This window comes from Catenulispora sp. MAP12-49 (assembly GCF_041262705.1).
Classification (GTDB): domain Bacteria; phylum Actinomycetota; class Actinomycetes; order Streptomycetales; family Catenulisporaceae; genus Catenulispora.
The window spans coordinates 1-57,671 of the sequence record NZ_JBGCCP010000036.1 but is presented as its reverse complement, the minus strand read 5'-3'; the positions used below and the strand labels follow the sequence as shown (position 1 = coordinate 57,671).

Annotated in this window: 34 protein-coding genes and 3 pseudogenes (1 of these 37 running past the window's edge); 14 read left to right on the top strand and 23 right to left on the bottom strand. The window is 64.8% G+C overall.

The window, feature by feature from the left end; all coding sequences use genetic code 11:
- Positions 1-6,621: the 3' portion of a bifunctional DNA primase/polymerase gene (locus ABIA35_RS40210; protein ID WP_370361422.1), read on the top strand. The gene continues 822 nt to the left of window position 1, outside the view; only the last 6,621 of its 7,443 coding nucleotides appear in the window; the start codon falls outside the window, past its left edge; it ends in the stop codon at positions 6,619-6,621.
- 256 nt (positions 6,622-6,877) lie between these two features.
- On the opposite strand, the gene ABIA35_RS40205 is transcribed toward ABIA35_RS40210, so the two are convergent.
- Positions 6,878-12,856 (bottom strand): ricin-type beta-trefoil lectin domain protein, encoded by a 5,979-nt coding sequence (locus ABIA35_RS40205; protein WP_370361421.1) that lies wholly within the window; start codon positions 12,854-12,856, stop codon positions 6,878-6,880.
- 1,171 nt (positions 12,857-14,027) lie between these two features.
- On the opposite strand from ABIA35_RS40205, the gene ABIA35_RS40200 reads away from it, so the two are divergent.
- Together ABIA35_RS40200 and ABIA35_RS40195 are read left to right on the top strand one after the other, a co-directional pair.
- Positions 14,028-21,086 (top strand): RHS repeat-associated core domain-containing protein, encoded by a 7,059-nt coding sequence (locus ABIA35_RS40200; protein WP_370361420.1) that lies wholly within the window; start codon positions 14,028-14,030, stop codon positions 21,084-21,086.
- A 25-nt stretch (positions 21,087-21,111) separates the two neighbouring features.
- Complete coding sequence (locus ABIA35_RS40195) at positions 21,112-21,606, top strand: hypothetical protein (protein ID WP_370346045.1); 495 nt, start codon at positions 21,112-21,114, stop codon at positions 21,604-21,606.
- A 1,195-nt stretch (positions 21,607-22,801) separates the two neighbouring features.
- Here ABIA35_RS40195 and ABIA35_RS40190 read toward each other — a convergent pair.
- From ABIA35_RS40190 to ABIA35_RS40175, 4 genes are all read right to left on the bottom strand, one after another.
- Positions 22,802-23,266: a helix-turn-helix transcriptional regulator gene (locus tag ABIA35_RS40190; RefSeq protein ID WP_370347867.1), complete on the bottom strand. Its 465-nt coding sequence runs from the start codon at positions 23,264-23,266 to the stop codon at positions 22,802-22,804.
- Between the two features lie 77 nt (positions 23,267-23,343).
- Positions 23,344-23,775: an ATP-binding protein gene (locus ABIA35_RS40185; RefSeq protein WP_370347865.1), complete on the bottom strand. Its 432-nt coding sequence runs from the start codon at positions 23,773-23,775 to the stop codon at positions 23,344-23,346.
- 3 nt (positions 23,776-23,778) lie between these two features.
- Positions 23,779-24,084 carry a hypothetical protein gene (locus tag ABIA35_RS40180; RefSeq protein ID WP_370347863.1) on the bottom strand — a complete coding sequence of 102 codons (306 nt, stop codon included), beginning with the start codon at positions 24,082-24,084 and terminating at the stop codon, positions 23,779-23,781.
- Between the two features lie 430 nt (positions 24,085-24,514).
- On the bottom strand, positions 24,515-25,660 hold the full coding sequence (locus ABIA35_RS40175) for a hypothetical protein (RefSeq protein ID WP_370347861.1): 1,146 nt from the start codon (positions 25,658-25,660) through the stop codon (positions 24,515-24,517).
- Between the two features lie 196 nt (positions 25,661-25,856).
- Here ABIA35_RS40175 and ABIA35_RS40170 point away from each other — a divergent pair, with 196 nt between their 5' ends.
- Entirely contained in the window at positions 25,857-26,411 is a 555-nt protein-coding gene (locus ABIA35_RS40170; RefSeq protein WP_370347859.1) for a flavoprotein, read from the top strand.
- A 229-nt stretch (positions 26,412-26,640) separates the two neighbouring features.
- On the top strand, positions 26,641-27,531 hold the full coding sequence (locus ABIA35_RS40165; protein WP_370361419.1) for a helix-turn-helix domain-containing protein: 891 nt from the start codon (positions 26,641-26,643) through the stop codon (positions 27,529-27,531).
- 130 nt (positions 27,532-27,661) lie between these two features.
- Here the strand turns inward: ABIA35_RS40165 and ABIA35_RS40160 are convergent, their stop codons facing one another.
- From ABIA35_RS40160 to ABIA35_RS40145, 4 genes are all read right to left on the bottom strand, one after another.
- Positions 27,662-28,177, bottom strand: coding sequence for a helix-turn-helix domain-containing protein (locus tag ABIA35_RS40160; protein WP_370347855.1), 516 nt, complete (start codon positions 28,175-28,177; stop codon positions 27,662-27,664).
- A gap of 145 nt (positions 28,178-28,322) precedes the next feature.
- A complete protein-coding gene (locus ABIA35_RS40155) occupies positions 28,323-28,889 on the bottom strand; it encodes a helix-turn-helix domain-containing protein (protein WP_370347853.1) in 567 nt (188 codons plus the stop codon).
- Positions 28,889-29,371 carry an ATP-binding protein gene (locus ABIA35_RS40150; RefSeq protein WP_370361418.1) on the bottom strand — a complete coding sequence of 161 codons (483 nt, stop codon included), beginning with the start codon at positions 29,369-29,371 and terminating at the stop codon, positions 28,889-28,891. Before ABIA35_RS40150 ends, ABIA35_RS40155 begins: the two co-directional genes overlap by 1 nt.
- 2 nt (positions 29,372-29,373) lie before the next feature.
- Positions 29,374-29,643, bottom strand: a complete 270-nt coding sequence (locus tag ABIA35_RS40145; protein ID WP_370347848.1) for a hypothetical protein — start codon at positions 29,641-29,643, stop codon at positions 29,374-29,376.
- A 242-nt stretch (positions 29,644-29,885) separates the two neighbouring features.
- Here ABIA35_RS40145 and ABIA35_RS40140 point away from each other — a divergent pair, with 242 nt between their 5' ends.
- Both ABIA35_RS40140 and ABIA35_RS40135 read left to right on the top strand, forming a co-directional pair.
- On the top strand, positions 29,886-31,094 hold the full coding sequence (locus ABIA35_RS40140) for a helix-turn-helix domain-containing protein (RefSeq protein ID WP_370361417.1): 1,209 nt from the start codon (positions 29,886-29,888) through the stop codon (positions 31,092-31,094).
- A complete protein-coding gene (locus tag ABIA35_RS40135; protein WP_370361416.1) occupies positions 31,091-31,627 on the top strand; it encodes a flavoprotein in 537 nt (178 codons plus the stop codon). Before ABIA35_RS40140 ends, ABIA35_RS40135 begins: the two co-directional genes overlap by 4 nt.
- A gap of 311 nt (positions 31,628-31,938) precedes the next feature.
- Here ABIA35_RS40135 and mobF read toward each other — a convergent pair whose 3' ends face one another.
- Positions 31,939-36,516: a MobF family relaxase gene (mobF, locus tag ABIA35_RS40130; protein ID WP_370361415.1), complete on the bottom strand. Its 4,578-nt coding sequence runs from the start codon at positions 36,514-36,516 to the stop codon at positions 31,939-31,941.
- A gap of 173 nt (positions 36,517-36,689) precedes the next feature.
- On the bottom strand, positions 36,690-37,403 hold the full coding sequence (locus ABIA35_RS40125) for an ArsR/SmtB family transcription factor (RefSeq protein ID WP_370361414.1): 714 nt from the start codon (positions 37,401-37,403) through the stop codon (positions 36,690-36,692).
- A gap of 111 nt (positions 37,404-37,514) precedes the next feature.
- Here ABIA35_RS40125 and ABIA35_RS40120 point away from each other — a divergent pair, with 111 nt between their 5' ends.
- Entirely contained in the window at positions 37,515-37,937 is a 423-nt protein-coding gene (locus tag ABIA35_RS40120; RefSeq protein WP_370361413.1) for a GNAT family N-acetyltransferase, read from the top strand.
- A gap of 385 nt (positions 37,938-38,322) precedes the next feature.
- Here ABIA35_RS40120 and ABIA35_RS40115 read toward each other — a convergent pair whose 3' ends face one another.
- The 3 genes from ABIA35_RS40115 to ABIA35_RS40105 all read right to left on the bottom strand — a co-directional run bounded on the left by ABIA35_RS40115 (position 38,323) and on the right by ABIA35_RS40105 (position 41,252).
- A complete protein-coding gene (locus tag ABIA35_RS40115; protein ID WP_370361458.1) occupies positions 38,323-38,682 on the bottom strand; it encodes an ASCH domain-containing protein in 360 nt (119 codons plus the stop codon).
- A gap of 1,095 nt (positions 38,683-39,777) precedes the next feature.
- Positions 39,778-40,350 carry an AAA family ATPase gene (locus tag ABIA35_RS40110; protein WP_370361412.1) on the bottom strand — a complete coding sequence of 191 codons (573 nt, stop codon included), beginning with the start codon at positions 40,348-40,350 and terminating at the stop codon, positions 39,778-39,780.
- Complete coding sequence (locus ABIA35_RS40105; RefSeq protein ID WP_370361411.1) at positions 40,350-41,252, bottom strand: hypothetical protein; 903 nt, start codon at positions 41,250-41,252, stop codon at positions 40,350-40,352. Before ABIA35_RS40105 ends, ABIA35_RS40110 begins: the two co-directional genes overlap by 1 nt.
- 396 nt (positions 41,253-41,648) lie before the next feature.
- On the opposite strand from ABIA35_RS40105, the gene ABIA35_RS40100 reads away from it, so the two are divergent.
- Positions 41,649-42,128: a calmodulin-binding protein gene (locus tag ABIA35_RS40100; protein WP_370361410.1), complete on the top strand. Its 480-nt coding sequence runs from the start codon at positions 41,649-41,651 to the stop codon at positions 42,126-42,128.
- A 179-nt stretch (positions 42,129-42,307) separates the two neighbouring features.
- On the opposite strand, the gene ABIA35_RS40095 is transcribed toward ABIA35_RS40100, so the two are convergent.
- A complete protein-coding gene (locus ABIA35_RS40095) occupies positions 42,308-42,922 on the bottom strand; it encodes a hypothetical protein (protein WP_370347829.1) in 615 nt (204 codons plus the stop codon).
- 526 nt (positions 42,923-43,448) lie between these two features.
- Between ABIA35_RS40095 and ABIA35_RS40090 the strand changes: the two genes are divergently transcribed.
- Positions 43,449-44,618 (top strand): transposase, encoded by a 1,170-nt coding sequence (locus ABIA35_RS40090; RefSeq protein WP_370347827.1) that lies wholly within the window; start codon positions 43,449-43,451, stop codon positions 44,616-44,618.
- A gap of 100 nt (positions 44,619-44,718) precedes the next feature.
- On the opposite strand, the pseudogene ABIA35_RS40085 reads toward ABIA35_RS40090, so the two are convergent.
- From ABIA35_RS40085 to ABIA35_RS40075, 3 genes and pseudogenes are all read right to left on the bottom strand, one after another.
- Positions 44,719-45,486, bottom strand: a pseudogene (locus tag ABIA35_RS40085) (IS5 family transposase); the annotation flags it as partial.
- A 122-nt stretch (positions 45,487-45,608) separates the two neighbouring features.
- Entirely contained in the window at positions 45,609-45,800 is a 192-nt protein-coding gene (locus ABIA35_RS40080) for a hypothetical protein (protein WP_370361409.1), read from the bottom strand.
- A 40-nt stretch (positions 45,801-45,840) separates the two neighbouring features.
- Positions 45,841-46,972 (bottom strand): annotated as a pseudogene (locus ABIA35_RS40075) (IS630 family transposase).
- Between the two features lie 389 nt (positions 46,973-47,361).
- Here ABIA35_RS40075 and ABIA35_RS40070 point away from each other — a divergent pair.
- Positions 47,362-47,472, top strand: a pseudogene (locus ABIA35_RS40070) (acyl-CoA dehydrogenase family protein); the annotation flags it as partial.
- On the opposite strand, the gene ABIA35_RS40065 reads toward ABIA35_RS40070, so the two are convergent.
- The 3 genes from ABIA35_RS40065 to ABIA35_RS40055 all read right to left on the bottom strand — a co-directional run bounded on the left by ABIA35_RS40065 (position 47,452) and on the right by ABIA35_RS40055 (position 51,514).
- Positions 47,452-50,265 carry a hypothetical protein gene (locus tag ABIA35_RS40065; RefSeq protein WP_370361408.1) on the bottom strand — a complete coding sequence of 938 codons (2,814 nt, stop codon included), beginning with the start codon at positions 50,263-50,265 and terminating at the stop codon, positions 47,452-47,454. The pseudogene ABIA35_RS40070 and the gene ABIA35_RS40065 sit on opposite strands and share 21 nt — an antisense overlap.
- 209 nt (positions 50,266-50,474) lie before the next feature.
- Positions 50,475-50,693, bottom strand: a complete 219-nt coding sequence (locus ABIA35_RS40060) for a hypothetical protein (protein ID WP_370342773.1) — start codon at positions 50,691-50,693, stop codon at positions 50,475-50,477.
- Positions 50,690-51,514, bottom strand: a complete 825-nt coding sequence (locus ABIA35_RS40055) for a transposase (RefSeq protein WP_370343029.1) — start codon at positions 51,512-51,514, stop codon at positions 50,690-50,692. Before ABIA35_RS40055 ends, ABIA35_RS40060 begins: the two co-directional genes overlap by 4 nt.
- A 295-nt stretch (positions 51,515-51,809) precedes the next feature.
- Between ABIA35_RS40055 and ABIA35_RS40050 the strand changes: the two genes are divergently transcribed.
- Both ABIA35_RS40050 and ABIA35_RS40045 read left to right on the top strand, forming a co-directional pair.
- The gene (locus ABIA35_RS40050; RefSeq protein WP_370342774.1) at positions 51,810-52,325 is read left to right on the top strand and encodes an SMI1/KNR4 family protein; all 516 of its coding nucleotides are present in this window, start codon (positions 51,810-51,812) and stop codon (positions 52,323-52,325) included.
- Between the two features lie 101 nt (positions 52,326-52,426).
- Positions 52,427-52,972, top strand: a complete 546-nt coding sequence (locus tag ABIA35_RS40045) for an AAA family ATPase (RefSeq protein ID WP_370342775.1) — start codon at positions 52,427-52,429, stop codon at positions 52,970-52,972.
- An 85-nt stretch (positions 52,973-53,057) separates the two neighbouring features.
- Here the strand turns inward: ABIA35_RS40045 and ABIA35_RS40040 are convergent, their stop codons facing one another.
- Positions 53,058-53,549 (bottom strand): hypothetical protein, encoded by a 492-nt coding sequence (locus ABIA35_RS40040; protein ID WP_370342776.1) that lies wholly within the window; start codon positions 53,547-53,549, stop codon positions 53,058-53,060.
- Between the two features lie 282 nt (positions 53,550-53,831).
- Between ABIA35_RS40040 and ABIA35_RS40035 the strand changes: the two genes are divergently transcribed.
- Positions 53,832-54,155: a hypothetical protein gene (locus ABIA35_RS40035; protein ID WP_370342777.1), complete on the top strand. Its 324-nt coding sequence runs from the start codon at positions 53,832-53,834 to the stop codon at positions 54,153-54,155.
- Positions 54,156-54,505: 350 nt separating this feature from the next.
- Here the strand turns inward: ABIA35_RS40035 and ABIA35_RS40030 are convergent, their stop codons facing one another.
- A complete protein-coding gene (locus ABIA35_RS40030; protein WP_370361407.1) occupies positions 54,506-57,304 on the bottom strand; it encodes a tetratricopeptide repeat protein in 2,799 nt (932 codons plus the stop codon).
- Positions 57,305-57,671: the final 367 nt, after the last annotated feature.

The following is a 57,671-nucleotide window of genomic DNA, read 5'->3' as shown; positions in this document are numbered from 1 at the left end:
GTCCTGGTGCTTCGCCGCCGTCGTACCGGTGAGAGGTCACTTCCCAACTCGGACCAATGGATCAAGACCAGCGCGTCGGTCGGTGGTCAGCAGGTCAACGATTACTTTTTGGCGAACCCGAGCATGGTTCTCGGCGAACTGACCGAGGACCACGCGCCGCGCTGGGGCCGAACCCTGCGCGTCGATGCGCGGCCAAACGACCCTCCGATCGAGCTGGCTATCGCGGCAGCCGGCAGTGAGATCGTGCGCCGAGCCGCGGAGGCAGACAGGCGATGGAATGTGGACGCCGGCGCGTCGCCGATCACGGTCGAGACCGCGCCTTTCGAGTTGCGTGCCGACGGAAGGAAGGAGGGATCCTTCCACTTGGTTGACGGCGTTGTGCATGAAGTCGTCGACGGTGCGCTCGCCGTGGTTGGGCGGCCGGGCAAGGAACTGCCGAAGTTGGTGGCCCTCCGCGACGCGGCACTTGCCTTGCTGGACGCCGAGACCGACCACAGCCGGCCCGACGAAGACCTTGCTCCGCTTCGAGCTGAAGCCGCGCGTCGCTATGACGCCTACGTCGCAGCACACGGATACCTCAACCGGTACACGGTCGTGGAAGGCAAGCCCGACGAGGACGGTTCGGTGACCACCTCGCGGCGCCGGCCGCCGATGGGCGGGTTCCGCCGCGACCCGGACTTCGTCACAGTCCTCGCCCTGGAGGACTTCGACGACGACACCCGTAATGCTACCAAAGCCGCCTTGCTCACTCGTCGTGTCAACCGGCCGCGTTCACGCGCTACGCATGCTGAAAGTCCGGCCGAGGCCATCGCACTGTGCCGGGACGAGCTCGGTCGCTTCGACTTCGAACGTGTGGTCGAACTGCTGGGAGTGGACGAGGAGGAGGCCGCGCGGCAACTTGCGGACGTGGCGTTCATCGACCCCGCCACGAACGCCTGGACGCCGGCCGATGAGTACTTGAGCGGAAACGTGCGGACCAAGTTGGTGCGAGCACGAGGGGCCGCCGCTGCCGACGGCGACCGCTTCGGACGCAACGTCCCGGCCCTTGAAGCTGCCATCCCTACGGACCTCGAACCGGAGCAGATCGAGGCCAACCTCGGTGCACCGTGGATACCAGCCACTGACGTACGTGAATTCGCTCGAGAACTACTTGGGTTCCCAGTCGTCATTTGGCATGAGCCACGCACCAACACCTGGAGCGTGACCGCGAGTCGACGTGCGGAGGAATCCGCGGCAGCCACTGCCGATTGGGGCACTCTGGAACTCAACGCGTACCAGCTGCTCGAACACGGCCTCAACGGCAAGGCGCCGGTCGTCTACAAGGCCGTCGACGACAAGCGGGTCCGCGACCAAGACGGGACGATCGCCGCGAACGATCGCCTCGACGCTATCGCCGGGCGCTTCGCGAACTGGTGGAGAGAAGACCCCGACCGCGCTGATCGCCTCACACACGCCTACAACCAGACCTTCAACGCGGTCGTGCCCAGAAAGTACGACGGCGGTCAACTGACCTTCCCAGGCCTGGATGCAGAGTTCGAGCCGTACTCTCATCAGCGCGACATGGTCGCCCGCATGATCTCGGGGGACGACGCTCTGTGCCCGTACCCGGTCGGCACCGGCAAGACGGCGACCATGTTCATGGCCGCCATCAAGCTCAAGGCCCTGGGGCTGGCGTCGAAACCGCTGATGATCGTGGTGCCTTCGACGCTTGAGCAGATCGCCCGCGACGGCAAACGTCTGTTTCCCAACGCTCGGATTCTCATGGCGGGCAAGGAGGACCTCGCGACTGCTCGTGGTCGCAAGCTGGTCGTGTCGCGCTGCGCGATGGAGGACTGGGACGCAGTGGTCATGTCCCACCCCTCCTTCACCTCGCTGCCTGTCCACCCGACAGTGAAGGCGGAGTACCTGGCGACGCTGGCCGCCGAATACAGAACCGCGCTCATCGAGGCCAAGACGGAGCGTGCCGAGCCGCGCAAGATCAAGCAGATCGCCAAGATGGTCGACAACCTCGACGCACAAGCCAAGGCGCTCCTGAACCACCCCACCGACGACGGGGTCTTCTTCGAACACCTGGGCACCGACTATCTGCTCGTCGATGAAATGCACTACTTCAAGAACCTGGGCGTGCCGGTGCACACCGACGGCTTCGCGATCAACGGTTCCAAGCGTGCCCAGGACCTGGACATGAAGCTGAGCTGGCAGCGTGGTCGGCATCCGGGCCAGGCCGTGGTCACCGGGTTCACCGGCACCCCGGTCTCCAACACTCTGCTGGAAATGTTCATCCTCCAGCACTACCTCCAGCCGCAACGCCTGGAGGAACTCGGCCTGACTTCGGCGGATGCCTGGGCAGCGCTGTTCGTGCGCTTCGGCACGGGAGTCGAGATCACTCCGGACGGCGGGTTCCGGCTCAACCGCCGGCCGGTGGAGATCATCAACATCCCCGAGCTGATGCACACCGTCGCCGAGTTCGCCGAGTTGCGGGCGCCCGAGGCATTCCCTGTGGTGCGACCCGAGGCGCAGCGGCACATCGTGGTGGTCGACGGGTCCGACGCCGTACGCGACTACGTGCGCGAGCTGGGGGAACGGGCAGACTACATCCGGGGCGGGGGAGTGTCGCCCAAGTTCGACAACATGCTCAAAATCTGCTCGGACGGCCGCAAGGTGGCGCTTCACGAGTCGCTCGTCGGCCTCGAATCCGAGGGCCCCGGCAAGGTCGGCGCCGTCGTGGCGAACGTCGCTCGCATCTACCACGAGACCAAGGACCTCGAACTCGCCGGTGACAGCGCCGGCATCCCGGGCCGACTTCAGTTGGTGTTCTGCGACCTTGGCACGCCGAACAAAGACAAGGGGAACCAGGTCTACGGCATCATTCGCCAGCAGCTGATCGCCGCGGGCGTCCCGCTGAGGGGTATCCGCTTCATCCATGAGGCTGCCACTGACGCCCAGCGTCTGGTGCTGTTCGACCAGTGCAACAAGGGTGAAGTCAACGTTCTGCTCGGGTCCACCGACAAGCTCGGAGTCGGCGTCAACGTCCAGCGCCGTGCGATCGCGCTGCACCACATCGACGCGCCCTGGCGGCCTGATCAGGTTGAGCAGCGTGAGGGCCGGGTGTGGCGGCCGAAGAACCTGAACCCGAACGTGGACATCTATCGCTACGTGACCAAGGACTCCTTCGACGCCTTCATGTGGCAGACCCTGGAGCGCAAGGAGAAGGCCATGCGCCCAATCCTGTCCGGCCAGATCACGGCGCGCAGCATCGAGGACATCGGCGATGTGGCCCTGGACTACGGCCAGATCAAGGCGGTCGCCACGGGAAATCCGATGCTCGCCGAACTGAACGAACTGAACGTCAAAGTCAAGAGCCTCGCGAGCCTGGCGGCGAGCCACCAGCGCAACCAGCGCCGCCTACGCGCCGACATCCAGACCTTCACCATGCAGGCTGCCGCCGCGGCGACCACCTGTCAGGCGTTGGACAGCGTTGCCCAGCTTGCCGTTGCCCACAGCGGCGACTCGCCATGGCAAGACCCCAACGGAAACGCCGTCCCTGCGGAAGACGTGCCCACACTCCTCGGGGCTCTGGCCGAGTCCACCATCGCCAACGGCTACTGCAACCGCGAAGTGGTCTGGCGCGGCATGACCATCGACTTCACATGCACCAGGAGGTGGCCGGAGGAACTGCTCTCTGCGCGCATTATCACCGGCGACAACCGGCATCGGGTCGATGTCCCGCTGAATACGGCCTGGACGGCGAAGGGACAACACTGGCGTATCCGGGACGCGATCGCAGCCGCGGTCGACGGCGCGCACGAAGTGGCGGCTGAGACGCGGGCGAACATCGAGGTGCTTCAGCAGCGGATCGCTGAGAACGAAGCCGCCCTGGGTCAGCCGTTCGCTGACCAAGCCGCCTTGGACGAGGTCCGCGAACGGCGCGCCGCAGTCGACGCCGCGATCCGAGAGCAGGCAGCCAAGGATGAGGAAGCACGTCGCAACCGGACCGCGCGCCCGGAGGAGGAGGCCGCGGGTGCTGGCGAGGACGTTGAGCGGGCTACGCTGCTTGCCCGCATGCTCACAGCGATATCCACCGTCGCCTCGCGCACGGAGGCTGAACGTGAGCCGGCGGCGCCCAATGTCGCCGAAGTTGCCCGCGGGCTAGTCCCGGCTGGCGACGTCGATGTGCCGGCACACGTCGACAGCGGTGAGCCGGTTGTGCACGAAGCTGCGCTGGTTGAAACGCGGCGTGCAGCAGAGGGGCCGTCGCCAGTTCAACAAGAGCAGAGCGTCGCCTCGACACCGATGGAGACCGAGCCTGAGCCCCAGCCGGCGCTCGAGCCGCGCGCGGCTCCGGCGGCTCCGGATCCGCAGCCCTCGCCCCCGACAGCGCACCCGACCGTTCAGGAGCCCAAAGCACAGGAGCCACCGCAGATGTTCGAGCGAGCAATTGCCCTGGCCAATCAGGGATTCCACGTCTTCCCGCTCAAGCCAGGCACCAAGAGGCCGATGTTCAAGGCGTGGGAGAGCCTGGCGACCACCGACCCCGAGCAGATCGCCCGCTGGTGGAAGGCCACACCGAACGCGAACATCGCCATCGCTTGCGGGCCGTCGAACCTGTTCGTCATCGATCTGGACAAGGCCAAGAAGCCCGGTGGACCGCGGCACGGCCAGCAAACGCTCATCCAGTTGGCGGCCGGACGCGAGCTGCCCAGCACCCTCACCGTCGCCAGCGCCCGTGGTGGCCGGCACCTCTACTTCCGCCAGCCCGAAGGCGCCACCCTACGAAACACTGTCGGCAGCGACACCGCCGGCCTCGGACCACTGATCGACACCCGCGGCCACGGCGGCTCCATCGTCGCACCGGGCTCGGTCTTTGAAGGCGGAAGCTACCGCATCGAGCACGAAGCCCCCGTCGCGTCGCTGCCCAGCTGGATCGTCGACGAGCTCGCGAGGCGGAAGACCGCCCCGGAGCTGACTCCCGCGCCGACACGTCTGCGCACGCCCACCACCGACCGCCGACGCAGCGCCTACGCCGACACGGCTCTCAACCGATCGGCCGAAGCCGTTGCCACAGCGCCTGAGGGGACCCGCAACGACACCCTCAACCGGGAGGCGTTCCGCATGGGCCGCCTCGTCGGTGGTGGTGTCCTGGAGCAGAACGATGTCGAGAGCGAGCTGGGTCGTGCAGCGCGCCAAGCCGGCCTTCCGCCTGGTGAGACGGCGACCACCATTGCATCCGGCCTGTCCGCCGGGACAGGCCACCCACGCTCCATCCCCGACCGGGATTCCCCTCCTCGTACCCGCCAACAGCCCAAGGATGACGACATGACCACCACGACCAAGAGTGAGCCGGGCCCAACAGCACAGACCGTCGCGTCTGTGACCGAGCCGGATGCCGCACGACCTCAGGCGCCGGAGCAGCGATCAGGGGGCCCTGAGGTCGCTGCGGCCGGTGCGGGCAAGGTTGAGAGCCTCCCAGGGGTGTTCAGCGAACCAGAACCCGCCACAGAGCTCGACGAAGATGCGCAAGGCATCTGGAACGATCTTCGTGCCAGCTTCGACGGTGCCCAGCAGGCTCTGCTCGCCTGGACCGATCACGAGGCGATCGACGATCTCCAACCGGCGCTGGATCAAGCGTCCAGGCGCATAGCTCAAACCGTCGCCAAGCGCGGGCTGGGCGAAACCCCGATCACCACTACCGTCTCGAACGACTCCGCGACCGTCGACGAGGCTGTGCACGAGGAAGCGATGAATCCTCTGGAGCCGGTGGAGGCCTCGTACACCAATGCCCAGCTGGCGGGCGTCTCCGCTGACAGCCCGGAGTGGACGGGTATCAATGCCATTCGCAGCGCCGTTCGCCACCTGTGGGACACCGTCAGAGCTGTGGCTGGCGGATATCTGGCTGAGCTGTCGGCCGATATCCACGTATCGGGGCCCCTGAATGCGCTCGCCACCCGGGCTGCTCGCGCAATCGCCAGCCTTGCCGGCCGCGCGGCCATCCATCTGGAGCAGCGTGGCCCACAACAGCAGCCTAATGTCGATACGTTGGCAAGCTTGCGCAGGGCCTTCATCGACGCGCGCAGCCATGTGCGTGCTCACGCAGCGACCCCTGAGTGGCAGCGCATCTCGGCTCTGTGGGGCACGGTCAACACACTGGCCCACCAGACGAACGACCCAGGAATCCGTGCGGTGGTCGCCCGCAGCGCCGATGCCATTTCCGACCATGCAGGAGCGCTCGGTCGACGCGTCGCTCACGATGTTCAAGTCGCGGCCGGCAATGCGTTCGCCGCCCTTGCCGGAGCTGCCGAGAGGCACGCCAGCGTCCTTCGTGCAGCCACTATCGATCAGGTTCCCGATATCGAACCTGCCACTGCGTTGGCTTCGTCAGCTTCTGCCGACGCGATTACGGCTGCTCGTTCAGCGAAACTGGGCGTGGAGGCACAAGTGCTTCAAACAAGGTCGCATGAGGTCGCTCGACTCGCTCAAGCCAGGCTCGACCGACTGTCCAAGACGCATGCTGTGCCGCGAACTCTCCACGATGCCAACGGGCAACGCAGTAAGCAAGGCGACTCGATGCGTTGGCGGCCGACAACGTCTCCGCAGGAATGGGTAAGAGGGCTGCGTTGGTGAACGTGCTGGTGTGGCCGTCGCGTCACCAGGGTTGTTGCGGCACTCTCGTACTCATTGGTTAGCCTCGACCACCAGTTCTATTTCGGGTAATTTGCTGTGCACATCGCTAGGTGCCGTTCGCCGACTTTGACGCGTGTGGGTAGCCATCCGTTATCAGTGGGGTGGCAACCCACACGCGTCTCTCTCTGAAAACGATCTGCTCAGCGCATGTCGTATCGAATCGTGAACTCGCCGAAAGCCTGTGCCGCCTATCCGTTTATCCGGCTGTAGGCATCAAGCTTAAGGTGTCGACGCCCGCGTTATAGCGGTTCCCAGTCGTTGCGCTGTTAGTGCCTGTGACGGTGAAGACGAATGAGTGCATTCCGACCGTGAGATTTGCTTTGCCGAAGGTGAAAGGCTGAGTCGTTACGCCGTTGTTGTAGCCGTCGAACGTGTTCGGCTGTGCGATGCCGTCGACGCTGACGGTTACCGTGCCGTAGTCGGCGGCTTTGGTCATTATTGGTGCGATGGCGTAAAGGCCCGGGTTGGCTACATAGTAGTTCAGGGTCATTGTGGAACCGGCTGCGGTATTGGAGAGCATCAGCTGGGCGCCGTTGGACCAGGAGCCGCCGCAGCAGTTGGTCTGTACCGCCATGGAGCCGCCGTTGTTGCTGCCCCACGGGCTGGCGAGGTCTTCTGCCTCCATCGACTGTACCTGACCGATTCCAGTCGGTGGTGTGAAGTGCTGGTTGGTGTTATCAAGACATGCGTACAGCTGGAACGGATTGGAGTTGCTGGTGCTGCCGCCACTGTTATCCAGACACAAGCCGGACACCGGATTCTCCAGCGAGATTTGGCCGGGGGTCGTGCTGGAGGCGTTGATCTGCCAAACTTGGTTGCTATTACCGGCTTGGCAGTCGTACAGGGTGACTTTCGAGCCTTGAGTGTTGACGCCGCCTGTGTCTAGGCACTTGTTGGGCGGTGAGGACGGGTTGGAACCCAGCAGGCGAATAGTGCCGTCGGTGCCGAACTGCCACTGTTGAGGCCAGGTGCCGTTGCAGTCGTAGACGTCGATTATTGTGGTGGAGTTGGCCAGACTGCCGTTCAGGTCGTCAACACAGACCTGCCGACTGGGGTTTCCGGATGTGGTGTTGGCGGAGATCAGTCTTCCGGCTATCCCTGGGGTCGTCGGCTGGGTGAAGCCGCTGTTCTTGTAGAGCCACTGTGCCAGGTTGGCCGAGAACGGCTGCTGATAGATGCCTACGTCCGCGAGGCTGCCGCTGAAGAAATTGTTAGCGGCTCCGTTGTAGAAGCCTTGTCCCATTACTACTGGCCCGGTCGAGGCGAACGGGGTGTGGTCGATCGTGGTCCCGACGAGTTGGCCGTTGACGTAGAACGCCATCGTGTTCGTGGTCGAGTCGTATGTGCCTATCAAGTGAGTCCATGTACCCACAGCCGCGGGGCTACTGGAGGTGACATGGGCGGTGGAGGCGTTGGTGGAGTCGGACAGAGCGCGGGCGAACTGCCAGCTGGAGCCGTTGTATTCCATGTAGAAGCCTGAGGCGGTACCTGCCTTCTGAGCGAGTAGCGTCTGGATTCCCCCCGATCCGGCCGAGGCCAGGTTGGCCCACGCCGAGACCGTAAAGCTCTTTGTCGTGTCGATGGCGGGTGCGCTGGTGGTGATGGCGCCGCCAGCACCGGCGAAGGTTGCGTATCCGGATTGGTTCAAGGTGACGCCTGGGGTGCTCAATGCGCCAGGCAAGGCGCTGAGCGTGCCGCTGTCGGCGGCAGTGACCCCACTCGCATCGGCGAGCTTCCACCAATGGTCGGGTGTGCCGCTGCCGACAGTCATGATTGCGGTGGTGGTGGCACTCGCGCTGCTGTCATCCGTCACGGTTGCCTTCACCACGTAGGTACCAGCCGTTGTGTACGTGTGTTGGGCTGTTGGCCCCGGCTGAGGACCGGTGGCTGTGCCGTCACCGAAGTCGAAGGTGTAGGACGCGATCGCCGCGGTGCCGGGGAACGATCCGGAGGCGTCTGCAGTGACTGGGATATTGACCATGGCGGAGTCGTCCATAGCCAGTCCTGGCGTGGGGCCGGTGGTGTTGGTGGGGGTTAGTGCCAGGTAGTCGACGCCGATGTTGTAGCGGTTGCCGGTGCTGGCAGCGTTGGTGCCGTCGGTTGTGAATGTGAATGTGTGCATGCCGGCGTTGAGGGCGGCAGCGCCGAAGTGGAACGAGGCGACTGACACTCCTGCTGATTGGTAGGCGTCCAGCGTGTTTGGCAGGATTTTGCTGTCGACAGACAAGGACACCTTGCCATAGTCGGTGGCATGAGTCATGCCTGGGCTGATGGTGTAGGTGCCGGACCGCGGCAAGAAGTAGTTGAAAGTCATGGTGCCGCCGGACGCGGTGCTGGTGAGCATTTGCTGGGCGCCGTTGGACCAGATGACGCCGCAGCAGTTGGTTTGGCTGGCGACCGTGCCGCCGCTAGAACTGCCCCACAGTGATTCGGCTTCGGCGTACTGGATTTGGCCCGGGCCGGGCGGCAGGGTGAAGCGCTGGTTGGCGTTGTCGAGGCATTGGTAGATCTGGAAGCGGTTCGTGTTGTTGGTGCTTCCGTTGGTGTCGTCCAAGCACATTCCGGAGGCGGGGTTGTAGATCCAGTCGGTGCCAGGTGTCGAGGGCGAGGGGATGATGTGCCAGGTCTGTGAGCCAGGCAGTTGCGGGGTACCGCAGGGTTGCAATGTGGCCAGGGTGCCGGTGACTTGGCCTGATGTGTCCAGGCACGCGCCCGGTGGCGTGGTTGGGTCGGTGCCGGTGATGCTGATGGTCCCGTCGGGGTTGAAAGACCAACCTTGAGGGACAGTGCCGTTGCAGGCGTAGATGTCGACGGCGGTGCCGGCAGTGGAGGCGCCGTTGAGGTCATCCAAGCAGAGTTGTCCCGACGGCCCGCCGACTACGGCGCTGACCACCTGGCCGACCAGACTGGTAGCGATGGGCTGGCTCTGAAGGTTGTTGATGGACGCGGTATTGGCCCAACCGATGCCGGTTGCGGCGTTCTGGCTTAGGTTGGCGACGTTGACCGTATCGCTGGAGCTGCTGCCGCCGGCGGGGTTGAACAAGACAGTTATTTGGTTGTCCGGGCCCATCACCCACAGGTCTGGTTTCCCGTCGCCCTGCAAGTCCCCGATCGTGCTGATCCAGGGGTCCTGGGCGAACTCGCCTGCGGTGCCGATTCGGGTTCTGGCAGTGATGTTGCCGATTCCCGCACCGGGGATACCGGTAACTGCGGACTGGTTGGTGAACTGCCACAACGTCTTGGACGAGTCTTCTGCCCACAAGTCGGGCATGCCACCTGCGCCGCCGGGGTGGCTGGAGGCGTTGCCGGGGGCCATGATTTTGACAGTCGACCAGTCCCAAACGCCGGGCTGGGAGACCGACAGCAGGACTGGGTTCTTCAGCTGTCCAATGCCTGCGGGGCTGAACATCCACAGTTCGGCTGGGCCGCCGTTATAGGACTCGACGGTCAGCAGGTTTGTCTTGCAGGCTACGGTCGGGGCGGTGATGGTGCAGCCGCCGTTGACTGGTCCGATGGCGAGGATCTGCTGGACGCTGTTCCAGGTTGTGTCGTATCCGGCGCATTCGCCGTTGAATACCGAGGGCGTACAGGTTGGCCGGATGACCGTGGCTTGTTGAGTCTGGGTGAAGGCGTTCAGTGGGGCTGGGGTGGGCGGGGTGTAGCCGAGCTGGTTGGAGGCCGAGGCTTGTTGGGAGTTGTAGTAGTAGAAGAGATGGTTGTTGCCATCGACTTCCTTGCCCAAGGCGAACAGGTCGTCGGTGGGTTGTACTCGTTCCGCGCCTCGGTGGGTGTAGATAGCGTGCGCCCAGGAGATGCCATCAGGTGCGGCGGAGGCTGCTGCAACCTGCACGGCATTGACCGAACCAGTCGGGTCCAAGTTGTCTGGGTAAACGATCAGGTTGCCGTTGTTGTCGACGCCCAGAAGGTTCGGCGTGCCATCGCCAGTGATGTTCCCAAAGGAGACTGGGAGGAAAGACTGTGACAGAAAGTAGTCGTAGCGGGCGAACTGGGAGATGTTCCCGGCGGCGTCGACAGCCGAGACGAAGATGTAGTTGTCGCCCCAGTGCTCACCGTTGCCAACTCCTGGGGTAATGACGAGTGGACCGCTGGCTGAAGTGGTCGCGAAACCTGTGGACCCTGGGGTAGAACCGTTGATTGAGCCACACACTGCGCCAGCTATAGCAGTGCACTTGCCAACACCTTCGCTGGTGGAAGGGCCGTTAAGGATCCAGTCGAATCGGACTATCGGGGTGGTTGGTGCGGTGTCACGTACCGTGATTTTGCCACCCGTCCCGGCCGGATTGTAGGAGGGCAGGTGTTGGTTGATGGCCTGGAAAGTTGGGGAACTGAACTGCGGCTGGCCAGGGGGCGTGGATGCGACGGTGATCCAGCAGGGTGGAGGAGTAGTGGCTAGCGTCGCAAATGGCCCGTCCACGGTCTCGTCCCATACGTCAGGGGCGAAGCTGTACGTGTGCCCGTCGGTCACTCCGGGAGGAAGCGGAACTTGTACCGTCGCGTTTCCGCTGCTGTTGACGGTGAAGGGTTGTGGTGAGCCGTACCAGGCATAGGGGTTTGTGTCGCCAGCAGCAGCATATTCCCCCTGAACTCCTAGCGTGTGGTTGGTGACGCCAGCGAAATTGTCGTTAACGTTGACAGTGATCTGTGGCGGGGTGCTGGTCATCGGAAGGTAAGCGGGAGACGACTCTGTTCCGCACACACCTTCCTGCGCACCTTGGTTGCCGATCGGCGCCTGTCCGACGGTTGAGCTAGTGACCGTCGGGTTAACGTAAAACTTGACATTCAGCTGCGCATTCTGGCTGCCGGAGTTGATGGCATAGAAGGCCATGTAGTTCGTAGTCGAGGACTGAGTGGCCTCGTTGTGTGCCTTCAGTGCGACAGTGATGTTTGTCCATCCGTTTGTCATGGCGTTGGTCAGTTGTGCGAGGTTGTTGATGGACCACGACTGGCCGGCGCTATTGCTGTTGCAGGAGGTTGTTGAAAGCAGTGATGATCCTGACCAGATGGCTTGTCCGGAGTCGTTCTGGTCTGCCCATGTGGTGTACGCGTTGAACGGTCCGACGCGCCATACTTCTACCGGCGTGCACTGATACTGGCTGGTGAGGTTGATGTTTGACGAGCTGATTTGAATGGCGCCGTTGCCGTCGGGGCTGTTACCGCTGGTGTCGAGCCCGCTGGTGTCGAACTGGAACAGGGTTCGGATGACACCGCCGCAGGTGTGCCAGCCGACACGGTTGACGTTGAGGTTGCTGGCGCCTTCATTCTGGCCGTTGAAGAAGGAGGTATTGGCCTCGGCGGAGCACTGCCACAGCTCGGTGCGGTTCAGCGGTTGAGCGTCGGCGATCGCCGGGTCTAGATAGACCGGCCACACCGTCGAGGGTGCAGTTAGGAGTGCTTGTGAGGGTGTCATGGTGGCGATATCGGAGCTGACTGTGGCCGGCATCGGTGCAGTATGCGCGGAATCTGATGGGCCGGAGTCGGCTGGACCGAGAGTGTCCTCGGTTTTCGGCGCGGAGCCGGTCACGCCTTTCTCAATTGAAGGCGTCGTGGTTGCGCCAGCCGAGTCCCACATCATCGGGGTGGGTCCGGTGAAGTCGACGTTTCCAGCGGCGTCGGTGGCCTGGATGCCGCCGGCATCGGTCGCTGACACGGTCAGGCCGGTGCCCGCCACGCCGAGCTTCAACGTGGCCAGAGCTGGGTTGGCCGCAGCTGTGGCGTCATGCACGACCAGCACATCGTCCACACCTGTGGCGGAGGCGGTGAGTTGGAGGTCTACGCCGGGCAGGACTCCAGGGTAGGTAGCGGTCGATCCGGATATGGTCGGTGTGGGTAGGGCGCCCAATGGCCAGGTCGTTGTGATGACGTGTCCGGCACCGTCGTCCTCGGTGGTCAGAGGTACGGTGCCCCCGCCGGAGATCGTGATGGCGGCCACCGTTGCGTTGGTGTGCCAGGTGCCAGCGGTGTCTCCAGTGCCGGCGATCAGCGTGGGATCTATCGGCACCCATGCGTTGTTTTGCTGTACCCGTTGCGGCTCGAGGCTTTCATTCCACGTGAAGGAGCCGTCTGGGTTGGCCACAGTGGTGGTGTAGATGGTGGTCGCGGCGTCGACAATGACAGCTGTGCCGGTTGTCTTCGCCTTGGCCGATGCTGTGGTCATCGCTGAGCGCGCTTGCGCGGGAGTGTATGGGCTTTTCGGCGCCGGAGTTGGCGACGGAGCGTTGGGTGGTTTGGGGGTTGCGGCCGTGGCAGGTGTCGGCGTCGTGGCCGGGCTGGCAATCGGTGCGGTCGTAGAGGCCGCATGCTTAGAGCCTGAATTGGCTGTGGGCGTCGCGGTGGAAATCTTGGGAGCTGCGGTGGCAACGGAAATGGGCGCGCCAATGGGGTTGTCGGCAGACGCGCTGGTGTCCGCGGTGGCGCACATCAACGCCGTGCAAGCCGTTGTCGCTAGGAGGGGGATCGCCAGGCGAGGTATCCGCCTGCGCCCCCATGCAGTGAGGTTCACCTGGACTCGCTTCCCTGATGAGGTGTGAGGATCGCGCCCCGACGGCCGCGGCCGCACGATACGCGAAGATCGTCACTGCCGACAATATAAGGGCTTTGATAACTTACACTGAAGCTCGTTGCGCGCCGAGCGGTTCGTATTCCTGCTGCTCAGGGCTGTGTCGAGTCATCCTGATGGCGGCTGATTGAGCGTCCACTGCGATGCCACCGGGCCTGTCCAGGTCCTTTTAGATCATGGTCGGTGTATCAAGGTCCAAGCATAGACAGGCATTCAAAACCTGGATATGTTCCCGGCGATCATCGAGTACTGATCCATGTCGGTCTTGGCCTGATTTGATGCCTTGGGGGTTTCCGTGAGGGCTTGGCGGTCGTCTGCCACACAGGACAAGGTCCGTCGTGCGCACCGTGCGTGGGCTGCCGTCGCTTGGGTGGCCGTGGGCGCGATGACCCTCGGAGCTCTAACTGGTCCCGCCGAGCAGAACGCCGACGCTGCACCTCGGGCGCACAAAGGAAAGACTTGGCAGCCACGACCGGTGGTGACGCAACCAGCGGTCACTCCGCAGCCTGGCAAGGTCCGGAAGCTGGCCGTTCCCCAGAAGATGCCGGGCTTCGTTCCGGGAGCTACGACCTGGCCGTCGGCTACCACCGTGGATACGGTGTTAGGGACCTCGAATAGCGCCGGAAATCTGGTCGAGACTGATCGTGCGGCAACTGATGGCTTGACCGCCCTCGCCGGTACGCCGGTCAGTATCGGTCCCGCGACCGCTGGCATGGCAAGAGCCGGCTCTACCTCGAGTACTGCAACCACTCCGACTGCGCCTGCAAAGGTGGCGGTGACGGTTGCTTCTCACGCCGCGTCCCAGGCGGCCGGAGCCTCAGCGATGGTGTTGTCGGTAGCTCGGGCCGACGGTGGCGCCGCCTCCACCAAGGCCACGGTCGCGGTGGACTACTCAAGCTTCATGGATGCGTTTGGCGGGAACTTCGCCGACCGAATGACCTTGATAGCGCTGCCACCGTGTTCGCTGACGACCCCGACGGTGCCCTCTTGCCGCAAGCAGAGCCCGGTGGCATTCACCAACGACCGCGTTGGCCACAAACTTACTGCGACGATCACGGTCCCAGGCGTCCCAGCCGCACCGGCCGGCAATACCGCATTGAATGCGGCGCCGACGATGGTTCTGGCGGCTACCTCCAGCACCACCGGGATGAACGGCAGCTACTCGGCGACGCCGCTAAAGCCCTCAGACACGTGGACTGAGGGCGGAAACTCCGGGTCGTTCACCTACACCTATCCGATCACGGTGCCGCCGGCCCTGGGAGGTTCGGCTCCCAGCGTGGGTCTGTCCTACGACTCCGGAGACGTCGACGGGCGCACGTCGGTGTCCAACGCCCAAGGTTCATGGGTGGGGGACGGCTGGGACTACAACCCGGGCTCGATCACCCGCACGTTCCAGCCTTGCACCCAAACCGGGTACACCGGCGACGAGTGCTGGGGAACCCCCGGAATCACTTTGCAGATGCCTGGCCTGTCCGGGGCGCTGGTGAAGGACGACGCCTCGGGCACATGGCGAGTGCAGGGCGACTCCGGGGCGCGTGTGCAGTTGCTGACCGGAGCAGCGAATGGCGACTCTGGTGATCAGGACCAATATTGGCTGATTACCACCACGGACGGGACACAGTACTACTTCGGGGCGGTGCAGCTGCCCGGTGGTACGGGCAAAGACACGCCAACGTATTCGGCATGGGGAGTTCCGGTCTTCGGTACCGGCAGCCCGAACAGTGCCTGCACGGACCCGTCTACTGCGATGGCCTCCAACTGCCGAGCCGCGTGGCAGTGGAATCTGGACTTCGTCGTCGACCCAAACCAAAACCTGACCCGCTATACATACGCGCGGGAGGAGAACTACTACCTGCGCGGACCGAATAGCGCTCCAACGGAGTACCAGCGCGGCGGATTCTTGTCGGAAATCGACTACGGCTGGCAAGTTTCTGACGCTGCTGGAGGCGCAGTCCACCCTGCGACGACGGTGGTGTTCACCCCCGCTGACCGATGCATTTCTGACCGTGGACAGGCCGGTTACGCGTCGACCTGCCCGACGGGCCCAGTGACCATATCCAGTGGCAGAGCCTCGACCGGTCTGAACGCGGCCGACCACTCAGCATACGTGGACACCCCGTTCGATCAGGCATGTACCTCAGCGGGCACCACTACCGGAAACGTTGGCGACGCGGCGTGCACGGACTATACGCCGTCGTTCTTCATTTCCGAACGGCTGTCGCAGATCACCACCAACGTGTGGACCGGCACTGCTTACCGGACAGTGGACCAGTACTCGTTGCCGCAGCAGTTCAACACTGTCCCGGATCCTTCCACCGCAGGTAACGCTCCGACGCTTTGGCTGGCCGGCATCCAACACACCGGCTACTTGGTGAACGCTGACGGCTCTACCACCGCTACTCCTGAACCTGAGGTCTATACGCATGGCGGCTACCTGCCAAACCGCGCCAACACGGTAACCGCGGCGGGCACGTACGCGGTGTCGGCGTACAACCGGCTGCGCCTGGACGCAATCACCACCATTACAGGCGCGGAGATCGATGTCTCCTATGCCCTAGGCAACGGCAACAGTCTTGCGTGCTCTACGACCGCAGCGCCAACGATCACGGCAAACGACACGCTGTGCTATCCGGAATACTGGACGGTTCCTGGTTCGGGAAACACGCCGACGCTGGATTGGTTCAACAAGTACGTCGTCACCACGGTTTCGGTGAACGACGACACGCAACTGGCCCCTGGGCGTAGCACCAACTACACCTACGTCGGCACCCCGGCCTGGCACACCAACGACTCTGAACAGGCTCCTGCGGCCTACCGTACTTTTGACCAATACCGCGGCTTTAAACAGATCCAGACGATCGTCGGGGGTGCACCGGGTACCGACGGGAAGACCCTCACCACCTACTTCCAGGGTATGGACCAGGACGGGGCCGCGACCTATCCGGACCAGGACTCCCACAAAGACGTATGGGTCAACGACAACCACGGTGACGTATTCAATGCAGGCGATCCCGGCTTGCGTGACGACAACGCCCTGGCCGGCCAAGCCGTGGACGTTCAGACCTTCGCCTCGGACTCCTCCAATACCGTCGTAGCCGATGTGGTGTCTGTGCCCGTGGACCCGAACTCAATCGTCACCGCTGCCCATGCGCGTGCTCCTGGGTTGCCAGTGCAGCGTGCCCACCTTTCTGAGATCGCCAGAAAGGTTACCTACCAGCAGGTAAGCACGGGTTCGACGCCGCGGCGCTCGGAGATCGACTACACCTATGACAGCACTCTGCCTACCTTTTCCGGCGACGGCGGTATCGGCGGAAACGGACGTCTGATCCTCACCGACGATAAGGGCGACGGTACGGTCCAGGAACTGTGCACATCCACCAGCTACGCGGGCAATACCGCCGCTGGCGTGGCCGGGCTGGAGTGGACGGCTTATCCCGACCAGGTGATTACCTCATCTGTGCCATCTGGTTCGACGTGTACCCCTACGACCCCGACGCTATCGACCCCCACCCTGGTGTCAGCCAGCACCACCCTGTACGACAATCTGCCGTATCCCAGTGTCAGTGCAGGCAATCCAACTACGGTGCAAAAGACACCTACGTTCGGCGCCGCTCCAATCACCGCGGCCTCGACCGGCTACGACCAGTATGGCCGCATCCGTTCGGCGACAGACGCCAACGGCAACACCACCAACACGACCTACAACCCGCCGAACGGGTACCTGCCGACTTCGATCGTCACAAAGAACCCGAAACTCTGGACCAGTACCGCCACGGTGGACCAGGCCCGCGGCGTGCCGGAAACCTCCACTGATGTCAACGGTCGCGTCACCACGCAATGGTACGACGGGCTCGGGCGGCTGACGCAGGTTTGGGAGCCAACGCGCCCCCGAGCGTCGAACCTGTCCTCCCCGAACATCACTTACGCCTACACAGTTCCGGGACCCGGCCCTCACCCGGGCGCTACCGGTACGCCTCCGGTGACCGGCGGCACCGGCACTCCAGCACCCAACGCCTTCGTGCAGACCTCCACTCTGCGTGAGACCGGCTCATACGGCGTGTCCTTCGCCGTGCTGGACGGGTTCGGCGAGACTGTTCAGACCCAGTCCACTCCACCGAACGATGCGACAGGCGCCGAGGTCTCCGGCAGCGTGTATGACAGCCTCGGCCGGGCCATCCAGACCTACACCTCCGTACACGTGACCACTGCTCCCGGCGGCGCCCCACAATCTTTGCTGGACTCGCAACTGGCCTCGAGCACCGTCACCAGCTACGACGGCATGTCCAGACCCCTAACAGCAACCGTCTACAACGGTGCCACCGCGGTAGCCGGAGACGTCACCACTACCGCCTACCCAGGGTTGGACCGCACCGATGTCACGGCCCCGGCCGGAAACGGTGTCGCATCCGCCGGTGCCACCTCAACGTTCACTGATGTGCGAGGGCGCACGACGGCACTGTGGACTTACCACAACAACCCGCCGTCCCCTGACGGAAACGCGCGTGACGCGGATGTGACGAGCTACGGCTTCTCCTACGTAACAAACGGTACGCAGTCCACTGTCACCGACGCCACCGGAAGAAACACCTGGACCACCACCACGAATGACCTACTGGGCCATTCGACTACTGCCGTCGATCCGAATGCCGGCACGAGCAGCACACAAGACGACAACAACGGAAACCTGATCCAAAGCACCAACGCTGACGGTCAGACCCTGTCCTTCTACTACGACACGCTGAACCGCAAGTACGCCGAGTACAACGCGGCTTATGTTGCGGGTGGTACGCCAGCTAGCGCTGCCCTGATGGCCCAGTGGACATTCGACAGCGCCAGCAGCTCGGATGGCCACACGAACCTGGGCATGCCAGTGGACTCCACCCGCTACACCGACAGCGGCACCACCCCCTACAAGCAAGCCGTTACTGGCTATAACACGGCCGGGGAACCTCTCGGCGCGATCATGACCATCCCAAACGCCGATAACAACGGGGCTCTAGCCGGGACCTACCAAACCAACGACTACTACACCCCGATCACCGGACAGCTCTACCACACTGAACTGCCCGCCGTGGGTGGCTTGCCATCAGACGACGTCTACAACTCTTACAACGCCAACGGCCTGCTGCTGTCCACCGCTGGCAACTATGACTACATCTGGAACACCGTCTATGACACCAACGGCAACCTGCTAACACGCACCCTGGGCGACTACCCCTACCAGATCGTCCAGCAAAACCTGTACGACCCAGCCACCAACCGCATCACAAACAGCTTTACTGACGCCAGCGCTGGCCAGAACGCTGCCAACCCGACGACAGTGAACGCCTACAGCGTCGATGACGTCTCCTACACCTACGACGCCGCGGGCCAGATCACCTCGGTGGCCGATCTGCAGAACCAGTCATCCTCTGGTTACGACCCAGGCCCTGCAGCCCGGGACATTCAGTGCTACACCTACGACTACGCCGGACGCCTCACCAACGCATGGGCCGACTCCGGCGACCAGACTCCTGCGGCCACCACCAACCTGAACAGCCCAAGCGCTGTCAATGGAGGCCTCGGATCCTGCGCAGACTCCACCAGCAACAACCCGCCAGCCACCGGCACCACCAGCGCACTCGGTGGCCCGGCCCCGTACTGGCAAACCTATGGATTCGACAACACCGGCGCCGCGGGTCTGGGCAACGGATCCCAAACCGGCAACCGCTCCACCCTGATAGACCACGCCACCACTGCCGGCGGCACAGACACCACCAGCACTAGCAGCTACCCGACCGCCGGGACCAGTAACACCACCTCGACCCCAGGCACCGGGCCTCACCTGCTGTCCCAGGTCACCCAGTCCGGCGGTGCCACCGGCACCAGCCAGTACAAGTACGACAACGCCGGCAACACGATCAGCCGCAACCCTGTCAACGCGGGCGCCGAGACCCTGCAATGGGACGCCGAAGGCCGCCTGCAAACAGACGCTGCCGCGGCCAACCCGGCGACGAACACCCCACAGACGACTACGAACTATCTCTACGACGCCTCAGGCGACGAACTCATCCGCCGCGACTCGGGCGGAGCCAACGCCGGCACCACCCTCTATCTCGGGGCCACCGAACTACACCTCAACGCCGCCGGCAACACCGTCACCGCGAACCGCTACTACAGCTACCCCGGCGCGCCGGAAATCATCGCCAGCTCCAGCGGTGCACTTACCTACGAGATAGGCAACAGCCAGGGTACCGGCGGCACCACGCTTGATGCCACCACCAACCACATCACCGCCCGCCGCTACACAACCCCCTACGGCACACCACGCGGTCAAGCTGCTGCCACAACCTTCGGCATCTTCCCCGACGACCACACCTTCCTCGGAAAAACGAGCGATACGTCTACCGGCCTTGTGGATGTCGGGGCGCGGAAATACGACCCAACTAGCGGGAGGTTCATCTCCGCAGATCCGGTCTTTCAGCCAGCTAACCCGCAGGCAATAGGCGGATACGCATACTCTTCCGACGATCCAGTCAACGGCAGCGACCCCAGCGGCCTTAAAGCGCTCGACGATGATGGCAACGCAGCCCCTCCGCCACCGAGAAGCACCCCTTGGCCGTCGTCGACCCCTCCTCCGCCTGCGGCCGTTTCTACTTGCGATCAGAAATGTCTAGCTGGCATCGCCGCGCGAGCACAGTACACCGGTCAAGCTGGTAATTACTGGAATCAAGTTTGGAATAGTTCCGATCCGACGAGCATTCCACCGCCTCCCGGTGTCGTCATGCCCAAGCTTGACAAGGGCACGGACTGGTCCATTGTCGCGGCAACGGCAATCGTGGGGGTGATCGTTGCCGCAAGCATTGCGGCAATGGTAAGCGAATGCGAAGGTTTCTCACTTGGTGCCGCCACAACGGCATGTACCGGGGCGGCAATAGGCGCAGCGGATGCGGTGGGGTGCGCGTTCTCTATATGCCCACGGCCAGGTAATGAAGGGCAGGGAACTGACCCTTCCGGCGGCTTCGACAGTGCACCCTCACGACTTGGTACTCTCTGTGGCCACAGCCACTCGTTCGCCGGCGATACCCGTGTCAAGATGGCCGACGGCACCACCGAGCTGATCAGCGAGGTGAAGGTCGGCGATGAGATAGAGAATGCACAGCCGGGCGGCGGAACCGAAGACCACCGGGTGAGTGAGATCCATAAAACGCTCACTGACAGGAACTTCACGGATCTAACGGTCAGCACGCCCACCGGTCTGAAGGTGATCACGGGAACTCAGAACCACCCGTACTACGACCTCACCACCGGCAGGTTCACCGATGCGTCCCAGCTGAAGCCGGGTGACCGCCTCCAGTCCGACGGCTCGGCGGTGGTGATCGTTTCGTCCGTACGCAACTACACGTCATCGATGGTTACGTACGACCTGACGATCAAGGACCTCCACACGTATTATGTGGTCGCGGGTGACGCTGCAATACTCGTACATAACGACGCATGCGAGATCTTGCCATCGAAGGTCGTCGCGAAGTATGCAGTGCTTGGTGCGCAAGATGACACGGAGATAGCAAAGGATTGGGCTGATCATGAAGTCTTGGCGCTCCCAGCTGGGTGGGACATCGAGGCAAATAAAGAATGGATTGCAGGTGTAATTACAAAGAAACAGATTGTGTTTTATGCGTCAAACCTGACAAATGAGAACCTCTGGAACGCGCAAGATTTAAGGGTTACCGTCACGGCCCTGGAAGTCGGCCAGCTAATGGATGCGGGGTATACGTTCGTCGGGACGAGCGTTAATCCATATCAGTATATGGTGCCACCGGGATGGTCTGCTTCTGGAGCGCCGTAGATCAATCAAGTAAGGATGATGGGTCATGAGTGAAGAGCTATTGAATTCTCTCGCTGAATCCGGCTACTCTTCTTGGTCTATTCCGGGGCCGCGCGACGGAGAGATTGCGTCAATCGTCGAGCAAATCTCAACTGCCGAAGATTTTCAAAGGGTTAATTCGGGCCTGAACCGGACCTCTGCTCGAGTCCTTTCCGCTTTTGCGGCGCGCACTGCATCCCTTAGCGTGCGAAACGCAAGCGTCGGACAGCTAAGGCAGGGGATCATCGCTATACTGGTTGCAGCAGGTGTTGAAGACGATCGCGAACTCCTTATTCCGCTCAGCTTGTTGTTCAGAGCTGCTGAGTTGATAGGAGTAGACGCGCTTGAAGTCGTAGGGGATTTATTGGACTCAGTGTCATCGCGGGGTCTCGCGCTTATTCGTGAGTTTGCAAGTCGGAATCCATCCGATAGGGCAATTTCACTCATGGGATACCGGGAGGGGGAGGATCGTACCGGATTCCGCTTCATAAGCGAATGGTGACTAAGGCCGACCTGGTGGACGATGGCAGTCCTAGCGTCAGTGGTCGGATCGTTGGACCTTGGTCGCTGCGGGCAATGAGGGCGATCGGCGGCATACTGATTTGCCGTCATGACGCGACGCAAGGCGTCGAGGGCAGTGGGTCCGTGCTTGATCGCGGTGACGAGGTAAGGGCGGACGGTCAGCCAGTACCTGTCTGCCGACAACGGGGATGTCGACGGTAAGAGCGTCCTATCTGGGCTGATCCAACAATGTGTTGGTCGTTCTGCTCGCCTGGGCGGTCTCGAGCATTTTAGCGAGCTGGGTCAGTTGTGTTTTTTGGTCGGGGCTGCACGCGCTGACCAGAGCCAGAACGAGGCCCGCCCGTCTGGACTGTAGATGATGGTCTTTGAGGAATCGGCGACGGAAGCGGGCAACGCCGGAGGCACCTGTGCGACGTTGCAGGTCTGTTGGTGGCCGCGTGTGGGTTCGATGAAGTGCTAGGCGTGGCGGTTCGCTGACGGCTTCTCGCTGGGGTCGAGGCGGGCGGCTCTGTTCGTGGCTACGTTTGCGTGACCTGTCTCAGCGTCCATAGCTACACCGTAGGCCGCGGTGTTCGCGCTGCTGAATTTGCGTATTCGGGTGTTGGTAGCGGTGGCGCAACTGCTGCGCGATCCCGGCGGCATCGTCCCAGTGCTTCCATGCTGTCGAGGCTGTCCATTATGCGCGAGCGAGTCGTTCCGAATTTTCCTTATGTCTGATCAGCTTTCATTGACACTGGGGTCAATGGGGAGGTCGATTTTTGCGAGCGGCGGCGGTTTCGAATGAATTATCCTATTTTCGTGAATGATTCGCTGGTTGCAGGCGTGGCGCCACACGGTTCTCATGTCATGCCATTTGACGTCATGTCATGGAGATATTACGTTGCAGGTGGCCGCCGCAGATTCAACCATGGTGGCGTACCTGGGCCACGTTAAAGGGGTTGGCTGGATTGGATGGCTTGAATTAGGCCCGTCTGAATCCCTCGGGTCTGTTAGTCGTCTTCGGACAGTCGAAGTGTGATGGTTGGTTGGCGTATTCCCCGTTCGGCCTCGGTGGTATTTCCGCCGGTCCCATGGCCCGGTATCCGGTAGCGGCAAGCAGATTTAAGCCGGGAAGGCACGGCGTTTTGTGCTTGACCGTGGGCGCCCATGGCGGGTCTCGGCTGGCTTCCGGGGCCTTAGGCCAATCGCAGAGCGACGGAGCACCCCAGCTTCTGCGCCCAAACGATCACCGCAATCGGCCGTGGACGCACGCGAGCGAGCTCCCAACGCCCGATGGAGTCCCGGCTCACGCCGACATGCCAGCCGAGCCCGTCTTGTGTCAGCCCGAGGGCCAAGCGGCGGTTCTTCAACGGAACGGCCAGCCGCCGTAGCTCGAAGTCCTCCCACGGCTCGCCGCGCCAGGGGCGGGCCGGTCCCGTCCGTACGTCGCCGTCAGGGCCGACGATCACTAGGCGGCGGCCGAGGCTGCGGGACCACTGGAACATATGCTCCAAGGTGGGTTCCATAGCCCCGGTCTCCCACTCCGAGATCGCTCTACCGCGGAACGGCAGTCCGACCGCGACCTCATTCTGGGTAAGCCCGGCCTCCTGTCGCGCACAGCGCAGGTCACCGAAGAGCCGCGAGAGGGCGAGCTCCGCCACAGAGTCAACGCGCAGCGTCCTTGAAACTCGAGGTTCGTTAGCGCGAATACGACGGATCTTCGTCGAGCCTTCCGTGCTCAAATCGTCGCCCTACCCGATGTCATGATCTCGGCCCACACTATGCGCGCGGTCTGATCACCGAGTACACCCCAGGCCGACGACACCGCCGCGACCATGGCCAGACCGCGGCCGGCCTCGGCCTCGTTGCCGAGCTTGTCGAGTTCTTCGATGGTGTCGATGGACGCGAGCTCGCAGACGTGGGGCACTATCGGCCCGCCTTCATCGACCACGCGGATCTGCCACCGGTCTTGGCAGTCGACGACCTGCAGCGTGAACTTGCCGCCCGGGCCGCCGCTGCCGCTGTGTTGGATCGCGTTGCCGGCCAATTCCGATGCGACCATCTCGATCAGGTCGGCGCCGTCGCGGCCGCCGGCCACGAGGCGTGTGAACTCTCGTACTTCCGTCAGGTGCTCAGGTAGCCCTTCGAAGTCTCTAGACCAGGACAACACAATTCACCCCACGCTTGCCGCGTCGCCACCGGACGCCAGGTCGTCGATGGCGTCCTCGATGTGCTTGTTGACAACCTCGGCGGCCTTCTCCGGCCCGAACTTCCGTTCGTACATCGCCAGACACAGCAGCGCGGATCGCAAGCCTTCCAAGTGCCCAGACCAGGTCGTGAGTTCAACGGAGCTGTCAGGACCGAGCTCTATCGCGTCGGAGCCCATGACGGCCGCCGTGTACAGCAAGGTGCCGTAGCTATCCGTGTGACCTTCTTCGAGGACTCTCTTGAGAATCCTGTCCTTCGTACTCTTAGCCATGTGCACCCATCCTTGATCGCGAAGCCCGAGACTTGATGTGTTGGTGGCGCCAGAACGTGGGGTCGTGGCCGCGGGCCACGGAAGCGTGCCTTGGCGGCGGCGTTGGGGCCGGCCGGCGTCACCGGTGTTCCGAGACGCGGTGGCGGGTCTGACTGGCGGACTGCGTGCCGGCGCGACCGACAAGGAGAGCCCCCGCCAGCAGCGGCGCGGCGCAGCCGAGCCACACCTTCGACGGCGTACGCGGGTGGCAGACCGTGTCGGGTAGTAGCCGTAGCACCAGAGAGTCAGTGCCAGAAGCGTCGTTTGCATCCGCTCCTCCGTCGTTCTTCGAGCGTTGGGATTCGCGGCTGGTGGTGTGCCGCATCCCGACGTCGACGGTAAGAGCGCTCTACCTCGGTCGATCCAACAAAGTGTTGGGTGGTCTGCTCGCCTATGCGATGTCGAGCATTTGAGCCAGCTGGGCCAGCTGTGGCGCCTGGTCGGGCCTGCACGCGCGGACCAGGTTCAGGACCAGGTCTCGGGCATCTGCGCAGTAGACGATGGTCTCTCGGGACTCTGCGACGGAGGCGAGCAGCGCCGGAAGCACCTGCGCGATGTTGCCGGCTTGCTGGTGGCTGCGCGCCAGGTCGATGAAGTGCTGGGCGCGGCGGTTCGTCGACGGGATCTCGCTGGGGTCGAGGCGCGCGGCTCTGTCAGTGGCCACGTTCGCGTGACCTGTCTCGACGTCCAGGGCCACACCGTAGACCGCGACGTTCGCGGCGCTGAACTGTGTATGAGGGTGCTGGTAGCCCTGTTGCTGCTGAGCGATCATGGCTGCTTCGTCCCAGTGCCGCCACGCATCGGCGGTCTGACAGGCGCGTGCGGAGCCGATGGCGGCGAAGAGCAGCAGCGAGCCACTCAGGGCAGCCTCGCGCGGGCTGCTTGCTCGGGCAATGTGCTGCCTCGCGGAGAGGGCGATCTCCACGGCCTCACTCGGCTCGCCGGCGGCGAGCGAGGTCATGGCGGAGGCCCAGCCGGCAAGTGCCACGAGCTCAGGTTCGTCGGCCTCGGTGGCTGCCAAGAGCGCGCGATCTGTGCATCGTGTCGCGAGTGAGGCTGCGCCTGCACAGAATGCGAATCGTTGCGCCAGTAGGTAGACGTGCGTGAGCAGCTTGTGCATTTCTCGATGCTCAATACCTGTTGCCGAGCGGGCTGCCATGATCGCGTCGGTGAGCAGGTCAGGTAGCACGGCGCCAAGAGCTGCGTATTGCGCTCGCGATACTCGCCATCCGGCCCAGGCGTGGTGAATCCGTTCCTGGAGCGAGTCCACGGTGCATTGCGGGCCGTCGGTGACCGGCGCGAGGAGGGCGAGGCTCAGGGTAAGGCGTACCTGGGGGACTGCGGGATGCTCGGGTACCCCGGTTGTGCGCAGCGGGCGGAGGTCGAATCCGACGAGCATCGAGGCGTCACTCATGCCAAGGGCGCGAGCGATTGCGATCAAGTTGGAGAGCCGCTCGGCGCCGCGTCCCTCGACCTCAAGAAGTCGGAGCCATTCCTCGGATCGCCCGACCAGCTCGGCAAGCGCCTTGCGGCTCACACCACGTCGTCTCCGGTGCCACTCCACACGTTCGCCAGTCGTGAGCGGGTCGGCGCTACGCTTTTCGGACGAAGGCATCGGACACCACCCGGGGCATGATTAACGGAAAGTGGTACCGATGCTACGGTGCGCGACGGCCGTTCCGGAACCCTCGTGCCCTGTTTTTCTGCGGCCGTGCGGTTGGAAGGATGCTGTCTTGCCCATAAAGCCCGTTCTCTACGCGATCGGCTGCGGTGGCTACCCGTCGGAGTCCATGCCGGATCTCGTAAGACATGCGCAGGGTGAAGGATGGGAAGTCTGTGTGGTCGGGACTCGGATGGGAATGCGGTTTCTAGACGCCGACCGGCTGCGGGAGATGACCGGGCACCCCGTCCGCGATGATTATAAGAATCCTAATGAGGCAGACGTACTGCCGGACGCGGATGCCTTCGTGGTCGCACCGGCGACCTTCAACACCGTCAACAAGGTGGCCGGGGGCATCTCCGACACGTTGGCGCTCGGCTTGATCAATGAGGCCATCGGCATGGGGAAGCCGGTCATCTTGGCGCCTTGGCCGAACCAGGAGCTTGTCAAGCATCCGGCTTTTCCTCGCAGCGTCGAGCTGCTTGCCGAATTCGGCGTGCGCTTCGTGCTTGATCGTGCGGCGCTCCCGCTGCCTGCTTCGGGCCGGCCAGGGGCCGCAACCTTCCCTTGGGCCCAAGTGCATGCTGCGCTTGCGGTCGCGAAGGACGAGGTCTTGGCGGGCCGCTGACACTTGGTCTCGACTCGCCTTCGCGGCGTTCCGTTCGGCGTGCGCCGGCAGACCTGAAGCGCCTTCACGCGATCGTGTGAAATCTCAGCGTGCTTCCTGGTAGGGATGTGGGATGCCGCACGTGAGGCGCTGCTGCGGGTATATCTTCGGCAGCTGAGAAGCAAGTACCCCGGCCGGTGCTACGAACACCGCCGGGGCGTGGCACCAGGAGTAAGGCTAGGGCTCCCGAATGCGTATCCATCGTAGCGCGCGCGTACGTTTTTTCACCAATTTGGGCAATGAAGTTCTGAGAGATAGCCGCTTGAGTTTCTGTGCTCGCGGCATCCTCGCTTATCTGCTGTCCCAGCCGGACGGTAAGCGCGACGACATCCGGACGCTCGCGGAGCGGACGCCGGAGGGGCGGGAACGTGTGGCGTCCGCCATGCGCGAGCTGGAGAAGCTCGGGTATCTCGCGAGGACCAAGAAGCGCACACCTGAGGGGCATATCTACACCGACGTAGAGGTCTTCGACAGGCCTGGGGGAGCGTCGTCGCAGCTCGGGCCGAACGTCGGGTTCCCGGACTTCGGTGGGGCGGTTGCCAGCCCAGACGGCGATCACCCCGTGAAGGAACGGGGTGAAGAACCCACCCACCCGGCGTCGGCGCCGGATGACGCGGATCCCGGGCGGGAAGGGGACTGCGACGAGGAGACGAGGGCAAGCGCCGAGCTGCTCGCCCGCGCATTGCGAGCCGAGCCTCGGCTGGCTTTGGGATGGATCGACGTACTCCGGCTCGCGCCCCTGGTGACCGAGTGGCGGCGCCGCGGTGCCTCGGAGCTGCACATCGCCGGTTCACTGACCTCTGGCTTGCCGCGAGGCGGGGTGTACCACCCGGCGCGGTTCATCGAGACGCGCTTGGTCGCGAAGATGCCCCCTGAACGATGCGTAGCCCCAGCACGCATGGAATGTGACGGGTGTGGGGTTCCGGTGCCTTCCGCTGGCCTGTGCCATTCTTGCGGGGAGAACGGGCCTGCTGTGGCTCAGCGCTCACCGGAGAACCAGGTGCTTGCCCGTGGTGTCGCAAAGGCGCGTGCTGCATTGCGAGGCCTGTCGATCGACTGCGTGACGCCTGCGTTGGCGTAGGAGAGCGTCGCCCTACCGAACTTGGTTGCGGGTCAAGCGGCTTCGCGGCTGGCTTCGCCTAGTGTTGTTCCGCTGATCCCGGGCAAGGATCGTGAGTAGGCCTTCAGTCACTGCATTTTGCCGGATCGTCTCACGCTGTACCAAACCATTGGGGCCGCAAGGCAACAGAGCATCCTAACTTCTGCGCCCAGACGATCTGCGCAATCGGTCGCGGAGGAATGCGAGTCAGCTCCCAATATGAGATCGCCGACCCGCTGACGCCTACGAATCGGCCGACCTCCTTTTGGTTCAGCCCCAGAGCCTTGCGGCGACTCTTCAACGGCCCAGCGAGTCGCCGCAGATCGAAAGCGTCTCTTGATTCATTCGGCAGCAACGAGGGAGGTTCGGGCGACAGCACCTCGTAATCCGGGCCGACTATCACTAGGCGTCGATCAAGCCCACCTGACCAGCGCGTCAGGTTCACCAAGGTGGGTCCCAGCCGTAGGTTCTCCCACTCGGAGATCGTTTTTCCACGAACCCCGACTCGGGATGCCAACGCAGCTTGAGAGATCCTGGCCCTTCGACGGACTAGCGTTAGCTCGCCAACGATCTGCACGAGGACGTGGTTCGCCGCTCTATTGACTTTCAGCGTCACCAATAGCCCCATCGGTAATGCCGGATCGCATCCGAGCCCTCCACATGCGGCGCGTAAATCCCACTAGCGTAGAACCATCGTAGAGCACTTAGAACCCATGTCCGTTCTGAGTCCTCATTTGACGCCGTCATGTGGGCAATATCTGTAGCTATCAGACTCACGAGCCCGGACGATTGATAGTGGACGCCAGCACTCCGGGTAGTGCGAAGCCGGCGCGCCGGACGCGTCGGACTCCGTTGGGGACGGCCAGGAGATCCAGCGAGTAGCCGAGTTTCTGCGCCCACACCACGTGCGCGATCGGCCGCGGGGGTACCCGGGCCAGTTCCCAGCGCTGGATCGAGTCCCGGCTGACGCCCACCAGGGCGCCGAGTTCTCCCTGTCCCATCCCCAAGGCCAGGCGGCGGTTGCGCAGCGGTACCGCCAACCGTCGCCGCTCGAAGATCTCGAAGGTCTCGCCGGGGCGCTGGCGCACCGGGCCTATGCGCAGTTCGCCGTCCCGGCCGATGATCACCAGCCGCCGGCCGAGCTCGTGCGACCACTGGATCAAGTGCCCCAGCGTCGGCTCTACGGCCCCGGTCTCCCATTCGGAGATGGCCCGGCCCCGAAATGGCATGCCACAAGCGAGCCCATTCTGGGACAGCCCGGCGGCTAGGCGGGCGGACCGCAGGCCGCCGACGATCCGCGTGAAGGCCCGCTCGGCCGTGTAATCAACGTGCAGCGCCATCAACGCGTCCAACCGTCCGTCGTCATGCCGACCTTTCGTATGGCGCTCAACTCATGGGGGAGGCCAGCGACCGGGTCCGGGGGCCGGGGTATCGTCATGACCTCGTCAAAGGTGATCTCGGCCCACACCGAGCGGCCACGCTTGTCGCCGGCCGCGCCCCAGCAGGCCGAGAGCATGGTGACGATGGTCAGGCCGCGCCCGGCTTCTTCGTCGTCTTGCGCGGTGCGGACCGAGGGGGTGGAGGGCCCGCCCTGGTCATCGACCCACACCCGGCACCGGTCGCTGAACCGGGCCAGCCGCAGGACGAACTTCCCTCCGGGTCCGCCGCTGGCTGTGTGCTTGATGGCGTTGCCGGCCAACTCGTCGGCGACCAGCGTCACGATGTGCGTGGTGTCGCAGTCGCCTAAGACGGCGAGGATGAAGCGGCGGACGTCTGCCAGGCACTCGGGCCGGCCGATGAACTTCCTTGACCAGGTCTCCACGCTCACTCACCGCCCGGACCAGGTTGGCTGGTCCACCGGCAGCGGATGAGGGTCTCGGTGTGCTCGGCAACCTGCGACGCCGCTCGCTGTGGATTGCTGCCGGTTTCGTGCATGATCAGGCAGGCCAACGTGGTCTGCAGGCCCCGGTGATAGCCGTGCCACTCGCTCTGATCGCGGCGCGTCTCCTGGTCGGCCGGGAAGTACTCGCCGGCATCGAAGGTCAGGGTCGCGGCTAGGCCGAGCACCGCAAGGTAGCTGCTGGAATGCCGCACCCGCCAACACCCCGAAACCGCAAACCGCAGGTACAACCCGAACTGACAGTTTGGGTCTCCTGAGGGAGACGCCGGGTGCATAGCCGGGCTCTTGGACGGGATCGCTCACGGCGACACTCCTTTGCATATCAGAGGACTGCTCGACCTGAAGCTAGGACGGCGCGGGTGGTCCGGCGGCTACAAAATGTGTCCATTGATACGCTGGATGCACGGCAGCATTACTTGGCGTGACGGGAACCCCGATGACCAACCGCACCGGTGAGCGGGTCAGGTACTGGCGCATACGACGCGGACTCGACCGGGCAACATTCGCTTCCCGCGTCGATCGGTCGCCGTCCTGGGTCAAGGCCATCGAGAACGGCCAGCGTGAGCTCACCCGCCTGCCGCTGTTGGAGCGCGTCGCACAGGCACTCGGGGTGACCGTCCAAGCTCTCACCGATCCGGTGGAAGCCGAGCGGGCGACCCGCGCCCCGGACGCGGCAGAGATCGCCGCGATCACCGGCGCCTTGGAGCACTACGAGGTGATACTCGGAGCACCAGTCGATGCTCTTGAGCATCCCCGGCCAGCTGACCTCACCAAGAGGGTCAACTTTCTCGACGAAGCCTTCCTGGCCTCGCGGTTCTCCAGTATCGGCCGGGACCTGCCCAAGCTGCTGATCGAGGCGCAACGTGCGGCGAAGGAACAGCCAGGCGCCGAGTCCATCCGGGTACTCGTCAAGGTGTACCGGATCGCGAGCTCGACCTTGCTGAAACTCGGGGCGGATCAGACCGCGTGGCTGGCCGCGGACCGGGCGATGATCGCCGCCCAGGCCACGGACGACCTGTACACCCTTGCCCGCGCTACTCGCTCGGTGTCGCGCGCGATGACCAACCTCGGGCGGACCGAGGCCGCGTTGGACGCTCTGTTGGCTATGGCTGCGCGGATGCAGCCAGAGGTGGCCACGTCGACTCTCGAAGTTGCGGCGATGTACGGCATGGTGTTGCTTGCGGCAGAGATCGCAGCAGCGAAGTACGGCGACGTGCACACGGCGTTGGCGATGCACGATGAAGCGAGCGAAGTCGCGCGGCGGCGCTTCGCGCCCGGCGCGAGCGACAAGGAGACAGCGTTCGGGCCGACCAATGTCGACCTGCACTGGGTGTCGGCCCTGGTCCGTCTCGGTCGTCCAGGCGAGGCGGTGCAGCACGCAGACGGTATCGACCGCGCCGCTTTGGCGCTGTTGCCTCGCGAGCGACGCGGGACGTTCAGCATCGATCTCGCGTTGGCCCACCACCAACTCGGCCGATACGCCGAGGCCGAGGCTGTGCTCTTGGCCGCCGAGCGGATCGCACCAGAGGAGGCGAGGTGTCGCCCCGGGAGCAAGACACTGATCGCTAGTCTGGTCAACGCCCCGAGCCGCAGCCCGAGTGCCGAACTGCGTGCTCTCGCCCGTCGTGCTGGAGTACAAGCGTGACCCGAGTCCTCTATGTGATTCCGTGCGCGGCAGGTCCCGCGCCGATGGTCGACAGGCTGGTGACGCTGGCGCAAGCCGGCGGGTGGGATGTGTGGCTGGCTCCGACCCCGAGCGCGATGGACTTCCTCGACGTGCCCAATTTGGAGGCGCTGACAGGCCACCCGATTCGAGCCCGATACCGGCAACCGGGAGAGCCCGGGAAGCTGCCGATGGCTGACGCGGTGATCGTGGCGCCTGCGACCTACAACACGATCAACAAGTGGGCGGCGGGCATCGCCGATACGCACGCCCTGGGGTTGCTGGCGGAGTTGACGCCATCCGGCATCCCGATCGCCGTGCTGCCCTTCGTCAACGCCTCCCTCGCCGCGAACCGGGTGTTCGAGCGATCGGTGGAGTCCCTGAGGGAGGAGGGTGTCACGGTGCTCGTCGGCGACGGTGGGTTCGTGCCACATCCGGCAGGGACCGGTGGTGGTCGGCTGGAGACGTTCCCTTGGGAGCTGGCGTTGAATGCTGTTGGGGACACACCATCGTAAGTAAGTGGCGTAGGCCTGCGATCATGGGTGTCGCTTCTTGGGAACGTGTGGTGTCCGCGCTGCGCAGGGGCTGGAGCAGCTCGGTTACCCCACAAGGGCAAAGATGCACACGCCTGAGGGCCGCATTTACACCGAGGTAGAGGTCTTTGACAGGTCTGCAGGAGCGTCGTCGCAGCTCTGGCCGACCATCGTGTTCCCGGCCTCTGGTGGGGCGGCTGCCAGCTCAGACGGCGATTGTCGCCGCCTTGATCACGGTCCTGCTGCGGTGCAGGACCGCAGCGTGGTGTCTACGTTGCCACGAGCCCCAAGGCTCACGGTCCTGGCCGCGGTCCCTGTGGCTGGTCCTGAGGTGGTCGGGGCGGGGGCGAAGATCGGATTTCCGACGTGCGATTTGGAGGTTCGACCTGACGGATTTTGGTCGTAGGCCGCGGAGCTGCCTGCCCCGTGCGGCCGAGGCGCTGTTTGGCGCGACCGCGAGCGCTGGGCGTCCTCGGAACGCGCTTGCCGGAGCTGGGCTCGGAGATCTCGAGATGCCCTCTTTCGATGAGGATGGTGGCGAGGTCCTGGTGATAGATGAGCTGATCCGCGTCGGCTGCCGGCTCGCGCGTGCTGCCGAGCCAGTCTCGGCCGAGTCTTTCGGCGAGGTCGGCGGCGACGCGGTGCTGCTCCTCGATGTCCAGGGTCCGGAAGCGGTCGGCGGCCAGGCGGCCCAAGCTCGGGTCAGGGTTCGGGCCGGCTCCGCGCAGGGCCAGGACAGACTCGGCGGCGACCCAGTAGGCCCGATGGCCGACTCGTCCGCTTTCCGGATACGGACCGAGCGGGTGGTCGGGGTCGTCGTCAGTGACCCGGTACTGGTCGCGGTAGGCGGCTACCGTCGAGAGGTGGCTCAGCCAGGCTTCGCGCCCGGCCGGGTCGGCGGGCTCTGTGGCGAAGCGTTCGGTCCACGCGGGCCGTTCGGATGCGGCAGTCTGCGCCAGCTGCTCGACGCGCTGGCCTATCAGCTCGGCTCGTGCGTCGAGGTACGACCGCCAGTGCGGGGCGGTAATCGGTCGTGCTGTGCGGAGCCAGGTGGGCAGGAACGCGCCATCGATGTCGTGTGCAGCCGATTGCAGCTGTTCGGCCAAGGTGATGGGCGTGGCACCGCCGGGGCGTGTTCGGACGTGGTCAAGGGCGTCGGCCAAGGCAGCTTTGGGCTCGGTGCCGACCAGTTCGAGCTGGGCTAGGGCACGCGTGATCCGGTGCCATATCGCGCGTGAGTCGTTGGCGGCGCCGGTTGCCCGCGCGTCAAGGAGGCGGTGGACGGCCAGGGCGAGGGGTTGGCAGACCGGAGCTCCGGATCCGAGGGTTCTGCGGTCGATCACGCTTTCCAGGACCTCGGTGGGGTCTAGCCCAAGAGTGTCGACTCGCCGCAGGGCAAGAAGCAGCGCCGCCCACGTGCCCTCCCTGCGAGCAGAGTTCGCACGGGCTGTTCCGAGGGTCTCGTACACAGCTCGTTCGTATGAATGCGCGTTGTTTTCGTCGGTGCGCATGCGGGCTGTCGGGACAGTTGGCAGCGGAGTCAGAGCGGCGTCGGCTGCCAGGTCGGGATCGAGATCGGCCAGGATGGAGCGGTAGCGGATCTCGGCGTCGCCGGGCAGCGGCGTCGGCTCCGCATCGATGACTCGGCGCAGACGCCAGGAGATGACCTGAGCCATCGAGTCTGCAGTGGCCAACTCGCGGCCGCGAGTTGTGCAGCGGAGCAGCTCCGGGACGTCCCACCCGGCAGCGTCGGCGTCGCGGAGAGCCCGGAGGACTGCGTGCCATGCGGAATCGCCGATGATCTCCGAGGCCAGGTCCGGTAGCACCGCTTCGACTGTCTGCCGGTAGTGGGAGTCGGTGGCGACGTCGAGCGCGTGGTCGTACCGAGGTACGAGGCTGCACAGCGATCCGGCTTCGTCGAACGAGGCTCGGATCTGCTCGGTCGCCGATAGCTCGGTGGTCTCGCGGGCCACTACGTGCTCGAGGATTTCGCGGGCAGCGTAGGCGTCCGCGTCGAACTTCACGGCGTCCACGTGCTCGTCTTCATCCAGGCTTGCGAGCTCGTGGGTGGCGACGTAGAGGGTGGTGCCGTGGCGGGCCCGGGAGGCGATGACGTAGAAGTTCTCCCGTCCCATCTCCTCGGTGATCAGGGAGTGGCAGGCGTCTACTGTCGAGCCCTGGGCGCGGTGGGCGGTGGTGGCGTAGAGCAGTTCGACGTTGGCCGCGACGTACTTGGGCGGGAGCAGCACACGTCCGCGGTGTTCGAGGTGCTGGACGGTGAGGGCGCCGTTCGGATGGCGTTCGAGTACTTCCCAGGCGTCGCCGTTCTTTACGAAGTCGCGGGTTCCGGAGCGGAGTCGGCGGTCGTTGTCACGGGTGATGATCAGGTCGCGCGCTCCCGCGAGGTTGCCGTCGTGCAGTCGAACGCCGTCGGCTTCGACCTGGCCCGCGGTGACCCGGTCGGCGCGTGCCCGGGCGCACAGCTCGGTGACATCCGCGTTGGTGGCTGCGACCATGAGGGCCTTGCGTCCGGAGAGCATGTCTGTCTTCCAGCCGGCGTAGGCCTGCTCGGTCATGTTCTGTCGCGACCCGTGTTGGATCCGGTCGGCGTCTTGGTAGAAGTCGAGTCCGGCGGTGTCGCCGACGCGGATCTTGAGCGTTGCCTCGGCCTCGGCCGGGTTCGAGAAGCGGTAGAGAGTTGAGAGCTCCACGGCCCCGGACTCGTTGGCGATGAGCCGGAGGGCTCCGCCGGATTCGACGGCGCCGAGCTGTCGGTAGTCGCCCAGCAGACGTACGACTGCACCGCGCTCGGCTGCGATGGCCACGAGTCGATCGAGGTTCAAGGTGCCGGCCATGCCGGCCTCGTCGACCAGGACGACGTCGCCCGGATTCAGGGCGAAGAACTCCATCTCCGGCGGCACCGTCCGTCCGCTGGCTAAGGACTTGGCGTGGTCTCCTTTCGTCCACTCCCAGAGGAACTTGTGCAGGTTCTCGGCTCCGGTCCCCAGCTCGGCGGCCAGTACTCCGGCCGCTGACGCGGAGGTCGCCAGCGGCACGAGGCGCGCTGTTCCTGCGGTGCTGATCGCGGTGGTCAGGGCCTTCATGGCGGTGGTCTTGCCGGCTCCGGCCGGGCCGATTCCAGCCAGCAGGAGGCGTCCATCGCACGCGAACGCCTTCACCAGCGCCCGCTGTCCAGGGTCGAGGTTGCTGCCCGTTCGCTGTTCTTGATCGGCCAGCATGCAGTCGATGCTCTGCCCGTCCACCCCGACCGAGGTCTGGTAGCCGGCGGCGTCGACCAGCCTGGCCTCGGCGTCCAGAACCGCTTGGCTGGTGAACCGTTCGGCGCCGTGTTGGGTGAACACCGACGATCCGTCTGAGCGGCGTAGCTCTGCTGGCTCGGCCACCAGAGCCGGCGGTTCGGTGGAGATCGACCACGAGGACAGCGCCGCGTTGACGACCGCCGAGACGGCCTTCTCCTGTTCGGCCGGCGTCGTGAAACGCGTTCCGCGCAGCTCTCGGTGCGCTTGAGCGAGAACGCTCCAACGGGTCCACGTCGCGTGGTGCTCCTGGACCTGGGCCACTACTCGGGCGGCGACACCGGGCACATCCAGCTTGGCGCTCGTGATCGGGCGCGGGTTGCGTCTTCCGCGCGTGGGGACGACGGCGCTTACCCCCGAGAGTGCATCTGGCCCGAAGGTCGTGATCAGGTCGTCGCGCCACTCGTCCCGCATCAAGGCCCACGCTCGTGGCGGCTTCTTGTCCTTGCGGGTCGCCAACGTGGCCTGTTGGGCGAGTTCGTGCGCCGCCGGCAGTGAAGGATCACGTCCGTGTGTCGCCCGGAACTCGGCCACCAGACGCTGGTACTCGACCTCGATATCGGATCGACGGCGGGTGAAGTGGGACAGCACTCTCGACGGGAATCCCCTGATCTCCCGCACCGGTTCGCGCTTGCCCAAGGTGTCCGATCGGGCCTCGAATTCGAGCCCGAGGCGCGCGTGGAGCTCGTTCTCGAGCACGCTGTTGTAGAGCTCGGAGGCTGCCACCGTCATGCGGTGTATGCCGCGGGCGTCGAGTGCCTGCCACTTCCCGTTGGCCCCTAGGACCTTGCTGGAGACGGCCACGTGGGAGTGCAAGTTCGGTTCTCCCAGCCGGTTGTCCGCATGGTCGAAAACGGCGGCGATCAGCCCGTGCGTCTCGATCTGCGCCTGCCCTGACGAGCCGGTGCGGGTGTGCGCGGCGTGCTCTTCGAGGAGCTTCAGGGCAGCGTCTCGGGCCGCGTAGTGAGCCTGTTCGATCGCTTGGCGGACCCACGGGCGGGGATCGAGACCCCAGAGCCTGGAGACGGAAGACACAGGCGTGAACACGAGGTCGAACCCCGCGACGGCGCGCCGCTGGCGCCGCGCTTCCTCCCGCTGGACCTTCTTCTCCTCCGCAGCTGTGGGTGCGCGGCCGACCTCGTCCTGGATCGCGGCCAACCTGGCGGATACCCGCTCATCGAAGGGGCCGAGGTCCTGGTACTGAGGGAAGGGACGCCCGAGGCTGGCGGCCTTCTGCGCCTGCTGGCTGACCTTCGTCAGCTGTCGTTCCGACATGTCGGCCGTGACGTGCTCGCGCTGATAGGCAGCCGTGATGGCGGTGGCGTTCGGGTGCAGGCCCTGCCCGAACAGCGCCGTCATCTGCTCCTCGGAGACGTCGCCGGACAGACCGAGACCCTGCAGACCGGACCCCATCCATGTCCCCGGCGGGTTGCCGGTAGCGGTGTAGTACTCCGTCGCCGATTTGCCTCGCACGGGATTGCTGTCTCCAGCGGCTACCTGCCTGGTCAGGTAGGTATAGCCGTCTCCAGCGGTGATCTTGTGGATGGTCATCATGACCGGATCACCGCCTTTGCGCGTCGTCGCTCCCGCGTAGCGGGCCCATAGTCAGATTGTCTGCAAAAGGTGTGTTAGTGAAAATATAGCTCAATCTGTTCACGTGGGCTAACGCTAGGGCGCCGGAGCGCACAGTGGTGCAGCAAGGCTGAGGCCGCTATGCGCTGAAGCGATCAGAGATCGGTCAGCGGCAGGTCGAGATGGTCGTGGAGGGCCTGCCGGCCGATCGAGGTCACCGTGAGCGCTCGGGTCGTGCCGACCCGTTTGACCCAGCCCGAGGCCAACGCGTGGGCACACAGGGCGGACCCGACCGCCCCGGCCAGGTGGGGGCGGCGCTCGGTCCAGTCCAGACAGGCGCGCACCAGCGGTCGACGCGACGAGCTCGGTAGGGGGACGCCGACGTCGGCGAGCCAGGCCGCGCCCGCGTCGGTCAGTCCCGGCTCGGGGCCCCAGTCGAGCAGCCCGCGTTCCACCATCGCGTCGGTGATAGCCAAAGCGACCGTTCCGGCGAGGTGGTCATAGCACAACCGGGCATGGAGCAGCGCCTGGTTACCGGTGGCGGCGGTCAGTGAACGCGGTCGGACCGGCCGCCGCGGGGCCAACTCGGCGAGGCTCTCGATCAGCTCCATAACCGTGCGGTCGGTGATCCGCAGGTAGCGATGGCGTCCGTGCCGCTCCTCGACGAGGAGTCCGCCACCCACGAGGAGGTTCAGATGGGAGGTCGCGGTCGATGCCGAGACCCCGGCGTAGCGGGCCAGTTCGGTCGCGGTCCAAGCGCGGCCGTCGAGCAGGGCCAGACAGAAGGCGGCCCGTGTCCCGTCGGCCAGCAGCCGCGCCACGGCCGCCAGGTCTACGCCCACGTCCCGGGCTTCGTGCTGTCTGTCCATGTCTCATTGTCGCCGACGTTTCTTCGACGCCCATCGAAGTGTTCCGGCCGTAGCGTTCCAGTGCACAGCGTGGTTGAGGCCGCGCCGCCCACTCACATGCTGGAGGAAACTATGGTGGAGCTGATCGTCACGGACGCTCCCACACCTGCGCAGACCGCGACGATCTCCGATGCCCTGGACCACTTCAACCTCGAGGCCACCGGCATCGACGACCGCAATCCGCTGGCCGTCCTGGTCTACGACCCCGGTACGAGCCAGGTGATCGGCGGACTGGCCGGACGTACCTCGCTCGGTCTCTTCTTCATCGACCTTTTCTTCCTGCCGCCCGAGCTACGTGGCGAAGGCCTGGGGACAGAGATCCTCCGGCGGGCCGAGGACGAGGCCCGCGCTCGCGGCTGCCGCACCGCCGTCCTTTACACGATCAGCTTCCAGGCTCCGGATTTCTACCGGAAACAGGGCTGGACGTCATTCGGCGAAGTCCCCTGCGATCCACCAGGTACGAGCCGCGTTTTCCTGACTAAGGAACTCGCCTAGTGGTACGGCGAGCCTACAGCGACTTGCCGCGTGGGGAAGCTGGGCTGGGTCGCGGGCGCGATCTCCACGGCCGAATCCACGACGGAGAGCAGCAGCATGCCGGTGGTCGGCGAACTGGTAGATATCGCCGGCCCTCGGCCGAGCGGGCTGGTATTCACAGCGGTAGCCGTAGCGGCCGGGGCGATCTGCCCCGCGGGGTAGCCGGGAATCCGCTTGCCTGCTCTGCCCGCGGTCCCTGGCGCCGCCAGGCAGAGCACGCCATTCAGCGAAGGCTCCTGCGGCACCTCTACCCGCGCGCCGACATATCCCACGGACCCTGAGCTCACGACACGTCGCAACGTCCGACAGCCGTACTAGCCGATATCGGTGTTGACCCCGGCCTCTGTCAGACGAGTTCGATCTCGATGGCCAGGACGCCGAGGGCTTCCTTCTCGGGTCCGTAGATCCGGCGGATGTTGGCGAGCTGCTGCTCGCGCGGGCTGTCGGGGTTGACCCGTGCGGGTCCCTCGGTGTCGAGCATCTGCTCGAAGGAGGTGTAGCGGGCGACGCGCTTGACGCGGGTCAGGGCGTCGTCGGTGCCGCAGATGAAGCGGATGTGGTCGCCGGCGGCCAGGCTACGCAGGTTGGGGTACTGGACTCGGACCTCGATGGTTTTGCGGCCGGAGGCGACCAGGTCGAAGTAGCGGCGGTAGAGGTTCATCTCGCGGGCGCGCACGCCGCTCTCCGTGTTCGGGCGGGCGTTCATCAGGCGGTCGATCTCCAGGGTCGTGTACGAGCGGTAGAAGTGTTTCGGGTCCGACAGCATTCGACCCACCAACCAGACCATGGCGTCGACGTAGTCGTCGACGGCCCCGGTCCAGGCGGTCGCGTCCAGCATCCAGTCTCGGGCACCCGGCGGGGGAGCCATCCGGCCCTCCCGGATCAGAGACTTGGACAGTTTGGCGCCTGTGTCGGTCAGCACCATGGGGGTGTAGACCCGCGGCGGGGGAGTGAGGCCGGGCAGCTGGGTGAAGGCTTCGTCGACGAGTTGACAGCCGAAGGCCCAGTAGCCGCCCTTGATCATTACCGAGAGCGTCACGCCGTCCCGGGCGGCGACGCGTTCCTTGACGAGGTTCCGGTACAGGGTGGCCAAGTCCAGATAGGCGCGGCTGTCCGGTGTGATGGTCACCTTGTAGTCGCCGTGGTCGGTGCAGACCGCGGCGAAGTCGGCGCCGCCGGAGCCGACGGTGACTAGACGGGTGCGTTCGGCCCGCTTCTCGGCCCAGCCGCACGTCGGGCAGGGGAAGCGCAGGTGGACCTGGCCGTGCGAGGGAGCCAGCGGCCAACGGATCGACTCCAGATGGCCCAGGGTCGCCAGGAACTCGTATCGGAACGCCGGCTCGGCCTGCTGGGTGGTGTAGGTCTCGACCTCGTAGTCGACGCCGGTGGCGTCGGCCAGGGAGTCGAAGAATGCCCGGTAGTACTGCTCGATCAGGCCGTCTACGGCGGCTGCGCCGAGAGCGTGGTGGTAGGTCTGCTGGTAGGCGTGGTGTGTCTCGGGGTCCAGCACCACGTCGTAGGGAGCGTTGTCGAGCGCGCCGAAGCGGACTATCGCGTCGACGTTGAAGGTGCGCTTGGCGGCCTTGGCCAGCAGGAACGCCGCGGTCTGCACCAGGGAGGTGCCCAGGTGCGGGGCGCCGTTGATCTGGGTGCCGACGCAGAACGCGACGCGCTCGGGGCGGGATGCCTGCAGGCGGGGCCGGATCATGTCGATGCTGCGCAGCATCGCGTTGGCCAGGACGTTGTTCGGGCTGACGATCTCCACGGTCTGTTCGAGGGCCACGAGCGTTCTCCTGCGCTGCTAGGCGGTGGGTGCGGACACGTTGGCGAGGATCTGGTCGACGCGCTTGGCGGGGTCGTCGGCCGGGATGAAGATCGGGCGGTACCCGGTGTCGTAGTAGCCCTGGACGATCAGTTCATGGACGCGGCGGATCTCCCGGTCCTGGGCGAACACCAGGTCGTCCTCGGCAGTGAAGGAGTCCAGGGGGTCCAGGACGAACACGGCGTCGTAGCGGTAGATTCTGGCGGCCTCCTCCAGCTCCGGGTATGGAGACAGGCCGAAGAAGGCGTCCCAGCCGTAGCCGTCGGGAATGCCACGGTTGTAGAACCGCAGACCGTGCTTGTGAGCGGCGTATTCCTGCACGAACGCGGCCAGGACTTCACGGGAGTACTCGCGGCGGTCACCGACCTGAAGGTGGCGGCCCAGGCGCTCGCGGTGTGAGCGGTAGATTTCGCGGGCCGGCTCGCCCTCGGTGGCCGGGATCGCACGTTCGGCGAACTCCTCGAGCACGGCCTCCTTGCCGGCGGACGGCCCGCCGGTGATCACGTAACGGCGAGGTGGCCCGGATGCGTCGATCAGTGCGGCGAGGTCCATCAGGATCCTCCTTCTTCGGCGGGGGCCGCGGACGCGGCCAGTTCGGTGCACCAGGCGTCTGCGGCGCTGGCGCAGGAGGTGGCTTGGATGGCTGCCCAGAACTGCTCGGGCCGTTCGGACTGGGAAGAAGCCGCCGTCAACGCGGTGGCGAGCTCGTCGCTGACGGCCGGGTACCAGCCGGCCAGCAGCGCCAGTTCGCCTGGTTCGGTCGGCGGGTCTGCCCCCAGAACGCTCGGACCGTATGCCGCCACGTACGTGGCGGCTGCACGCAGCGTCTGGGCCAGCCGCCACAACGCGGTGCGGGCAGCGTCGGCCGCCTGCTCGGAGTCTGGGCCGCCGGTTCCGGTGGCCACGGCCGCGGCCAACAGTGCGGCCCGTAGCGCGTAGATGCCGGACCACAGCAAGGACAGCGCCTGCTCGTGCTCGGCGGCCTCCCAAGCGAACACGTCGGCCGGCAGCCGCAGGGGCCTTCGGGCCTGGCCCAGGGTCGGCGGGATCGCGCGGCTGCGGAGGTCCTCGCTGTCGGCGTTGAGCATCTCCGCGAGTTGGTCGCAGATCTCCGGTTCAATGCGCTTGCGGAAGTGGTGGACCTCATAGTCGGCTGACGCCGCGGCCTTCGCTCGTCGTTCAGTGAGCGTCAGACCTCTGGCATCGGGAGCGGCGCCGAACAGCAGGCGGGCCGGCACGGCCAGGCGATGGTGGGAGAAGCGGGCGAGCTGCCAACGCAGCAACGAGTCCAGAGCCCGTAGTCGGCTGGCGGGGTCGTCCGGCCACGCGGCGCGCGCGACGACGCCGCGCAGATCGAGCAGGATCGGATCGACTGAGGAGTACTCGGACAGCGGTAGTCCGGTCCGCAGCAGACCACGCAGGACCGTTCCCGAAGCCCGCGGTGCGGTGGTCACTTGAGGCCACCGCTGGGCGTGAAGAAGCTGGTCATGGCATCAGTTAAGCACTGATGCCCAGTAAACGCCCAGCAATTTGCCCAGTAAATGCCCACCATGCCGGGGCGCGCGGGACGTTGACAATGGTCTGTGCACCAGGCCCGGCTCGCCTGCTGCTGGTGCTGACCTGCCATAGCTGGTGCTGTGCGACGCCGAATCGCCAAGGCCGAGAAGCCGTCGACCGGGCCGGCCCGCTCTGTGGCAAACGGGTGGTTTCTTGGCTGCCTTGTCGTGTCGGCGCGCTGCCGCCCGTGTAAGGGTCCTGACGGGTGCTGCAAGATCATTTCCGGGTCGCCAGAGGCCCACGCCCGCTCCCGATCGACGAATGATCTCGTCGTGCGACAGAACGGAATCCCAATGCGAATGCGCACCGCCAAGCTCAGCGCCATGCTCGCCGGCGCGGCCTTCCTCGCCGCCGCGGCACAGCCCGCAGCCCTCGCACAAGCCTCGGTGCCCAGTGCCCGGACCATGGCCTCGGCCGACGAGCCGGCCTACTTCGAGGTCACCGACATCACCCGGGAGACGTACATCGTCAAGCTGGTAGAGCCTGCCGAGATCGAGCACGCCCGCGAGCTGGTGGCTGGTGAGACCACTGACCGGCCGCACCTCATCGGCCGCATCGTCAAGCGGACCGCGCCTTACAGCCCTCGCTGGAGCTACCACCTGCAGCCGGAGTCGGTGCATTTCTTCGACAACGCCATCGAAGTCTGCGACGCCACCATTCCCTACGTCGAGGAGCACCTCGACGAGGCCGGCGGCGCCTTCCTGCCCGGCCTGGTCTGGTGCGACTGGAGCTCGCGGCTGGTGCGTGAGGTCCCCAAGCCCACCCGGGGCTGACCCGCGCTTCTGCCGGACGCCGGTATTCCATTATGTTAATTACTTGATATTCTGCGGCCTCCGAGGCTCGCCGATGCTGGCTGCGCCTGCCGTTAGGCAGGCGCCCCAGAGCTGGAGTGCGGAGCCGAAGCAAGACCGGTTCCGCACTGCAGCGGCACGCGGGAGGGACGGGAACGTGCCTACTCGCTATGCGAGCCGCGTACGAGCCATCGCTGGATGGTCCGCACGCTTACGCCGCACCGGCTGGCCAACTCGGTCGTGTTCGGCCTTGGGGATCCTGTGGCGTCAAGTCCAGCAAGGTAAGCGACCAGTGAGGCGGCCCTCTGGTCGGTCTTCTCTGCTGCCGGGGCCGGCGTTGTTCGCTTCTTTCTGGGTGTGAGGTCTTTTGCGCCGGTCGGCTTTCCAGGCTGCCCGGGTGCTCGCTCGTAGCGTTTGATCAGGTCGCCGCGTCGCCAGTAGCGCAGATTGTGCGCGTTGATGCTGCGTGCCGTAAGGCCGAGGCGGTTGGCCTGGTCGGCGAACACGTCGACTGACACGCCCACCACCGCGGCGGCTTCGAAGTCGTCGAGGAGATCGTCGGGGGAGGCCTCAGGCCGTGGGGGAAGGGGCTGCCCGGCCTTGTGCGCCTCGATCGCTGCCGGATCCCACACGAGGTCTCGTCCTCGGTGAGGATTAAGCGGTTTCGGGAAGCCGGGCTTTTTGAGCACGTGCGCGTTGCGCAGCGTTCCCAGCGTGACGCCGCGGATGCGGGCGACGCCGGCTGCGTTCACGGGCTCGACGCCGGCTGGAATCACCCGCAGCGGTCCTTCCTCATCGGCGATGGCGGCGAACCGCTCAAGGCTTCAGAGCGGCCGGATTACTCCGACCTATACTCAACACCACAGCGCCTCTCAAGGGCTGTAACCGGTCGGGGTCGGCGAGCTTCCACCGCGCGAGCGGACATCTCCGCCGGCCCCGATTTCTTGGCGGCGATCACCGGTGGTGTTCGCCAGCTTCGAGCGTGGCGTCCTCCCCGAGCGCGAGCAAGCCCAGGTGGCATGGTGAGACCGGCATTCAGACACCTGCGTATCCAGGACCTGCGAGTTCCGGCCGTGCGGGTGTCGGCGATCAAGTTTTTCGGGTCTGGCGACGATCACGTGATGCCTGCTGGTCGGCGTGTCGCGCGAGGCGGATCGGCTTCGGATGGCCAGGATGATCCGCGTGCGTATCACAGGGTTTTGATGAACTCCTCTCTCACTTCAAGTCCGTCGCGATCGATCGGATCCAAGCCGACGCGGGCTCGGTGACGTTCTTCGTCCGCCCGGTCGCAACGTCGGCCGCGTGCTCGAGATCGACATGGACACTCACCGGCCGGTCGACGTGCTGCCCGACCGCGAGTCCGAGACCCTGGCCGCCTGGCTGCGCCAGCATCCAGGCGTCGAGATCGTGTGCAGAGACCGCGACACCGGCTATGCCGCCGGCATCCGCGCTGGCGCACCGGACGCGATCCAGGTCGCCGATCGGTTCCACCTGTGGCAGAACCTGTGCAAGGCGGTGAACAAGACCGTCGTCGCGCATCATCCGTGCCTTCGGCAGGCTGTCCGCGACCACGCCTACGCGCAGCCCGACGTGCCGACTTCGGCTCCGATGGCCGAGCCACCCCAGGCCCCGGCACCTCCCCCGCGCCGACACTACCCACTGGCCGACCGCACCCGGCAGCGCTTCACCGACGTCCAGGACTGTCTGGGTCGCGGTCTGTCCCGGGCCGCGACCGCGCGGGAGCTGAGCTTGGACCTGCAGACGGTGCGCCGCTCCGCCAACGCCCAGGCCGTGGAGGAATTACTGGTCAAGGCCGAGAACCGGGCCACCAAGCTGGACGGCTGGCTCGACCTGGTCAACCAGCGCTGGAACGACGGCATTACCAACGCCGCCACGATCCATGCCGAGCTGCGTGAACGCGGCTTCACCGGCGACATCCAGACCGTTCGCCGCTACCTGAAGCCACTGCGCCACCGCGGTGACGGCCGCAAACCCGGACCGGTCCGCAAGGCCCCGGCCGTCCTCGCAGTCCCCAAGCCCGGCCACGTCAGCCGCTGGCTGCTTACCCACCCCGACCACCTCACCGAAGAGAACCTCCTGGAGCTGAAGAAGGCCACAGCGGCGTGCCGTCACCTCGACATCCTCCCCAGCCATATCCGCAACTTCGCAGCGATCATGGCTGAACGGCGCGGGACCAAGGACTTCCTCGCTTGGCTCGACGCTGTCGAGGCCGACGACTTCCCGGCCCTTCACTCCCTGGCCTCCGGCATGCGTCGCGACCTGCCCGCGGTCATCAATGGGCTGACGCTCGAACACAACTCCGGTGCTGTTGAAGGCGCCGTTACACGCTCGACTTTCGCTGTTTTCGCAGGCCTGATCCGGTCAGGCCGCAAGGCCGAGTCCTGCTTGGGCCCAGGTGTGTTGGACAGCCCGGATTTCCGCTGCGGTGGGTTCAGCGGCGGCGATGGGTGAAAATCGGGCGGCGATGATCACCTGGCGGAGCTTGGCAACCATGCCAGCGAACGCCGGCTCGGTCTTAGGACTCCTATCAAAGATGAGTTCGGAGTCGTCGTCAGCAGATGAGGGCGCAGCCCAGCGTGAGGAAGGCCTGGTGGATGTCGTCGCGGATCTCCCAGCGGATGCGCAGGCGGCGGAACCAGTGCAGCAGTGCGAACGTGGCTTCGACGACCCAGCGATGGACGCCAAGGCCGGAGCCGTGGTCGGTACCGCGTCGGGCGATGACCGGGGTGATTCCCATCTCGCGGACCAGCCGGCGGTACTTGTCGTGGTCGTAGCCGCGGTCGGCGAGCACCCGGTCGGGCCGCTGCCGGGGCCGGCCGCGCGTGCCGCGCACAGGCGGGATGGCCTGCAACAGCGGGAGCAACTGGGTGACGTCGTTGCGGTTGCCGCCGGTGGTGATCGCGGCCAGCGGGATGCCGTGGCCATCGACGACCACGTGGTGTTTGCTACCGGTCTTGCCCCGGTCCACCGGGGAGCGGCCGGTGGCCGGCCCGCCTTTCATGGCCCGCAGGTGGCTGGAGTCGACGGCGGCGCGGGAGAAGTCCAGCGCTCCCGCGCCGCGCAGCTCGGCCAGCAGCAGCTCGTGCAGCCGCTGCCAGACTCCGGCGGCGTTCCAGTCCCGCAGCCGTCTCCAGCAGGTCATCCCCGAGCCGTAGCCCAGCTCTTGGGGCAGGAACTCCCAGCGGATCCCGGTGTAGAGCACGAACAGGATGCCGTTCAGGGCCTGTCGGTCATCCAGCCGTGGCCGTCCCGGGTACCGAGGATTGTGCTTGACCTGCGGCAACAACGGCTCGATCCGCTCCCACAGGCCGTCGTCGACCTCCCAGGGCCGACGCGGGGTCTTCTTCTTCGTCTCGGCTGTCTCACACCTCCGGCAGGATCAACGAAGCCTGATACACCCGCATTCCCGCAGGTCAGAGACGCCACTTTTGTTACGAGTCCTTAGAGCCGTACCAGGGCTGGCGTTCGCCGGCGCTCGGCGGCGTCATCGGGGTGGTGTCCGTGCAGCGTGTACCAGATGATGGTGATCGGGTAGCAGTACAAGACAAACGGGGCGGTGTGCTCGACGGCAAGCGGGGTGCGGGCGCGGACCTGGCCTTGGCCGAGGTGTTCGGGGGTCTCGGCGTAGGTCACCTAGTGCGGTGACCGGATTGGTTCGCCGGTTCATGTGTTGTCATGCGGCCAGGGCGAGGTCGCCTCGGGCGTGTCCTCCCCAGCGCAGTCCCTTCTCGCTGCGGACCCGGGCGCGTTCGCGGCGCTGGGCGGCGATCACGTCGGGGTGGCGGCTGTGGGCGTTGCGCCAGGTCAGGTAGGCGTGCAGGTCGCGGGTCTGTACGGCGTGGTGGGAGCGGTGGGAGTGGGCCATGGTGAACTGGCGCAGCGGCCCGAACTGGGCCTCGATCGGGTTGGCCCAGGAGGCGTACGTCGGGGTGAACAACAGCGTGACCTGGTTCGCGGCGGCCCAGGCGCGGATGTCCTTGTTCTTATGCGCCGACAGGTTGTCCAAGATGATGAAGATCTGCTGGTCGGCCGGTCGCGTCCGCCGGATGCTCTTGAGCGCGAGCAGGGTGTTGACCGCGCCCTTGCGGCGCCGGTTGATCCCCCACAGCCGGTCGGCCCCGATGCTGTAGCAGCCGTGGAAGTAGTTCACCCCGTGGGTGCGGTGGTAGGTGGCCGGCAGCCGCCACGGATGCCCGGTGCGGGCCCAGCCGGCCCCGGCCACCGGGCGGATGCCCAGCGGCCCGAACTCGTCGAAGGCGAACGTCGCCTCGGCGTGGTGCTCCAGCGCGTCCTCGATCGCGGCCAGCTTGGCTTCCTTGTGCGGGTCCGGGGACTCCTTCCAGGTACGCGTGCGCTGGAAGGTGACCCCGCGCCGGGACAGCAGCGTGCGCAGCGTCTCACGCCCGATCCGGATCGGGCGGACCGGGTCAGCGGCGAGGTGCGCGGCCAGCTTGCGGATCGACCAGCGGGTGAACGGCGCCCCGGACTTCCCGGGGGTGCTTGCCCGCCACAGCTACGACGTAGTCCTCTTCGTCTTCACTGAGCAGGCGGGCGCGGTGGCCCGCCCACCGAGGGTCCAGGCATCGAAGACCGATCTCGTTGAACGCGTGGATCACATCGCGCACCGTGTCCTCGTCCGCCGCCACCAGCCGCGCGATCGCCGGCACGGTGTTCCCACTGGACGAGGCCAACACGATCATCGCCCGCCGATACCGCACCGCACTGGCCGACCCGCGCCGCACAATCCGCAACAGCCGCTGACCTTCCTGATCGGTCAGCCGCCTGGCTTTCACTCGTTCCGCCATCAGTGCCTTTCCACTCGATGAGACGATCCATCCCACCAAAGCAGGCAACTGCGACAGCTATTCCCGAAGCCGGTGGACCAATCCGGTCACCGCACTAGATGGACCACCTCCAGGCATATCTGGTGATCAGCGCCGCTGCCGTCGTCGTCAGATCGGTGGTGACCAGGGCCAAGTCATAGCCGGTGCCGGTGGCGTCGTCGCGCAGCAGCATGACGCGGACGGTCTGGGTGTGGAAGGGCTGCGGGCAAAAGTGACGCGCGTGGATAAGTCGTATGAAGACGTCGGCCCTGCGGATAGAGCTACTGCTGAGCTCGAGGAGCCGTTCACGTTCGTGATCGATGTGTGCGTGGGTGCCTGGGGCTTGCGGCGCGGCGCAGCGAGCTATCCACAAGATCTACCGCATCTTCGAGGGGACCAGCGAGATCCAGCGCCTCATCATTGCCCGTGCCATCACTGGGCGGTACATCCACTTATCAGGGTCATCCAATAAAAATTTTTGAATCTTTGGCATCATCCTCGAGTTGCTGTAACGCACTTTTGAATGAGTCAAAATTCCCGCCGAATCGATCATTTGTCAACGGGTTCGCAGGCATTTCGAACAGCTCGGAGAAGGCTTTCCAGGTCGCCACGTAATGTGTGCAAATCTGTTTGATGGCGCCGTCGAGGCGAGCCGAGACGGCGGAATCGCAATGCTGCGAACTAGCTAATAGCAGATGACTGCTTTCGATCGGTGAGTTTTGTTGTGAGTATTCCACTAGCTTGTGCAGGCGCCTGAGCCGTACATCAAGTCTGGAGGGGATCTTTTCCGTGCTGACTGTTGCGCCATTGTGGTAGCTGCCGTCGAGCGTGTCGGCAACGATTTTGTCAAATTCCGGAACTTTGGTGGTGATATCAACTTCGATCCGCTTGGCACAGTCGGCGACGCTTTGGATCTTCTTTCTCAATCTTACGCGATCGAGCCAATAACCGGCTGTGTCAGCGGAGACCGTATCTACAAGCTCCCAAATCTGCCCTTCCGTCGTGAACCAGTCACGCGCGGTTTGAATCTCTGGACTCTGGGTATTTCTTTGCCGCCATACCTCTTCCATTATCTTGCCGACTGACTCCAGTAGTTCCCGCTGATAAGCGGATATCTCGATTTTGCATGAGCTCACCCCGGATGCGGAATCGAGCTCGAGTTTGAGATCGGGCGTGGAATGCGGGTATGTCTCTCGCGTGAAGCGTACGAAGATTTTATTGCTGCGCAGTCTGGTCATATCTGGATCGTCGAAGAGAACCCAGGAGCGCTTGATCCTCTTGATGCCGGCTTCTGCTCTCCGCACAGCTTCTTTTAGCTCGTGACAGGCCAAGGTGGCAAGTCGGTCATCGATTCTTTTTGCGGCTCTTTCTTCGGCGTCCGTCGTGATGTGGACTCTGCTTCCCCTTGCTTCTGCGCGATTATCCAGAGCCACTGCGTATGCGCATGCCGCATTGTAATGACCCTGCCAGTATCGATGGAACATCTTTGGTCGCAGGAACGCCTTTTTTAGGCGTTTCTTCAAGTGTTTGATCTCGCGCAACCCCTTCTTCTCATTTGTTTCGCATGTTAGCTTACGCGCCAGACGCTCCATCATCTTTGCCCTGATCTGCACAATGAGGCGCCATCGGCTATAGGTGAATGCCGGGCGAATGAGGCCGCCTGGCTGCTTGAGCCGTACTTTGACGAGTCGCAATTGGGTCCACACGTCTCGGTTCACTCTAAGTGCGCTCCGGTCCAGCGTCGGCCTATCGCCACGATATAAAAGGAACAGGCGGGCGACACGATAGTCCCGGGCGAGCTGGTACATCTCCTGGGCGCTTGCACGTTGGAAGACCAGCGCCACCTCGTTCTCATTCGGTTTCGGCGGATCCGCCTCGTTCTCAATCGGCGGATCAAGGATTTTCCCCAGACTCCGAACAAGGCTTTTCTCCAGCCTCTGCCGATGAAGGCTTTTCTCCAAGCTCTGCCGAACACGGCTTTTCGCCGGGCTCTTAGGATCCGGTTTGAGGTCGCGCGCAGCCCTCCAGTACCGTTCCGCAAAGGCGGGAGTCACGGACTTCCGGATCTCCTGCGCTGTGGTGCCGTTGTTCTCGCACCACTGCTTGGCTGTCATCTCTGAGATGCCCAGGACTACGCCTAATCGGTAGCGCGCCTGCAGCACTCCGGGCTGCTTCCAAAATTGCCACTGGTAAACGGGCCGCGGCAGCCACCAGCGGCAACTCCATAGCTTCTTGTTGTCCTTGACGTGTCCTTGCATGCGCAGATTGAGCGCCCCGTAGTAGGTCTCCAATGCTTCTAAGTACAGCCCCATGCTCTCCTGGGTGGCGCCGATCTGGTTTCGCAGGTGCACGTTCGTCGGGTCCAGATGGACTGCCTCGTAGTACCTGTCGAGCGCCGCGTCGAACTTTCGATCTCGACTGAACTTTTGCGCGCAGTGGTAGGCGGTGAACAGCTCGACCGGAAGGTCGCGGCCGGTCCAATCTCGCCATGGCGGCTTCCTACCGGCCCTTGTGACCGGGAGCAAGGTCGCCACGACCCAATATGCTGCGTTGCTCACCGCCTCCTCCCAGCTCGACTCCCAAATGGTTTCCGCTCGGCTGCCCCGGATCCCGTACGAGGTGACGGTCACGGTCAGACCGAAGTGGGGTTCCTTGTCCCGAAACATCAGGACGCCGCTGACCCGATAGGCGATCTTCGGCCGCAGTTGGCTGGTGAGGCGCAGCAAGCTCGTCCCGAGCTTCTGGGGTTCGAGGTTCACATCCCCAAGCAGATCCAGAAAGCTCTCCGCAGGCGCGCTGGCAGCAAGGCTGGTCGGTGCGAATAAATCGATCTCCGACAGTTGCTTGCGGAACCGGGCGGTCAGGTCGACCACCGACGGTTCGGGCCGGTGCTCAGACTCCGCCGCGACTAGTGGCTGTACGTCCACCGAACCAGGCTTATACGCGTAGTAGTGCAGCATTGCCCATCGCCAGAAGACCAGCGTGAAGCCCAGCAGGATCAAGCACTCGACCCGAATGCCCCACAGCCATCCCGCATGTCCGCCGCCCAGCAATTCGCCGACGCCCCCGGCCCATTGCGCCAGCCAGCCCGATGGCCATCGGGCCCATCCCCACGACTGTAGGGATGCCTCCCACGCACTGTGATGGCTGCCCACCCACCACGGGATCGCAAGCAAGCATGCACCCAGCACCCCTGCTACGAGACTCCAGCGGATTCGATGCGGAAACGGGAGCGGTGAGACCGCCTTGGTGCGCTTTCTGCCGCCGAAGGACATCTTGTGTCACCACTTCCGGTGGACGCTCCTACTAGCCTTTCACCGGGCCCACCGATCGCAACTCGAGTGATCACGTGGCGGAGCTTGGCGGCCATGTCGGCGAAGGCGGGCTCGGTGTTGGCGGTGCACCACGGCTGGCGTTCGCGACGCTCTACGGCGTCAACCGGGTGGTGGCCGTGCAGCACGTACCAGAGCACGGTGATCGTGTATCAGTACAGCGCAAACGGGGTGGTGCGCTCGATGCCGAGCCGAGTGCGGTTGCGGGCCTGACCGGCACCGAGGTGTTCGTGGGCTTCCTCGAAGGTGACCTCGATGGACCAGCGCCAGGCGTATCTGGTGATCGGGTCCGCAGCGGTCGTGACGGGGTCGGTGGTGACCAGGGCCAGGTCGTAGTCGGTGTCGGTGGCGTGGTCGCGCAGCAGGATCACGCGGACGGTCTGGGTATGGAACGAGCCGTACCACAGGCATCTGATCTCGGCGATGCAGACCGTGTCGGTGCAGCCTTAACGTCTGACCTGCGCGGTGGTGAACTTCGTGGTCTTGGCCAGGTCGGCGGGAGTGCCCAGGCGGGTGCTTGAGCTTTCGGCTGGCCGCGCTTGCCGGTCGGAGGCGGCGCGAGGTCGAACAGTACGGCGTTGGCCGGGAGCCTGGTGGTGAAGGTGATCTGGGTAGGCGAATGGCGTAGCGCCGGGCCGTGGTAGGCGGCATCGGCCACGACGTGCATCGTGCGGTCGCGGTCCCATCCGGCCAGCAGTTCGACCAGGGCGGCGGCGATGTCCACCTTCGACACGCCGGTCTTGGGCCGCCATAGCCGCGCGGCCGCCGGCAGGCATTTCGGCCGGGTGAGGAACGGCAGTTCGACGATGATCCCCAGCACCACGAAACAGATCCCGTACCCGACCGGCTTGTCCCCGCGCGCGGCGCCGTCGTGCTGCCAGGCCGCGCCGAACACCTTCTTCCCCCGCTTCTTGAACAGGGTGTCGTCGATGGCGGCGGTCAGCGCCGCATCGGCGTGCAGCAGCGTTCTAATGATCAGCCGGGAGAGGTACATCCCCAGCGTGTCGGGGCTCCAGGCTGCGCGGGACAAAAACGTGTGCGCCCGGTCGTGTGGCCATGAGCATGCCAGCCCCGCGGCGGTCAGCATCCCGGTCACCGTCCCGGCCCCGGTGCTCGCGACCAGCCCCGGCACCAACGCGGTGAAGGTGGCAAAGCTCGGCGCAGTGAACACCCACCGCAAGTTCTCCAGCACCGCCAACAGCGATGCCGGTAACGTCGGACCAGGAAGCATCGGCAGGCTCCTCTTCGGAGGTGGCATCAACACCGCCGATGCTTCTGTGGCGTTCCAGGCGATCAGCCCGCAACCACCCCAAACTGCCTGATCAGGCGCAACAGATCAACCCTGCGAGAACAGCGAAAGCCGAGTTACACGCGTCAAAGCGCTCAAACGGCAGTGCTACGGGAGGGCGAAGTTTGATCTCCTGCGGCTTCGCATACTTTTGACCCCTAAACCCGACGGGGCTGGCCAGGCATGGCAAACTCACAACATGCCTATGCCGGACTCCCTCACGCGTCTTGTCGCACTGATGTCGCCACCGGAACGGGCCGCGTCCACCGACTGGGACGAAATGGCGCGAACGTGGGGAACCCGATTCCCGGCGGACTTCAGGGGCTTCATCGATACCTACGGCCCCGGCACCATCTGCGGTTTCCTGTTTGTCGGTCGGTGCTTCGGTCCCCCGAGCCTTGAGGACTGCATCGACGTCGAGGCCGGCGATCGTCCGTTTCCCGAGCCGGGCGGCCTTCTCGCTTGGGGCGGTACCGTCACCGGCGACGCATGCTACTTCAAAACGGCTGAGAACCCCGAGGACTGGCGGGTCGTCATCTGGCGCCGTCATCATGCGTTCACGGAGCCGACATCCCGGGAGTATCCATACGGGCTGGTGGAGCTCCTGCTTCGGATATTCGACGCAGAGCTTCCTCGCCAGCCATTCAGCGGCGACGATCTTTGGGGACGTCAGCACAGCCCCACATTCGAACCCGACGAACTCTTTCCTCGCTGAACGCGAGCATCACGTGATCGCCGACAGAGCCGAATAACTCGATCGTTCACAGCGCGAAAGCCGTTGGCGGACTCGCGGTGAGGGATGGAAGGGTTTCCAAGGTGGCAATCTTCCTGGTGACTGGCATCCAAGCGGCGGGCAAGTCCACGGTCGCACAGTTGCTTGCCGAGCAGCTGGAGAAGTCCATGCACGTGCGTGGTGACCTGTTCCGGCGGATGGTGGTCAACGGCCGCGTGGAGATGGGACCTTCTGATCCGCCGGCTGAAGCGGTTCGCCAACTTCGCCTCCGCTACGCGCTCGCAGCTCAGGTCGCCGATGGATATGCCGACGCTGGTTTCAACGTGGTGCTGCAGGACATCGTGCTCGGCGCCTACCTGACTGACATGGTCACAGCGATCCGGACCCGGCCGTGCTACGTCGTGGTCCTCGCACCGAGTGCTGCTGTGGTGCAGGAGCGCGACGAGGCTCGCCGAGCGGCGCGAGGGAAGGTCGCTTACAGGCCGGGCGACGAAGGCGTGGCCGAGCTCGATGCGTACCTCCGTCGGGAGACGCCGCGCATCGGCCTGTGGCTGGATACCTCGGAACTGACGGTCGAACAGACCGTCGAGGAGATCCTTGCCAGGGCCCCTGGCGAAGCCGCAGTCTGACAATTTCGGCATCCAGGCGTAGGCCTGTGGTGAACAAAGGCGTGGGGCCGGAGAACTTCTCCGGCCCCACGCCTTTGTTCGGACGTCAGCTCAGCCTGATGTAGGCCCGTGTTTCCGTGAGCTCGTGGAGAACGCGTTCCGAACACTTTCGGAGGGCTGCGACGTCGAAGTCGCTCTCGATGTTCAGCATCTCGGCGAACCACTGGCCCGAGACCATCTCGCGGACGCGTTCGGCCAGTGTGTTGGGAGCCGCGCGTAGGGATCGCATTGCCAGGCGATCGGCCAGGTCCCAGCGGCCCAGGCTGAGCGCGCACCAGCCCGCGACGCTCAGGGCCGCGGCGGCGGCCGGGCCTTCGTTGAAAGCCATCCTGGCGAGTCCGAGCGTCAGCGCCAGGACCCGGCGCGCTCCCTCTTCGGTGATGGCGAACGTGGCGAGGTAGTCCCGTGCTACCGCGTCTTCGCCGATGCGGCGCAAGACGGTCGCGGACCACGGGTGGCCCCCGATCAGGTGGCCCGGGGTCTCGCTGAAGACTACGCGGTCGGTTGCTGCGCGGTCTTCGATCGGGAGCAGGGTCATGAGGATGACCTCCTGCTCGCTTCTCGGCATGGCCTGTGTCGTGTTCTGGTTCATGTGGTGTCCCTTCTCAAGGCTGTGACCTGACTTGTCGCGTTGGCTTCCATCTCTCGGCGACATGTTGAATATACCCATGAAAGTTCATGTCGAGGTGCGGTGCGGGCAAGATTCACTCGGGTGGACGATCGCCTATGCGTTAGCTGGGGTGCGCTCAAGTGGCTGCACGTGCGCTGTCCGCTTACCGTGGTGAACGTGGCGCGACGAAGTGGAGCATCAGCGCGGACCGTGGCGCTGACAAAGGCGCAGGAAGCAGTGGCGCAGCGAGATGCGGAACGCATCAGGCGGGAGAAGCAGCTCGAAGCGGTTCTGGCTGACTACTACCAGGCGCAGGGCGAAGTGGAGCGGATCCACACGAGCGCCGATGTGGCTGCGGCGCCGTTCGAGGCGAGGATCGGCGAGGCAGTGCGCTCCCTGGACCGGTTGGGCGAGACCCGGGCCGGCATTGCCGGGCTGACTGGCCTTTCGCTGCCGCGGGTGCGCGACTACCTCGCCGACGTGGCTTCGAATGCGGCGCGCGTTGAGGGATCAGCGGGCGCGAGCGCGTGCTGAATACCCCAATGGCCCGCGGGGAGCAAACGCCTGCCAGCGTGCCGGTCCCGGCCTCTGAGGCCGCTGAGCTTAGGTTCGGGCCTGGAACTGCGCCGCTTCTTCTAGGCCGGGTCGGCGGGAAGTGGTTCACGTGATCTTGCGCGGCCGGTTCCTGCCAAGTGGCTTGAGGGCATGAGTGACGCAGTGCTACTGGGTGGCACGTGACGTGGTCAGGGTAGGCCGAGCGGCACGGTGGACATGATCTTGACAGCTCTCCGGAGGGCATTTTGCCGAGTGTTTGTCGCACGGCGAAAGATCAAGCAAGCGGTGACCGCTAAGCGAGCCCGGGTCGAATGGCTGACCTGAGGGCCTCAACCACCCGCTCGAGCACTGATGGCTGCAAGGCGAACCTTCACTCGTTCAATGTCGAGGCGCAGGCCGAGCCGTTCGTAGATCACAAAGGCTTCGCGTAGGTACATGGTGCCTTGGGCGGGGTTACCCGTGGCGAGATGGTGTTCCGCGATGCCTTCGAGGGAGCAGGCTACGTCGTCGGGCTTGTTCAGTTCGCGGTTCATGGCCAGGGCCTGTTGGTAGAGGGCGAGTGCGTGGGTGCGATTGCCAGTGGCGGCAATCGTCGCGGCGTAATCGTTCAAGGCATAGGACTCGTTACCGCGGTGGCCGGTCTGGCGGTAGATCTCTAGGGCTCGTTCCTGAATGTGTAAGGCTCCCGGGAGATCTCCAGTCAGGAATCGCACTCGCCCCAGATCATTAAGGAGGTCGGCCTCGCCGACCGTGAAACCGAGCTGACGTACGATCTCTAGAGCCTGGGTGAAGGCTTCTGTAGCGCCCGGATAGTCATCGTTCGAAAGCCGGACATGCCCTAGGCCGTCCAAAGCCGCAGCAACTCCATGAGGGCTGCCAATCTGATGGTGGATCTGCATGGCCCGCTCCAGGGCGTGCGCAGCTTTTAGAGTGTCTCCGGTCGCATGCCACACACGCCCAAGTAGGGACAACGCGGTGGCTTCGCCCTGGCGGTTGCTGGTCTGTTCGGAGAGTTCAAGTGCCCGCGCTCCAGCATCTGCGGCTTCTGGGTAGTCCCCGGTCAAATAGCACACGTGCCCGAGGGTGGTCAGTGCGGCGGCGCGTGCATCGGGTTGGTCGAGACGTGCGGCCGCATCGGCGGCGGCTCGGTGGATCTCGATGTCACTCGGCCAGGCGCCTTCGGAGAACCAGATTTCGGAGAGTCCTGCTGCCAGAGAGATCGTGTGCTCGTCGAGGCCATGGGCGTGAGCGTGGGCGAAGGCGGCTTGGACGTTGGGGCGTTCGGCGCGTAGCCAGGCTCGGGCAGCAAGATGGTCCGCGAGGTTGGGGGCCTCCGCTGGCGGCGGCTGGTTCGGTGTGGGTTGTGACGGGCGCGAGATGGCTAGGGACGCGGCCCGAGCCGCTTTGGCAGTGTGGGCGTAGAAGTGCAGTAGCCGGTCGAGGGCTGCCTCGCGTTGTTCATCGGGATCGCTGGTCTTGGAATGGGAGCGAGCGTAGAAGCGGATCAGATCGTGCAAGCCGTAGCGGCGGTAGCCGGGTTCGGTCACCAGGTTGTCGCCATGCAGCCCATCCAGGTGTGCCCGGGCCTGGGCAAGGCCGGTTCCTGTGAGGGCTGCCGCGGCGTAAGCGTCCAGATCGCTACCCGGGTGCAGGGCCAGAAGACGAAGAAAGCGCCGCCGGGTCCGAGTTAGCGCCAGGTAGGACAGGTCGAATGCCGCTTCGACGGTGTGCTGTTCCGCACCGAGATTCAAGAGCCGGACTCGGGTCTCCTCGATCAGCTCGCTCACGGACCACGCTCGATGCCTGGTGTAGACGCGTGCGAGCAAGCTGATCGCCAGCGGCAGGCATCCGGCCAGGGTGACCAAATGGGCCACCTGTTCCTCGTCGCCTTCTCCACGCGGGGCAAGACGAAGGAACATCGCCACCGCATCTTGGAGCGGCAAGGCGTCCAGAAAGACCTCCGTCACGGGATAGGGCAGGTCGCCGAGGTGCCGGCGGCTGGTAATCAGTACCAGACTGCCCTCGCCGGCAGGCATCAGTGGGACAACCTGGGCGCTGCAAGCGGCGTTGTCCAACACCAGCAGCACTCGCCGACCGGCCATCCGGGCACGCCAGAGCGACGTGAGTTCCTCCAAGCCGGTGGGCAGTTGCAGTGGGTCCAGGCCGTCGCTGGTCAGGAATCCCGCGAGAGTGGCGGCCGGATCGGCCGGCGCCCGGCCGGCAGTGTGCGAATGTAGGTCGACGAATAGCTGCCCATCCGGGAATCGGTCAGCCAACAGGTGGGCGACGTGTACGGCCAGTGCGGTCTTGCCCACTCCCGGCATCCCGTCGATCGCATGAATCGACACCAACCCGCCGCCTGCTGCCGAAGCCGCCACGTGCGCAGCGATTTCATCGATCTCGGCTTCACGGCCGGTGAACGCGGCCGTATCCGGTGGAAGCGATTTGAAGGCTACGCCCGTAGCGTCGGGCGGCAAGTGCCGGTTCCCCAGAAGCACCAATATCTGGTCCAACGAACCCTGCACTTGGCTGCGGTGCTCTGCTTGCGCCTGGTTCTCTGCGTGCTGGATAACCGTAGCCCGTTGCAGGTCGCGAATCCCGTTTCGCACTCCGTCGAGCAGTCCCGCGAACTCGTCGAACCGCCCACCCAGCAACGCCACGCTCTCAGCGACCGCGATCTGCAGGTCCACGTCACCTTCGGCCAACGTTTCCAACAGCACCTGCTGCGCCCCACGCTCGCTCAATATGTGGGCTACCGCGTCACGCAACGTGGCCGCCTCCGGCCCGCCCCCGGCCATCCGCGCCTCGAGCTCGATCGCCACGGCCAGTTCCAGGTCTGCCGGTTCCCCGACGCCTTCCTGCGACCGCTGACTGACGGTGCTGATGATCACATCGGCCAGCACGTTTGAACCTATGGACCCGGCGGTGGCCAACCATGCGGCAATTGCCGGACCGATTGTTTGGCCCACCAACGCCACCGGGGCGACTGCGCTGGCGCACAACACCGCGATGAGCGACAGGCCCGAGACGCGCCGCACTACGCTGGCACGCGCCCCTAACTCTCGCAGCGCACGAAGCATCCGCCCACGTGCAACATCGGGCACGTCCGCCTGTCCATGTGCAGTCATCGAGCCTCCCCACGCACGCCCGACACCCTATCGATGAACCCTGAGTCTCCTCTCCAGCCGTCACCGCCTGTCAAGGAGTGAGCGGTGGCTCGAACACCCCTACGTCGCGAGTCAACGCAACGACGTCCGCCGGTCGGTCTCCGATCGCGCGCAGGTGCTTCATATGTGGAAGCGGATGCGGGATCCTGAACTGACTTGATCGCCGATCGAGGCAGGTCGGCATCGGTACGGCGCCGCCGACACTGCTCCCGTTATGGCCGCCTCGGTGTAGATGGTCACGTCCGCTGGTGTGGTGTAACTGACCTTGAGCTGGGCTCTAGCGCGTTGGGAGCCATCGCAGGACGTTCGTAGGGAAGTGTTCGAAGTT

Excerpts from the sequence above, each read along its gene's own strand:
- ABIA35_RS40205 (WP_370361421.1), bottom strand. The coding sequence starts at position 12,856 with ATGACCACAGCATCGGCCAAGGCGAAGACAACCGGCACAGCTGTCATT.
- ABIA35_RS40195 (WP_370346045.1), top strand. The coding sequence starts at position 21,112 with ATGAGTGAAGAGCTATTGAATTCTCTCGCTGAATCCGGCTACTCTTCT.
- ABIA35_RS40120 (WP_370361413.1), top strand. The coding sequence starts at position 37,515 with ATGGTGGAGCTGATCGTCACGGACGCTCCCACACCTGCGCAGACCGCG.
- ABIA35_RS40155 (WP_370347853.1), bottom strand. The coding sequence starts at position 28,889 with ATGGCGCTGCACGTTGATTACACGGCCGAGCGGGCCTTCACGCGGATC.
- ABIA35_RS40030 (WP_370361407.1), bottom strand. The coding sequence starts at position 57,304 with ATGACTGCACATGGACAGGCGGACGTGCCCGATGTTGCACGTGGGCGG.
- ABIA35_RS40125 (WP_370361414.1), bottom strand. The coding sequence starts at position 37,403 with ATGGACAGACAGCACGAAGCCCGGGACGTGGGCGTAGACCTGGCGGCC.
- ABIA35_RS40160 (WP_370347855.1), bottom strand. The coding sequence starts at position 28,177 with ATGGGGCTATTGGTGACGCTGAAAGTCAATAGAGCGGCGAACCACGTC.
- ABIA35_RS40065 (WP_370361408.1), bottom strand. The coding sequence starts at position 50,265 with ATGTCCTTCGGCGGCAGAAAGCGCACCAAGGCGGTCTCACCGCTCCCG.
- ABIA35_RS40110 (WP_370361412.1), bottom strand. The coding sequence starts at position 40,350 with ATGGACCTCGCCGCACTGATCGACGCATCCGGGCCACCTCGCCGTTAC.
- ABIA35_RS40180 (WP_370347863.1), bottom strand. The coding sequence starts at position 24,084 with ATGGCTAAGAGTACGAAGGACAGGATTCTCAAGAGAGTCCTCGAAGAA.
- ABIA35_RS40115 (WP_370361458.1), bottom strand. The coding sequence starts at position 38,682 with ATGAACGCCCGCCCGAACACGGAGAGCGGCGTGCGCGCCCGCGAGATG.
- ABIA35_RS40040 (WP_370342776.1), bottom strand. The coding sequence starts at position 53,549 with ATGACCCTGCTCCCGATCGAAGACCGCGCAGCAACCGACCGCGTAGTC.
- ABIA35_RS40100 (WP_370361410.1), top strand. The coding sequence starts at position 41,649 with ATGCGAATGCGCACCGCCAAGCTCAGCGCCATGCTCGCCGGCGCGGCC.
- mobF (WP_370361415.1), bottom strand. The coding sequence starts at position 36,516 with ATGATGACCATCCACAAGATCACCGCTGGAGACGGCTATACCTACCTG.
- ABIA35_RS40050 (WP_370342774.1), top strand. The coding sequence starts at position 51,810 with ATGCCTATGCCGGACTCCCTCACGCGTCTTGTCGCACTGATGTCGCCA.
- ABIA35_RS40165 (WP_370361419.1), top strand. The coding sequence starts at position 26,641 with ATGCGTATCCATCGTAGCGCGCGCGTACGTTTTTTCACCAATTTGGGC.
- ABIA35_RS40140 (WP_370361417.1), top strand. The coding sequence starts at position 29,886 with ATGACCAACCGCACCGGTGAGCGGGTCAGGTACTGGCGCATACGACGC.